Origin of the sequence: Streptomyces sp. NPDC000983, assembly GCF_040299205.1 — a bacterium.
Lineage (GTDB): Bacteria > Actinomycetota > Actinomycetes > Streptomycetales > Streptomycetaceae > Streptomyces.
This window is the reverse complement of the sequence record NZ_JBEPBM010000038.1, coordinates 3,177-58,575: the sequence shown is the minus strand read 5'-3', so window position 1 is coordinate 58,575 and position 55,399 is coordinate 3,177. Positions and strand designations below refer to the sequence as shown.

The 55,399-nt window shown below is 70.6% G+C and carries 55 protein-coding genes and 1 pseudogene; 24 read left to right on the top strand and 32 right to left on the bottom strand.

Annotated features, from left to right (window positions below; all coding sequences use genetic code 11):
- Positions 1-228: 228 nt before the first annotated feature.
- The 3 genes from ABT296_RS31540 to ABT296_RS31530 form a co-directional block, all read right to left on the bottom strand.
- A complete protein-coding gene (locus tag ABT296_RS31540) occupies positions 229-2,049 on the bottom strand; it encodes an acyl-CoA dehydrogenase family protein (RefSeq protein ID WP_351932291.1) in 1,821 nt (606 codons plus the stop codon).
- A 151-nt stretch (positions 2,050-2,200) separates the two neighbouring features.
- Complete coding sequence (locus tag ABT296_RS31535) at positions 2,201-2,452, bottom strand: ribosomal protein L7/L12 (protein ID WP_351932289.1); 252 nt, start codon at positions 2,450-2,452, stop codon at positions 2,201-2,203.
- 58 nt (positions 2,453-2,510) lie between these two features.
- The gene (locus ABT296_RS31530) at positions 2,511-2,927 is read right to left on the bottom strand and encodes an arsenate reductase ArsC (RefSeq protein WP_351932287.1); all 417 of its coding nucleotides are present in this window, start codon (positions 2,925-2,927) and stop codon (positions 2,511-2,513) included.
- 108 nt (positions 2,928-3,035) lie between these two features.
- Between ABT296_RS31530 and ABT296_RS31525 the strand changes: the two genes are divergently transcribed.
- Complete coding sequence (locus tag ABT296_RS31525) at positions 3,036-3,344, top strand: ArsR/SmtB family transcription factor (protein ID WP_351932285.1); 309 nt, start codon at positions 3,036-3,038, stop codon at positions 3,342-3,344.
- A gap of 34 nt (positions 3,345-3,378) precedes the next feature.
- Complete coding sequence (locus ABT296_RS31520) at positions 3,379-4,149, top strand: aquaporin (RefSeq protein WP_351932283.1); 771 nt, start codon at positions 3,379-3,381, stop codon at positions 4,147-4,149.
- Between the two features lie 158 nt (positions 4,150-4,307).
- On the opposite strand, the gene ABT296_RS31515 is transcribed toward ABT296_RS31520, so the two are convergent.
- Together ABT296_RS31515 and ABT296_RS31510 are read right to left on the bottom strand one after the other, a co-directional pair.
- Positions 4,308-4,808 carry a GNAT family N-acetyltransferase gene (locus ABT296_RS31515; RefSeq protein WP_351932281.1) on the bottom strand — a complete coding sequence of 167 codons (501 nt, stop codon included), beginning with the start codon at positions 4,806-4,808 and terminating at the stop codon, positions 4,308-4,310.
- Positions 4,805-5,167, bottom strand: coding sequence for an ArsR/SmtB family transcription factor (locus ABT296_RS31510; RefSeq protein WP_351932279.1), 363 nt, complete (start codon positions 5,165-5,167; stop codon positions 4,805-4,807). The genes ABT296_RS31515 and ABT296_RS31510 overlap by 4 nt, the downstream gene beginning before the upstream one ends.
- Positions 5,168-5,504: 337 nt before the next feature.
- Between ABT296_RS31510 and ABT296_RS31505 the strand changes: the two genes are divergently transcribed.
- Entirely contained in the window at positions 5,505-6,884 is a 1,380-nt protein-coding gene (locus ABT296_RS31505; RefSeq protein WP_351932277.1) for an NAD(P)-binding domain-containing protein, read from the top strand.
- Between the two features lie 38 nt (positions 6,885-6,922).
- Entirely contained in the window at positions 6,923-7,387 is a 465-nt protein-coding gene (locus ABT296_RS31500; protein ID WP_351932275.1) for an ArsI/CadI family heavy metal resistance metalloenzyme, read from the top strand.
- 117 nt (positions 7,388-7,504) lie between these two features.
- Here the strand turns inward: ABT296_RS31500 and ABT296_RS31495 are convergent, their stop codons facing one another.
- From ABT296_RS31495 to ABT296_RS31480, 4 genes are all read right to left on the bottom strand, one after another.
- The gene (locus ABT296_RS31495) at positions 7,505-8,755 is read right to left on the bottom strand and encodes a low temperature requirement protein A (protein ID WP_351932273.1); all 1,251 of its coding nucleotides are present in this window, start codon (positions 8,753-8,755) and stop codon (positions 7,505-7,507) included.
- Positions 8,756-9,010: 255 nt separating this feature from the next.
- Complete coding sequence (locus ABT296_RS31490; protein WP_351932271.1) at positions 9,011-9,523, bottom strand: hypothetical protein; 513 nt, start codon at positions 9,521-9,523, stop codon at positions 9,011-9,013.
- Between the two features lie 178 nt (positions 9,524-9,701).
- Positions 9,702-10,634, bottom strand: a complete 933-nt coding sequence (locus ABT296_RS31485; protein WP_351932269.1) for a GlxA family transcriptional regulator — start codon at positions 10,632-10,634, stop codon at positions 9,702-9,704.
- Positions 10,631-11,182 (bottom strand): cysteine hydrolase family protein, encoded by a 552-nt coding sequence (locus ABT296_RS31480; RefSeq protein ID WP_351932267.1) that lies wholly within the window; start codon positions 11,180-11,182, stop codon positions 10,631-10,633. The genes ABT296_RS31485 and ABT296_RS31480 overlap by 4 nt, the downstream gene beginning before the upstream one ends.
- Positions 11,183-11,397: 215 nt before the next feature.
- Here ABT296_RS31480 and ABT296_RS31475 point away from each other — a divergent pair, with 215 nt between their 5' ends.
- From ABT296_RS31475 to ABT296_RS31465, 3 genes are all read left to right on the top strand, one after another.
- Positions 11,398-12,132, top strand: coding sequence for a MerR family transcriptional regulator (locus ABT296_RS31475; protein WP_351932265.1), 735 nt, complete (start codon positions 11,398-11,400; stop codon positions 12,130-12,132).
- A complete protein-coding gene (locus ABT296_RS31470; protein ID WP_351932263.1) occupies positions 12,129-12,968 on the top strand; it encodes a hypothetical protein in 840 nt (279 codons plus the stop codon). The genes ABT296_RS31475 and ABT296_RS31470 overlap by 4 nt, the downstream gene beginning before the upstream one ends.
- A gap of 73 nt (positions 12,969-13,041) precedes the next feature.
- Positions 13,042-13,461 (top strand): hypothetical protein, encoded by a 420-nt coding sequence (locus tag ABT296_RS31465; protein WP_351932261.1) that lies wholly within the window; start codon positions 13,042-13,044, stop codon positions 13,459-13,461.
- Between the two features lie 38 nt (positions 13,462-13,499).
- Here the strand turns inward: ABT296_RS31465 and ABT296_RS31460 are convergent, their stop codons facing one another.
- From ABT296_RS31460 to ABT296_RS31435, 5 genes are all read right to left on the bottom strand, one after another.
- Positions 13,500-14,105 (bottom strand): dihydrofolate reductase family protein, encoded by a 606-nt coding sequence (locus ABT296_RS31460; protein WP_351932259.1) that lies wholly within the window; start codon positions 14,103-14,105, stop codon positions 13,500-13,502.
- A gap of 241 nt (positions 14,106-14,346) precedes the next feature.
- Positions 14,347-16,266 carry a protein-arginine deiminase domain-containing protein gene (locus ABT296_RS31455; protein ID WP_351932257.1) on the bottom strand — a complete coding sequence of 640 codons (1,920 nt, stop codon included), beginning with the start codon at positions 16,264-16,266 and terminating at the stop codon, positions 14,347-14,349.
- Positions 16,267-17,332: 1,066 nt separating this feature from the next.
- The gene (locus ABT296_RS38780) at positions 17,333-17,899 is read right to left on the bottom strand and encodes a dihydrofolate reductase family protein (protein ID WP_502977372.1); all 567 of its coding nucleotides are present in this window, start codon (positions 17,897-17,899) and stop codon (positions 17,333-17,335) included.
- Entirely contained in the window at positions 17,896-18,249 is a 354-nt protein-coding gene (locus ABT296_RS31440; RefSeq protein ID WP_351932255.1) for a dihydrofolate reductase family protein, read from the bottom strand. Before ABT296_RS31440 ends, ABT296_RS38780 begins: the two co-directional genes overlap by 4 nt.
- Positions 18,246-19,049 (bottom strand): alpha/beta fold hydrolase, encoded by an 804-nt coding sequence (locus ABT296_RS31435; RefSeq protein WP_351932253.1) that lies wholly within the window; start codon positions 19,047-19,049, stop codon positions 18,246-18,248. Before ABT296_RS31435 ends, ABT296_RS31440 begins: the two co-directional genes overlap by 4 nt.
- A 144-nt stretch (positions 19,050-19,193) precedes the next feature.
- Between ABT296_RS31435 and ABT296_RS31430 the strand changes: the two genes are divergently transcribed.
- The 3 genes from ABT296_RS31430 to ABT296_RS31420 all read left to right on the top strand — a co-directional run bounded on the left by ABT296_RS31430 (position 19,194) and on the right by ABT296_RS31420 (position 22,460).
- Positions 19,194-19,802, top strand: a complete 609-nt coding sequence (locus ABT296_RS31430; RefSeq protein WP_351932251.1) for a TetR/AcrR family transcriptional regulator — start codon at positions 19,194-19,196, stop codon at positions 19,800-19,802.
- A gap of 207 nt (positions 19,803-20,009) precedes the next feature.
- Positions 20,010-21,848 carry an ABC transporter ATP-binding protein gene (locus ABT296_RS31425; RefSeq protein WP_351932249.1) on the top strand — a complete coding sequence of 613 codons (1,839 nt, stop codon included), beginning with the start codon at positions 20,010-20,012 and terminating at the stop codon, positions 21,846-21,848.
- A gap of 99 nt (positions 21,849-21,947) precedes the next feature.
- Positions 21,948-22,460, top strand: a complete 513-nt coding sequence (locus tag ABT296_RS31420; protein ID WP_351932247.1) for a hypothetical protein — start codon at positions 21,948-21,950, stop codon at positions 22,458-22,460.
- A 104-nt stretch (positions 22,461-22,564) separates the two neighbouring features.
- On the opposite strand, the gene ABT296_RS31415 is transcribed toward ABT296_RS31420, so the two are convergent.
- Complete coding sequence (locus tag ABT296_RS31415; protein WP_351932245.1) at positions 22,565-23,470, bottom strand: arginase family protein; 906 nt, start codon at positions 23,468-23,470, stop codon at positions 22,565-22,567.
- 226 nt (positions 23,471-23,696) lie between these two features.
- Here ABT296_RS31415 and ABT296_RS31410 point away from each other — a divergent pair, with 226 nt between their 5' ends.
- Both ABT296_RS31410 and ABT296_RS31405 read left to right on the top strand, forming a co-directional pair.
- Entirely contained in the window at positions 23,697-24,008 is a 312-nt protein-coding gene (locus ABT296_RS31410) for a trypco2 family protein (RefSeq protein WP_351932243.1), read from the top strand.
- 8 nt (positions 24,009-24,016) lie between these two features.
- On the top strand, positions 24,017-28,039 hold the full coding sequence (locus ABT296_RS31405) for a trypsin-like peptidase domain-containing protein (RefSeq protein ID WP_351932241.1): 4,023 nt from the start codon (positions 24,017-24,019) through the stop codon (positions 28,037-28,039).
- 270 nt (positions 28,040-28,309) lie between these two features.
- Here the strand turns inward: ABT296_RS31405 and ABT296_RS31400 are convergent, their stop codons facing one another.
- Positions 28,310-29,536, bottom strand: a complete 1,227-nt coding sequence (locus tag ABT296_RS31400; RefSeq protein ID WP_351932239.1) for an outer membrane protein assembly factor BamB family protein — start codon at positions 29,534-29,536, stop codon at positions 28,310-28,312.
- Between the two features lie 157 nt (positions 29,537-29,693).
- Positions 29,694-30,020 carry a GYD domain-containing protein gene (locus ABT296_RS31395; RefSeq protein WP_351932237.1) on the bottom strand — a complete coding sequence of 109 codons (327 nt, stop codon included), beginning with the start codon at positions 30,018-30,020 and terminating at the stop codon, positions 29,694-29,696.
- 326 nt (positions 30,021-30,346) lie between these two features.
- Between ABT296_RS31395 and ABT296_RS31390 the strand changes: the two genes are divergently transcribed.
- Entirely contained in the window at positions 30,347-30,961 is a 615-nt protein-coding gene (locus ABT296_RS31390) for a DUF1963 domain-containing protein (RefSeq protein ID WP_351932235.1), read from the top strand.
- 147 nt (positions 30,962-31,108) lie between these two features.
- On the opposite strand, the gene ABT296_RS31385 is transcribed toward ABT296_RS31390, so the two are convergent.
- Together ABT296_RS31385 and ABT296_RS31380 are read right to left on the bottom strand one after the other, a co-directional pair.
- Positions 31,109-32,488, bottom strand: a complete 1,380-nt coding sequence (locus tag ABT296_RS31385) for an outer membrane protein assembly factor BamB family protein (RefSeq protein WP_351932233.1) — start codon at positions 32,486-32,488, stop codon at positions 31,109-31,111.
- Positions 32,489-32,776: 288 nt separating this feature from the next.
- The gene (locus tag ABT296_RS31380; protein ID WP_351932231.1) at positions 32,777-33,976 is read right to left on the bottom strand and encodes an RNA-guided endonuclease InsQ/TnpB family protein; all 1,200 of its coding nucleotides are present in this window, start codon (positions 33,974-33,976) and stop codon (positions 32,777-32,779) included.
- 185 nt (positions 33,977-34,161) lie between these two features.
- On the opposite strand from ABT296_RS31380, the gene ABT296_RS31375 reads away from it, so the two are divergent.
- A complete protein-coding gene (locus ABT296_RS31375; RefSeq protein WP_351932229.1) occupies positions 34,162-34,986 on the top strand; it encodes a hypothetical protein in 825 nt (274 codons plus the stop codon).
- A 75-nt stretch (positions 34,987-35,061) separates the two neighbouring features.
- On the opposite strand, the gene ABT296_RS31370 is transcribed toward ABT296_RS31375, so the two are convergent.
- Positions 35,062-35,448: a nuclear transport factor 2 family protein gene (locus ABT296_RS31370; RefSeq protein ID WP_351932227.1), complete on the bottom strand. Its 387-nt coding sequence runs from the start codon at positions 35,446-35,448 to the stop codon at positions 35,062-35,064.
- Between the two features lie 154 nt (positions 35,449-35,602).
- Here ABT296_RS31370 and ABT296_RS31365 point away from each other — a divergent pair, with 154 nt between their 5' ends.
- Both ABT296_RS31365 and ABT296_RS31360 read left to right on the top strand, forming a co-directional pair.
- Complete coding sequence (locus ABT296_RS31365) at positions 35,603-36,199, top strand: hypothetical protein (protein ID WP_351932225.1); 597 nt, start codon at positions 35,603-35,605, stop codon at positions 36,197-36,199.
- A 16-nt stretch (positions 36,200-36,215) separates the two neighbouring features.
- On the top strand, positions 36,216-36,467 hold the full coding sequence (locus ABT296_RS31360) for a peptidoglycan DD-metalloendopeptidase family protein (protein WP_502977371.1): 252 nt from the start codon (positions 36,216-36,218) through the stop codon (positions 36,465-36,467).
- Here the strand turns inward: ABT296_RS31360 and ABT296_RS31355 are convergent.
- The 3 genes from ABT296_RS31355 to ABT296_RS31345 all read right to left on the bottom strand — a co-directional run bounded on the left by ABT296_RS31355 (position 36,412) and on the right by ABT296_RS31345 (position 39,753).
- Positions 36,412-37,581 (bottom strand): serine/threonine-protein kinase, encoded by a 1,170-nt coding sequence (locus ABT296_RS31355; RefSeq protein WP_351932223.1) that lies wholly within the window; start codon positions 37,579-37,581, stop codon positions 36,412-36,414. The two genes, ABT296_RS31360 and ABT296_RS31355, sit on opposite strands and share 56 nt — an antisense overlap.
- Before the next feature lie 147 nt (positions 37,582-37,728).
- Entirely contained in the window at positions 37,729-38,898 is a 1,170-nt protein-coding gene (locus tag ABT296_RS31350) for a PP2C family protein-serine/threonine phosphatase (RefSeq protein WP_351932221.1), read from the bottom strand.
- 276 nt (positions 38,899-39,174) lie between these two features.
- A complete protein-coding gene (locus ABT296_RS31345; RefSeq protein WP_351932219.1) occupies positions 39,175-39,753 on the bottom strand; it encodes a TetR/AcrR family transcriptional regulator in 579 nt (192 codons plus the stop codon).
- A gap of 70 nt (positions 39,754-39,823) precedes the next feature.
- Here ABT296_RS31345 and ABT296_RS31340 point away from each other — a divergent pair, with 70 nt between their 5' ends.
- Complete coding sequence (locus tag ABT296_RS31340) at positions 39,824-40,417, top strand: dihydrofolate reductase family protein (RefSeq protein WP_351932217.1); 594 nt, start codon at positions 39,824-39,826, stop codon at positions 40,415-40,417.
- 478 nt (positions 40,418-40,895) lie between these two features.
- Here the strand turns inward: ABT296_RS31340 and ABT296_RS31335 are convergent, their stop codons facing one another.
- Entirely contained in the window at positions 40,896-42,161 is a 1,266-nt protein-coding gene (locus tag ABT296_RS31335) for a DUF6357 family protein (RefSeq protein ID WP_351932215.1), read from the bottom strand.
- Positions 42,162-42,340: 179 nt separating this feature from the next.
- On the opposite strand from ABT296_RS31335, the gene ABT296_RS31330 reads away from it, so the two are divergent.
- Positions 42,341-42,865 (top strand): DUF6584 family protein, encoded by a 525-nt coding sequence (locus tag ABT296_RS31330; protein ID WP_351932213.1) that lies wholly within the window; start codon positions 42,341-42,343, stop codon positions 42,863-42,865.
- Between the two features lie 111 nt (positions 42,866-42,976).
- On the opposite strand, the gene ABT296_RS31325 is transcribed toward ABT296_RS31330, so the two are convergent.
- The gene (locus ABT296_RS31325) at positions 42,977-43,588 is read right to left on the bottom strand and encodes a hypothetical protein (RefSeq protein WP_351932211.1); all 612 of its coding nucleotides are present in this window, start codon (positions 43,586-43,588) and stop codon (positions 42,977-42,979) included.
- A 179-nt stretch (positions 43,589-43,767) separates the two neighbouring features.
- On the opposite strand from ABT296_RS31325, the gene ABT296_RS31320 reads away from it, so the two are divergent.
- Positions 43,768-44,967, top strand: a complete 1,200-nt coding sequence (locus ABT296_RS31320) for an RNA-guided endonuclease InsQ/TnpB family protein (RefSeq protein WP_351932209.1) — start codon at positions 43,768-43,770, stop codon at positions 44,965-44,967.
- 152 nt (positions 44,968-45,119) lie between these two features.
- Here the strand turns inward: ABT296_RS31320 and ABT296_RS31315 are convergent, their stop codons facing one another.
- Entirely contained in the window at positions 45,120-45,887 is a 768-nt protein-coding gene (locus ABT296_RS31315) for a hypothetical protein (protein ID WP_351932208.1), read from the bottom strand.
- A gap of 436 nt (positions 45,888-46,323) precedes the next feature.
- Here ABT296_RS31315 and ABT296_RS31310 point away from each other — a divergent pair, with 436 nt between their 5' ends.
- Together ABT296_RS31310 and ABT296_RS31305 are read left to right on the top strand one after the other, a co-directional pair.
- Positions 46,324-46,557 (top strand): hypothetical protein, encoded by a 234-nt coding sequence (locus ABT296_RS31310; RefSeq protein WP_351932206.1) that lies wholly within the window; start codon positions 46,324-46,326, stop codon positions 46,555-46,557.
- Between the two features lie 468 nt (positions 46,558-47,025).
- Entirely contained in the window at positions 47,026-47,649 is a 624-nt protein-coding gene (locus ABT296_RS31305; RefSeq protein WP_351932205.1) for a hypothetical protein, read from the top strand.
- Positions 47,650-47,812: 163 nt separating this feature from the next.
- On the opposite strand, the gene ABT296_RS31300 is transcribed toward ABT296_RS31305, so the two are convergent.
- From ABT296_RS31300 to ABT296_RS31290, 3 genes are all read right to left on the bottom strand, one after another.
- Positions 47,813-49,378, bottom strand: a complete 1,566-nt coding sequence (locus ABT296_RS31300) for a family 10 glycosylhydrolase (RefSeq protein ID WP_351932203.1) — start codon at positions 49,376-49,378, stop codon at positions 47,813-47,815.
- A gap of 72 nt (positions 49,379-49,450) precedes the next feature.
- Positions 49,451-50,191: a peptidoglycan recognition protein family protein gene (locus ABT296_RS31295; protein WP_351932201.1), complete on the bottom strand. Its 741-nt coding sequence runs from the start codon at positions 50,189-50,191 to the stop codon at positions 49,451-49,453.
- The gene (locus ABT296_RS31290) at positions 50,191-50,439 is read right to left on the bottom strand and encodes a hypothetical protein (protein WP_351932199.1); all 249 of its coding nucleotides are present in this window, start codon (positions 50,437-50,439) and stop codon (positions 50,191-50,193) included. The genes ABT296_RS31295 and ABT296_RS31290 overlap by 1 nt, the downstream gene beginning before the upstream one ends.
- A 373-nt stretch (positions 50,440-50,812) precedes the next feature.
- On the opposite strand from ABT296_RS31290, the gene ABT296_RS31285 reads away from it, so the two are divergent.
- Entirely contained in the window at positions 50,813-51,397 is a 585-nt protein-coding gene (locus ABT296_RS31285) for an SMI1/KNR4 family protein (RefSeq protein ID WP_351932197.1), read from the top strand.
- A 585-nt stretch (positions 51,398-51,982) separates the two neighbouring features.
- Here ABT296_RS31285 and ABT296_RS31280 read toward each other — a convergent pair.
- Together ABT296_RS31280 and ABT296_RS31275 are read right to left on the bottom strand one after the other, a co-directional pair.
- Positions 51,983-52,549 carry a DUF4291 domain-containing protein gene (locus tag ABT296_RS31280; RefSeq protein WP_351932195.1) on the bottom strand — a complete coding sequence of 189 codons (567 nt, stop codon included), beginning with the start codon at positions 52,547-52,549 and terminating at the stop codon, positions 51,983-51,985.
- 235 nt (positions 52,550-52,784) lie between these two features.
- Positions 52,785-53,096, bottom strand: coding sequence for a hypothetical protein (locus tag ABT296_RS31275; RefSeq protein WP_351932193.1), 312 nt, complete (start codon positions 53,094-53,096; stop codon positions 52,785-52,787).
- Positions 53,097-53,359: 263 nt separating this feature from the next.
- Here ABT296_RS31275 and ABT296_RS31270 point away from each other — a divergent pair, with 263 nt between their 5' ends.
- Positions 53,360-54,115, top strand: coding sequence for a hypothetical protein (locus ABT296_RS31270; RefSeq protein WP_351932191.1), 756 nt, complete (start codon positions 53,360-53,362; stop codon positions 54,113-54,115).
- Positions 54,116-54,387: 272 nt separating this feature from the next.
- Here the strand turns inward: ABT296_RS31270 and ABT296_RS31265 are convergent, their stop codons facing one another.
- On the bottom strand, positions 54,388-54,768 hold the full coding sequence (locus ABT296_RS31265) for an Imm32 family immunity protein (protein WP_351932189.1): 381 nt from the start codon (positions 54,766-54,768) through the stop codon (positions 54,388-54,390).
- A 320-nt stretch (positions 54,769-55,088) separates the two neighbouring features.
- On the opposite strand from ABT296_RS31265, the pseudogene ABT296_RS31260 reads away from it, so the two are divergent.
- A pseudogene (locus ABT296_RS31260) lies at positions 55,089-55,399 on the top strand (FAD-dependent oxidoreductase); the annotation flags it as partial.

Here is a 55,399-nt window from a genome sequence, read left to right as displayed (position 1 = left end):
CTACTCCGCGCCGACGCCGACCGTGTCCCACCTGCTGCTCCGCCGGCAGCCATCCCCATCGCGGTGAGAACTGCTGCCGCAGCCGCTCGGGGCACGGGCCGTACCCGCCGATCGGCAGGTACGGCCCCAAGGAACTCACGATCCCCGTACGGTAGTTGCGCTCGTGTCGCCCGAGACGCCCAGCCGGCCCTGACCCCGCACGCCGCGAACGCCAGCCCCGCAGGTGGATCACGGCTCGGTCCGCGGCATCCGGCCCGGCTGAGCCGACGTGGCCGTGAGCATCGGCAGTGCGGCGAGGTGCTCCTCGGGCACCTCGAAGGCGTCGGTGAGCACGGTGAGATGGGGTGCGAGGTCGGCGATGAGATCGCGCCGCGTGCGGGGCAGGGCGCTGACCTGTGCGGTGGTGAGCGCCTTCTGCGTCAGCAGCAGTCCGGCCCGTGCCTCCACCTCGCCGAGCAGGAACAGCGCGCACAGGGATTCCAGGGCCGTTCGCGCCGCGGGGTCCGCCACCCGTGCGCAGGCGGCGGTGAACGCGTCGGCCGCCTGCCCCACGGTGAACGTCTCGACCAGGGCCAGGGCGGCGTCGGACGCGTCGTTCCAGCGACTCAACCCGTCGCCGGTACGGCCGCTTCGGAGGTCGCGGCGCGCGGTCAGGTGCCAGTGGCGTTCGGCGGCGGCGACAGCGCCCCGCAGGAAGCCGAGATCGGTGAGGCTCTCCGGGCCGGTGGCCTCGGGCGGTTGCGGCGCGAGATCGTGCCCGAAGATCATCTCGGCTCCGGCCTTGCACCAGATCGCCAGGTTGTCACCCTCTGCCGTGATCGCGCCGTCGGTGTTGGCGGAGAGCTCCGCAAGGCCGTTCACCGGGAACAGCCCCTGGGCGCCGCAGCGTTCGCGGCTCTCGGTCGTGATGTCCCTTGTCCTCCAGGTGATCCAGCCCTTGGCGACGGCCACCAGCCGCTCCGCTTCCGTGCGTTGGGCGGGGTGATGGGTGATCCAGCGGTCGGTGACCGCTCGGTGCAGGAAGGTCATGGCGTAGGCGGTCGCCACGCAGTCAAGCAGCCGGGTGTGGTGACTGCGGTGGGCGGCCAGGGGGATGCGCTGCCCGGCCACCGGGCCGGAGATGTGCCGGAGGTTGGCGTAGCGCACCGCGATGGCCAGCGCTGACCGGGCTCCGCCGAGGGCGCTTGCGCTCATGCACAGCTTTCCGACCGTCACCCGGCGGATGGCATGCAGGAACCGCTTGCGTGGGCTGCCCGTCGCACTGTTGAAGACACCGTCGGGCCCCAACTGCCCTTGGGGGCCCTGGAGCAGGGCGGTGCGGGGCAGGCGGACCTGGTCGAAGCTGGTGAGGCAGTGGTCAACCGGGCTGCCGACACGTTCCGGCAGCAGTGTCACGGTCACTCCCGGCAGCGTGCCCCGGTGGTCGCTGAGCGGGGTGAGAAACAGAAGGACCCCTTGGTCCACGTCGTCGACGAGCAGTCGGGCCGCGACGACCGCGGTCTTCGGCCCGCCGGCCGGGCTGGTGTTGGGCATGTACTTCCGGGCGCCGTCGTTCGGGGTGTGCAGGACGAACTCGTCGCGCTCGCGGTCGTAGCGTGCGACGGTCTCCAACGCGGCGGCGTCGTTGCCGTGGGCCCGCTCGGTGCAGAGGAAGGTTCCGACACGGGCCGTCGACAAGAACTCGTCCAGCTTCCGGGCCGGCGACACCTCGTCATCGAGCACGCTGCCCAGGAAGAGGTTGAAGTGGATGCCGGCGACGGTCGCGGTGGCTCCGTCGACCACGGCCGTCCATTCGTGCAGGGCGGCGAGCTCTCGCGGGTCGGCGACGAACCACTCCGGAGAGAAGGGCAGTTGCTCGTTCACGGCACGCAGACGGTCGTACGCGAGCTGCCACCTCTCCTCGACGGACGCCGAGGCGCGGTAGCGAAACAGTTCGTCCGCGACGACCTTGCGCCAGCGGCCGTGGGCGAATGCGCCGTCGGGGCCGTCCTGGAAGAGTGCCTCGGACAGGTCGGCGCGGCTGAGGGGGGTGGAAGAAGTAGTGATCATCACGGCCGTTCCAACGAAACGTACGGCACCCGGAAACGATCATGATTGTTGCTGTTGGGTAAACCCGCCACGGACCGTTCTGCCGCCGGCGCGGCACGGGTTCAGGGCCCTCCGCGGTTTCCGGTGACGCCGAACCAAACAGCAGATGTGACTACGGCTTCACGGTGACGTGGGCGCGAGCATCGGCATCGTGGAGTGCGCCGACCAGGGCGGTGGCGACTTCCTCCGGCACGCCCTCGAGAACCGTCGCGGGCAGTCGGCCGATGAGCGACCTGCACTGCCACAGGCTCAGCCCCGTCCGCCTGTGCAGCAGCTTTACGACCTCGGTGGCCCGAGGCCCGGGGTCCGTGAGGACGGCGTCGTGCGGCAGGTCGTCGCAGGTCAGCAGGAACGATTCGTTCACTGTGCTCGATTCCTGTGGACGTTGTCGCTGATCGGGTCGGCTGCCTGGGTTGCCTCGGTCACGGCTGCTGCTCGGCGTCGATCTCGGCGATCAGGGCCTCGATGCGGGTCCTGATCTCGTCACGGATGGGGCGTACGGCTTCAACGCCCTTGCCGGCCGGGTCTTCCAAGGCCCAGTCGAGGTACCGCTTGCCGGGGAAGACCGGGCAGGCGTCGCCGCAGCCCATGGTGATGACGTAGTCGGACGCCTGGACGACCTCGGTGGTGAGGACCTTCGGTTTCTGGTCGGCGATGTCGATGCCGAGCTCCGCCATGGCCTCGACGGCGGAAGGGTTGACCCGGTCGCCCGGGATCGAGCCCGCGGAGCGGACCTCGACGCGATCCCCGGCCAGGTGACGCAGGAATCCGGCGGCCATCTGGGAGCGGCCGGCGTTGTGCACGCAGACGAAGAGTACGGAGGCGAGCTGAGCGGTCATCGGTTCATCCTCGGGTGCGGTGCAGTCGCCGCGAGGATCGCCGACTGCGCGTTCATGGAGATCAATCGGGGCTGGTATCAGTCCCGGGTGATGTGAAAGTATCAGCCCATGCTGACGTCAGTCGATACTGATCTGATCCGGGTTCTGGGCGACCCCCTGCGCCTGCGGATCGTGACCCTGCTCGCTCGCGAGACGCTGTGCACCACCCACCTCGTCGAGGAGACCGGCGCCAAGCAGACCAACCTCTCCAACCACCTGAAGGTGTTGCGCGAGGCAGGGGTCGTGGAGACCGAGCCCTGCGGCCGGTTCACCTACTACAGGCTCAAGCCGGACGTCATCGAAACGCTCGCCGGCCAGTTCGCCGACCTGGCGGCCACGGCCCGTCTCAACGCCGACGCCAAGCGGGCCTGCCCATAGCCTCTCGCTCCACCTGCCCGAGGAGACTCCGCCCGTGACCGCCACCGAGCCCGCTGCGCCCGGCCCCCTTGCCACCGGCCCGTCGCCGCAGCCCGCGCCCGGCGCCCCTCTGCCCCCTGCCCCGCTGGTCGCCCGCGCGGCCGCCGAGTCCGTCGGCACCGCCGCTCTGGTGGCCGTCGTCGTCGGTTCCGGCATCCAGGCGACCCGGCTCACCGACGACGTCGCGCTGCAACTGCTCGCCAACTCCACGGCCACGGTTTTCGGTCTCGGCGTGCTGATCGCTCTGCTCGGGCCGGTTTCGGGAGCCCACTTCAACCCGGCCGTCACCCTGGCCGAGTGGTGGACCACGCGCCGAGGCGGAGCGGGTGTGACCGGGTGCGAGCCGGCGGTGTACGTCCTTTCGCAGATCGTCGGGGCCATCGCGGGCGCGGTTCTGGCGGACGCGATGTTCGGCGAGCCGTTGGTGCAGTGGTCCACGCACGACCGCTCCGCCGGGAACCTGCTCCTCGGCGAGGTGGTGGCCACGGCCGGTCTGATCCTGCTGATCTTCGGCCTGGCCCGTACCGACCGGCTCCGTTTCGCGCCCGTCGCCGTCGCCTCGTACATCGGCGCGGCCTACTGGTTCACGTCGTCCACCTCGTTCGCGAACCCGGCGGTGACGATCGGCCGTGCGTTCACCGACACGTTCGCGGGCATCGCCCCGGCCTCCGTGCCGGCCTTCGTGGCGATGCAACTGATGGGCGCGGTTGTGGGCCTGGCGCTGGTCGCGGTGATCTTCATGCGCGGTACGTCGGACACCACATGACGCGGGCTGTGGACGTGGTGGTGATCGGCGGCGGCAGGAGCGGGCCCGCTGCCGCGTCCGCTCTCGCGCGGTGCGTGACGCTGCCCGGTCGGCGCATGCGGCCGTAAGCGCGAGAGATGGACCCCGCAGCGGCGCGGACCCGCGACGCCGGCCGCCTCTCAGTCGATGTGCGGGCTGCGGCGCTCGATCAGGACCGTGTCGCGCCAGCGGCCGTGGTGGCGACCGATGCGCTCGCGGGTGCCGATGATCCGGAAGCCGGCCCGCTCGTGGACGGCGAGACTGGCGGTGTTCTCGGGGAAGACGCCGGACTGGATGGTCCAGATACCGGCCGCCTCGGTCGAGTCGATCAGGGCCTTCAGCAGCGCGGAGGCGATGCCGCGGCCCCGGGCGTCGGGATGCACGTAGACCGAGTGCTCGACGACGCCGACGTACGCGCAGCGGTCGGACACCTTGGTGGCGGCGACCCAGCCGAGCACGCGCCCGCTCTCGTCGACGGCCGCGAAACGGTGCTCCGGCAGCTTGGCCGCGTCGAACTCCGCCCACGTCGGCGCGCTGGTCTCGAAGGTGGCGTTGCCCTCCTCGATGCCGGCCCGGTAGATCGCGACGACCTCGGCGGCGTGGTCGCCGGTCAGCGGCACCACGAGGGTGGAGGCGGTCACGCGGCGGCGGCCTTGGTCAGGAGCTGCCCCATGGCTGTCAGCACCGCCGGCTCGACGCGGTAGTACACCCAGGTCCCGCGGCGCTCGGAGGAGAGCAGCCCGGCCTCCTTGAGCTTCTTCAGGTGGTGGGAGACCGTCGGCTGCGAGACGCCGACGTCGGAGATGTCGCAGACGCAGGCCTCGCCGCCCTCGTGCGAGGCGACGGCCGAGAAGAGCCTCAGCCGGACCGGATCGCCGAGCGCCTTGAACATGACCGCGGTCCGTTCGGCCTCCTCCGCGGTCAGCGGCCGCTCGTTGAGCGGTGGGCAGCAGGGTTCGGCGACGGTCTCCAGCAGCGGGAGCGCCTTCACGTTCGACATGTGTCTATGTTGACACACGTCAAATCAGCCGCCTAGGGCTGCGAGCGGCCGAACGTCCGAGCCGGTCGCCGGGCGGCCCGGCATTCGCCGGCCCCGGCAGCGGGGTGTATCGGGCGGGCGATCCGTGAGGCTGTCGTGTCGGCCTGGCTGTGGCCCCGTCGTCGGCTTCGAAGCCGTGCGCTGCCGCGAGACCTGGCCGGCCGCCGCTGATGACTTCGGTATTCGCACCATGAGGGCCCACTCTGAATTGATGGATGTCTATGTTGACGTCTGTCGATGCAGGTGTCACGATGGGCACGCAAGAGATCGACGGATGTCGAATCACAAGGGGACTCGTATGAACGCCACAGCCACAGCCGCAGCCACCGAGCGACTGCCCGTCGTAGTTGTCGGGGCCGGCCCCGTCGGCCTGGCCGCCGCCGCACACCTCGTCGGACGCGGCCTGGAGCCGCTGGTCCTGGAGGCCGGCGCGCAGGTTGGCGCGGCGGTGCGCGAATGGGCGCACGTACGACTGTTCTCCACCTGGGGCGAAGTCACCGATCCGGCCGCCGAGAAGCTCCTCGCCCCGACCGGCTGGGTGAAGCCCGACGCGGCGGCGTATCCGACCGGCGGCGACTGGGCCGAGCGGTACCTCCAGCCCCTCTCCGACGTCCTCGGCGACAAGGTCCGCGTCGGCGCCCGCGTCACCGGCGTCTCCCGCGTGGGCCGGGACCGGATCGTCGACGCCGACCGCGAAGCCCAGCCGTTCACCGTCCACGTCACGTACGCCGACGGCCGAGAGGAGCGGATCCTCGCCCGGGCCGTCATCGACGCCTCCGGCACCTGGGCCGTCCCGAGCCCGGCCGGCGGCGACGGCCTCCCGGCGCTCGGCGAACGCGCGGCAGCCGACCGGATCTCGTACCGCGTCCCCGACCTCAAGAACCCGGCGACCAGGGCCCGTTACGCGGGCAAGCGCATCGGGGTCATCGGCTCCGGCGCCTCCGCATTCACCGCCCTCGCCTCGCTCGCCGAACTCGCGACGTCGTACGACGGCGACCGTACGCACGCCACCTGGATCCTGCGCCGGGGCATCTCCGGCTCCACCTTCGGCGGCGGCACCGCCGACCAGCTTCCCGCCAGGGGCGCACTCGGCCTCGCCGCGAAGGCCGCGGTGGACGAGGGCCACGCCGACGCGGTCACCGGCTTCCGCACCGAGACGATCGTCCGCGACGGCGAGGGCTTGGTTCTCGTCGCCGAGGACGGTCGCCGCCTCGATCCGGTCGACGAACTCATCGTCCTCACCGGCTTCCGCCCCGACCTGTCCTTCCTCGACGAACTCCGCCTCGGCCTCGACGAACGCCTCCAGGCCCCCGTAGAGCTCGCCCCGCTCATCGACCCCAACCAGCACTCCTGCGGCACCGTCTACCCGCACGGCGTGAAGGAGCTCTCGCACCCGGAGGAGGGCGTGTACCTGGTCGGCATGAAGTCCTACGGCCGTGCGCCGACGTTCCTCGCCCTCACCGGCTACGAGCAGGTCCGCTCCGTCGTCGCCGCGGTCGCCGGCGACCGCGATTCCGCCGAGCGCGTCGAACTCGTCCTGCCCGAGACCGGAGTCTGCGGCGGTGCAGGCATCTTCGACCAGCCGCAGACCGACGAGACGGCCGACGCTGGCGGCGGGTGCTGCACGGCCCCGGCCACCCTCCGCACCGGCGCCGACGCCGAATCCGGAGGCTGCTGACTCTGCCCACCCGCTCAACCACCCACAGGAGGAACACGATGTCCCGCGTACAACTCGCCCTGCGTGTCCCGGACCTGGAGGCGTCCGTCGCCTTCTACACCAGGCTGTTCGGCACCGAGCCCGCCAAACTCCGCGACGGCTACGCCAACTTCGCCATCGCCGAACCGCCTCTCAAGCTCGTCCTCATCGAAGGCGCCGCGGGCGACGACACCCGCATGGACCACCTCGGTGTCGAAGTCGACAGCACCGAGGCCGTCCACGCCGCCACCACCCGGCTCAGCGGCGAGGGCCTCACGACCACGGTGGAGAACGACACCAGGTGCTGTTACGCCCTCCAGGACAAGGTGTGGGTCCACGGTCCCGGCCGCGAACCGTGGGAGGTGTACGTCGTCAAAGCCGACGCCGCCACGCTCACCAAGCAGCGCGACAGCACCTGCTGCACCGGCCCGGCCGATGCCGAGACCGACGAGCAGGCACCGGTCACCGCGGGCGGATGCTGCTGAAACCGCGAGGACCGACACCCACACCCGCGGGGCCGCGACCGGCGCAGGGGACCGGTCGCGGCCCCGCGCTGTCCTGTGCGCCGGCCACCCCAGGAGTTCACACGGACGGCGGTGTCCTCAGGCCGGTCTCTCGTTGATCAGCAAGCCGTCGCGCAGCCATCGGGCGAACGCGAAAGCCCAGGTCACGGAGAGGATCAGGAGCAGGATGAGGGCCAGGAGCCAGGGGGCGGGGCGGGACCATCCGGCGAGGAGGGCGGCAACGGCAGCGATGACCAGCACGGTCTGCACCGACTTGTAGGTGGAGGGGTGGCGGTCGTAGTCCGCCAGGTTGGGCAGGAGCACCACCGTGGTGATCAGCATCGCGGCCACGGAGCCTCCCATCAGCCAGCTGAGAGAGGTCGGGGTCCGGTGGTCGGTGGCGTGTTCCACGAGCCCGACCATGCCGGCGCCGGCCGCCGCCACGGCCATGGTCAACGGGAGATGGGTGAAGATCCAGGTCGCCAGGGAGTGACCGCTCTCGCGGGGCATGCGGCGGGACACCAGATCGGCGTAGTTCCACCAGAATCCGAAGCCGATCGCGAGCCCGAGCAGACCCGTGGTCGTCACGAGAGGGCTGCGTTCGACATGGGCCAGCCCGTTCACGACGCCGATCACCACTTCGCCGAGCACGATGATGATGAGCAGTCCGAAGCGCTCGATCATCGGGTCGGTCACGACGTTGTAGCTCGGCGTCCTGCGCCACGAGATCAGTACGACGCACTCCACGCCGCACCAGGCGACGACGAACGCCGCCCAGAGCACGAGACGGGCGTCGGCCGACAGCGGCACCGATGCCGCGATCAGCACGATGCCCGCGACCATGACGATCAGATAGCGCCGGGGCGTCCTGCGCAGTTCCGGCGGGTCCAGCCGGTACACGGAGAACCACTGATAGCTGAGCAGGGCCAGCAGCAGTGCGTAGAGCGCCGCGAGGGTGCGGCCGTCGTCGCCGTCGGCGTGGCCGACGTAGACCGCCATGAGGGACAGCAACAGCATCTGCACGAAGATCAGCGAGCGGGTGTGGCCGTCCTCGCGGCCGTGCAGCTCGTAAAAGAGAGTGCCGTTCAGCCATGCGATCCAGATCAGCCCGAAGACCACGGCAAACGTGACCGTCCCTCGCCAGGAAACGTCCTCCGCGAGCGTGTGGGCGGCCTGTCCGACCAGGACGACGTAGACGAGGTCGTAGAAGAGCTCCAGAAAGCTGACGGTGCGAGCGGTGTCCGCCTCGCCGTGGCGTCGCGGCGGGCGAAAGAGCCATCGGCGCAGTCCGGTACCCGCGGGGACGGCCTTGGCGGCGTCGGATCGGGGTTCGGGGGCGTGGTCGGACATCTGGGACTCCTGCTTGGCATCGCGAACGTGTGGCGAAGCGATGGTGACGGCTCGACTGCCGCGCCCGCCGGGGGCACGCCGGTCCGCGCCGGGTTACTGCGGGTGATCGGCCGGGCGGGGCAGGAAGATCCGCGTTTCCGGGCGCGGAACGGGTTGCACCTGAACACGCGGGACCACCAGCCACGAAGCCGAGGAGGTCCGCGGGGGCAAGGGTCCCGAAGTCTGTGCAGCGGCAGCTCGCGCGTGGGTCTGTGTCTAGCGGCCGGGTGAATCGGTGGGTTCGTCGAGAAGCGCGGGGTGGGCTGCCAGGCGGCGGGCTTCGGCCATGACCTCGGCATTGACCTGGTCCACGGTTCTGTCGCTGTACTCGAGCATGTCGTATTCGTCGTCGAGTTCAGCGAGGCGCTCAGTCACGGGCAACTCATGTCCGTGGCGCTGGTGAATGCGGAAGGTGAACTCCCGAGGCGTGAGCTCGCCGGCGAGCATGCGGCGTGCGAGGGCTCGGGCGGCGGCTTCCTGACCGGTCTGGCTGCCGCCCGGACAGGAGGTGAGGCCGAGTTCGGCGAGTGCTGGGGGCAGTAGGTCGTGGACGTCGTAGTCCGCCTCGGCGCGCGTGCAGGCGGCCAGTATGCGAAGGGCAGGAGTGTCGAGCCCAGCGACGAGTGCGTCACAGGCGGCGTTCACGACATCGCTCGCGCGGACTTCCCCCATGCTCCACAGGACGGCATGGTCCTGAAGGGCGATCGCAGCTGCTTCGGTCGGCGTCACTCGGCCACGATTGCTTACACGGTGCGTCCGAGTCGAGCGGATTTCGTCGAAGGTGCTGTTCAGGGGCCCGTTCCGGCATGACCCGTGCGGAGTGGACGCGGATCGGTCGGCAAGGAGCGCCGCCGTAGTCGCCGTCTACCCGAGCCCGACCGGATCGCTGCCCCGGGGCGTCCCGGCATCAAGCATCGGCCACGCCCGCCCGGGGCGTCCGGCTGCGCAGGCGGCGCAGCATTCGGGCGTCGTCGAAGCCCACCTGCCGCGCCGCCGCTTCCACGGTGGCGCCGTGGCCGATCAGATGCTCGGCGCGTTCGACTCGGAGGGTCTGCTGGTAGCGCAGCGGGGTCAGGCCACCGGTGGCGCGGTGGAAGAGCCGGGTCAGGGTGCGTTCGCTGACGCCCGCGCTCGCGGCCAGGTGCGCGAGCGGCAGCGGTTCGGTGAACCGCGCGTCGATGAGGTCCTGGACGCGGTGGACGGCGTCGTCCAGGTGGGACCGGTGCCGCAGCATGGCGCTGTCCTGCGGTTCATGGCCGTTGCGCCGGGCGTACACGACCATGTCCCGGGCCACCTGGGCGGCGAGGGCGGGGCCGTGCCGGCCGGCGAGCAGGTGCAGCGCCAGGTCGATGCCGCTGGTGATGCCCGCCGAGCTCACCACCCGGTCGTCGGCCGTGTACAGCACGTCCCGCACCACCTCGGCGCCGGGATAGCGGGCGGCCAGTTCGTCCTGGTGCTCGTGATGCGTGGTGCACCTGCGCCCGTCCAGCAGCCCGGCCCGGCCCAGCGCCTCCGCCCCGGCACACACGCTGGCGACGGTGCCGCCGGCGGCGTGGTGCCCGCGCAGCCATGCCGAGCCGGCGTCACTCAGGGCGGGGCCGCTGCCCAGCGTGCGCGTGCGCCAGCCCGGCACCATGACCAGGTCGTCGGCGCCGAGCACCGGCCACCGGGTGCTTGCGATCAGCGGCAGGCCCTGGGCGCTGAGCACCTGCTCGCGCTCGGCGACGTAGGCGATGCGGTAGGGCTGGCCGAAGTCCGCCGCGGTGCTGAAGGCCTGTGCCGGGCCGGCCAGGTCGAGGAGGTGGACGCCGGGCAGCAGGACGAAGACGACGAGGCTCACGTGTGCGAGGGTGCCAGCTCCGCCTCCAGTTCGGCCACCGTGCTGATCCGGGCGAACCGGTCCCGCAGGACCGCCTCGGTGCGTTCGATGATCGCCTCGGCGGAGAGGTCGCCGATGGGGTTGGTGGTCGTGGCGTCGGTGACGAAGACCATGCGATACCCGAGGTCGCTGCCGACCCGGGTCGTGGTCTCCACGCACTGCTCGGTGCGGATTCCGCAGACCACGAGTTCGCCCACCCCCGCCTCGGTCAGCAGTTGCTGCAGGTTGGTGGTGGTGAAGGCGTTGTGCGACGTCTTGTACAGGACGGGCTCACCAGGCTCCGGACGGGACAGCTCCTCCAGCAGGCGCACATGCCCCTGAGCCGGGTCGAACACATCGCCACTGCCCGGTTCCGAGTGCAGCACCCAGACGACGAGGTCGCCGGCCGCGCGGGCGAGGGCGACCAGCCGGTTGACTGGTTCGGCGATGTCCGGACGGGCGATCTGCTTCCACAGCGGCCGGGCCCGGAAGGACTCCTGGACATCGATGACGATCAGCGCTCTCTTCATGACACCGATGATGACCTGGAACGTTGCCCGAACCGTAGACCCGATCCGGGCCGGCACCGGAACGATCCGGTCAGCCGTGCCGGACGACCCGCGCCGTGCGCTCCCCACCTCACGGTTCACGGCCCCGCCGACGTGCCGCGCTCGGCATCGACCCGTGACCGAGAGCCCCCTTCAGCACTTGACCTTGACGCAACGGCAGGGTTTCTACTGGCGGCATGCGAATCGGAGAGATCGCCGCACTCGTCGGGCTCACCACCCGGGCGGTCCGGCACTACCACCATGTGGGCCTGCTCGCGGAACCGGAGCGGCGCCCCAACGGCTACCGGGCCTACAGCGTCCGTGACGCCGTCCTGCTCGCCCGGGTGCGCCGGCTCACCGAACTCGGCCTCGGCCTGGGCGAGGTGCGCGACGCGCTCTCCGACGACGCCGGACGCGAACTGACCGAGATCCTGGAAGAACTCGACGCCGACCTGGCCCGCCAGGAAGCCGACATCCGGGAGCGCCGGCGCCGGCTCAGCGCCCTGCTCGCCGAGCCGCCCGGCGCCGCCGGGCCCGTCTCACCCGCCCTCGCCGCCCTGCTGGCACAGGCCCCCCGAACAGACTCGCCGAGCGCGGCCAAGGACCGCGCGTACCTGACCCTGCTGGACAGCGCCGGACCCGTCGGCCCGGAGATGGTCGCGCTGCTCGGAACGATCGCCGCCGATCCCGCCGTGGTCGAACTGTACGAGCGCCTCGACGCGCTCGCCGACGCCCCCGCCGACGACCCCCGGATCGCACCCCTGGCAGCCGACCTCGTCGCAGCCGTCCCCGCGGAGTTGATCGCCGCGCTGCCGGCGGGCGGCGCGGTCGTGACCGGGTTCAAGGAGGCGGTGCTCGCCGAGTACACCCCCGCCCAGGCGGAAGTCGTGGGCCGTCTCATGGACGCGTTCGCGGAAAGGGGCGGGGGATGAACGGCAGGCCACGGGGCGTACGGGCGGCGCGGGTCGCGGCGGCCGTCGTACTGCCCGGGGAACTGGCCCTGGTCACCTCCCTGGTGGCCGGGGTCCGGCCGCCCGGGTGGGCGCTGGCTGCCGCCGAGGCGCTGGTGCTCGCGGTCCTGCTCCTGGAGACCTGGGTGCTGCATGCGCTGTACACCGCCGCACGCGCCCGCGGCATGGACCGCGGTGCGGCGCGGCGGGCCGCCGTACAGGAAGCCGTGCCGGCCGGGGTCCGCCGTCTGATCCTCCACGAACTGCGCGCCCTGGTCTCCCTGGCCCGATGGGTACGCCGCCGCAAGCACGGGGTACGCCCCGGCGACCACGCGGCCGCGTACACCGGACCCCAGACCGCGATGCTGTACGGCCTGCTGTTCGTCATGGTCGTCGAGACGACGGCCCTGGCCTTCCTCATCCCTTGGCCGGCGGTCCACCTGCTGGTCCTGATCCTCGACCTGTACGGCGTCGTCCTCGTGCTGGCCCTGCACGCCGCCTGCGTCACCCGCCCGCACGTCGTGCGCCCCGACGGCACCCTGCGGATCCGCTACGGCGCCCTCTTCGACCTCGCCGTACCGCCGGACGCGGTCGCCTCGGTCCGGGTCGACCGGCGTTACCCCGAGGGCAGCCTGGTCACCGTCTCCGGGGACGGCGTCCTCGACCTGATCGTGGGCAGCCAGACCTCGGTCACCCTGAAGCTGAACCGGCCACTGCCCTTCACCCGCCCACTCGGCGCGACGGAAGAGGCCCACACCATCCGCTTCCACGCAGACGACCCGCGAGCCCTGGTCAGCGCACTCCGCCGACCCGACTGAACACACAGGCTGCTCCTTGCGGGAGGATCGCGTCGGCATGACCGATGGACATGGACGCCGAGGAGCCCTCCCCTTGATCACACAAGGAGTACGGATCACGGGCCGGTGCGGCGCCTGCGGAGGCACGACTACCTGCGATGTCGGCCAGTTCTTCCACGGCGGCATGCTGCGCTGGGGCACCGAAGGACGATGCGCGGACTGCCTGGACGGGTGGTGCGAGCAAGCCTGTGGCCCTGTCACACCCGAGTTCATTCGACAAGCCCTGCTGCAAGCGCATGGAGCGGCGCGGCTGCGCCTGTCCGCAGGAGGCGGGAACCTCGTCGGCGTGATGCGGGCCCTTCGCCATGCGCGGGAACTGCCCCTGGCCGAAGCACGCGCGCAGGCCGCGGAACTCGCCGGGACCGGTCTCACGGGCACGCTTGTCGAGATGGAGATCCTGGCGGTTCACCTGCGAGAACGGGGCGTCACGGTGACCGTCGATCCCGCGACGTAACCCCGCTTGATCAGCCCCGGCATGCGTCCCCGGGGGCGTTACGCAGGGACGACGAGGGGCGGGTGTTCGAGTACGCGCGGCTTGTACTCGACCAGTTGGATCCGGCCGTCGAAGGTGCGGTGGTCGGTCATCTCCAGGGCGACGTCCGGGTAGCCGTCGTAGATGCGTTCCTCGCCCGTGGCCCCGGTGATCACCGGGAACATCACGACGCGGAAGCGGTCGACGAGTCCGGCCCGCAACAGGGACCGGCACAGGCCGAGGCTGCCGATCGTGCTGAGGAGCCCCGAGCCGTTCGCCTTCATGGCGCGGACCGCCTCGACGGCGTCGTCGCGGACGAGCGTGCAGTTGGCCCATGTCAGTGGCTCCTCCAGCGAGGAGGAGAACACCACCTTGGACGCCTGCGTGAGCTCGTCCACGGACGCCTCCTCCTCGGGCCTGAACTCGTCCTGTCCCTCGGGGACCTCGCCTGCGGCGAAGCCCGACATCAGGCGGTAGGTGTTCGCCCCCATCAGGTAGGTGACCTCGGGCTGCTCGCCGAGCCAGGCGAGGTACTCCGGGCCTTCGAGGCCCCAGAACCCGGGCCACCCCTCTCCCGACGCGTAGCCGTCGAGGGAGGTGATGAAGTCGACGAGAAGCTCCGACATGACGCTGTCCTTTCCTGGGGTGTCACGAGCTTGGACCGCCGGGGAGCCGCAAACTCATCGGCCACGCCGTGACGTATCGAGAAAGCCCGTGACACCGCGGCCGGGCAGCCCGGAGCGGCGGCAGGCATCGGAGCGCCCGCAGCCCGGCCGGGGCTGCTCGCCCCTTCCGTGCCTCGGGCACCCGCAGGGAGGGTGCCCCCAGGCCCTGGACCCGGGGGCGGACCGTTCGGGGACGGTCGCGTCAGGGGTTCCACCAGCGGCCGGAAGCGTCGCGGAGGGTGTTGGTGCCGCAGTGGATCTCGCCCATGCCGAGGTGGTACGTGTACCAGTCGTCGACGTAGGTGACCTGGATGCCTGCGCGGTTGTACGCGGCGGTGACGGCCTCGGTGAAGATGTCCTTGCCGCCGATGAGAGGTCCCCACTGGCGCGGGGCGAGGTAGCGGTCGCGGGCGAGCTGGATGCCGTTGACGGCGCCGGGGACGTAGGCGCTGGTCGAGATGGTCGGGGCCGGTGCGGCGGCGCGGGCCCCGTCGGCGTCCTCGCGCAGCTGCTGCTGGCCGTACTTCCGGGCGGCTTCCGGGGTGCCGTCGCCGCCGAGGCGGCGCAACAGCGGCACGCGTGGTTCGGCGCCGTCGCCGACGATGCCGCGGGTGTAGAGGGCGGGCACACGGACGATGTCCTCGTCGGTGACGCCGGTCTCCCTCTTGAGGATCTCCAGGTTGGCCGCGATCTTCCGGGCGGCCATCTCGTTGTCGGTGACCAGGTGCCGGGAGCCGAGGGCCTCGTCGATGGTCTCCTCGGGCGGCAGCAGCTCGTCGAAGCCCGGCACGGAGAACATCTTCTTCGCGCCGTGGCCGTCGCGCTGGGCGTCCCGCAGGAGTTGCAGCCCGGCCTCGGGGTCGGCGATGCCGATGCGCCAGCCGCGCGGGGTGTCGGCGGGCAGGAACTGCACGAACTCGTCGACGTGCCCCACATGCAGCCACGAGGTGTCCAGCAGGAGCGGGTCCTGGAGTCCCTGGGACTTCAGCAGCGTGCGTATCTCCTTGGAGGGGCGGACACCGCTGCCGTCCTTGCGCTCGCCCATGATGATCCGTCCGGCCGGGAACGAGCGGCCGTTGTGGACGTGGGGCGGGACGGTCTCCAGGTTGCCGTAGGAGTTGAGGGTCTCCCAGCCCTGCATGTCCCGGCCCTTGGCCTGCACGACACCGATGTTGGGGCCGCGCAGCTTCTCGTACAGCTCGCGGCCCGCCTCGCGGTCCTGGGCGGAGCGCAGCATGACGCGCATCGTGCGCTGCTTGCCGTCCGGGCCGGTCATGTTGAGGTAGGCGGGCTCGACGAAGTCCTGCGCCCAGATGTCGTCGTACTTGTCGAAGGTGAGCAGCGGCTTGGTGATGCCGGCCGCCTTGCTCTCCTTGTCCAGTTGCTTGACGAAGGCGCGCTGCCGCTTGGCCCACGGGTCGTTGCCGCTCACCTTGGTGACCAGCAGCTGCTGGGTGTTCTGCAGCGCATGGTGGGTCAGCAGCGGGGCCGCGCGCAGGGTGACGGAGTCGGAGGTGGTGCCGGAGGAGGAGGTGACCTTCAGCCGGATCACCACGCGCCCGTCCCACTTCGCGCTGTCGCGGATGACGTCCCTGCCCTCGACGCCGAACTCGACACCGGCCCGCAGCTCGGCCCGCGTCAGCCGGGTCTGTGAAGTGAGCAGCTCCCAGGCGCCGTTGCGCAGCAGGAAGACCCTGCTCTGCGCGGCTCCCGTGGTCACGGTGACGCTGCCCCGGGCGCCGGAGGGCAGGTGCCGCAGCGGCACCGAGCGCACCCGTGCCAGGTCGGCGGCGTCGGCCCGGCCGTTGACCTTCTTGTCGGAGGCGTCGTTGCAGGCGACGAGTTTGGAGTCGGAGAGCGGGCGGCCGCCCGGGCCTGCGGTCGGGCAACGCTTGCTGTCGTCGTCGATGTTGGGCAGGAAGACCGCGCCCCGTCCGACGGTCCAGGTGTTCTCCCCGGCGGTGTCGGTGGCGCCCGTGACGTCGACCCGCCCGTCGCGATTGACGTCCGCCCTCAGATCGACGCGCGGCGGCTCCTGCGCGAACGCCGTGCCCGGCGGCGTGAGCACCGCTCCCGTCGCGGCCAGCGCCAGTACCGCCTGTGCGGCGTTTCTCGTACGCACTGTGGTGTCCTCTCGTTCCCTGCGGTCAACCCGTTGAAGGAGATGAGGGGAAAACACGCGTCGTGCGTTGTCTGTGCGGTGCGAATTCCTCCTCGTTGGTGACGAATTGCAGGCAGAGGGTGCTTCTCGCGGCGGATGGGACCCCTGGGCGGACAGCGCCCCGGGTGGTGCGGGGCCCGGTCATCCGGCGCGTGCCGGCCGCCCGGTTGCCGGACTGCTCTCCGCGCCGGGCCTGACATGCCTGGGCGGGCCCCGGCCGGTGGGCCGTCATGCCCAACCGGCCTTCGCTGAGGTCCGGTTGGGCGTTCGGCTCCGGGCGGCAGCGGCCTTGGCCGTGTATCGAAAGTGGCTGGTAGCGACCTGTGGGGCAGGTTCGAGAATCCTGTAGCTGCTCGTATAGCGGACCTGTGATGGTGTCCGTCATGGATTCCGAGCCGCGCACTGATCCCGCCCGTCACTATGACTCAGGGGGCTGGTTGGCTCGGTTCGCGGGTCGGATGCTTGTGGTCTGTCCGCGATGCGGGGGCCGTGCTCTCGTGATCCCCCGGCCCGGCCTTCCTGATCCCAGATACTTCAGCGAGCTCCTGTTCCAGCCGCGCCGTCTGGCTTGTGGAGGGTGTGGCGCCGTCGCCGACTGGAAACCTGAGGTGCGGGGGGCTGGGCTGGTCGGCGCGGTGCTGGGCGGTAGTGAGGATCCGTTCTTCCAGCGGCCTCTGTGGCTGCAGACCCGTTGCGCCGGTCACGTCTTGTGGGCCTATAACGAGGAGCACGTCGACGAGCTGTCCGCCTATGTCGGGGCGCGATTGCGAGAGCGTGGCGGAGCGCGGCCGACGATGTCGATGTTCGCTCGGCTGCCGGCGTGGATGAAGGTGTCGGACCATCGCGCGGAGGTGCTGGCCGGCCTGGAGACGCTGCGGGCGCTGGCCGGACGGATGGCACCTGCCGACCGCTCCGATGCCGCGCACGGGCGCGGTGACCGTCCCCGAGCGCACAGGAGTCTGTACTTCCGGGGTGGCCCTTATGAGTCTTGAAGGCCCTGGTCACAGCCCTTCGCTGATGGTTGCGATCAGGACGGTTGCCTCGTAGCGGACCGCGAGCTTGTCATATCGAGTGGCGACCGCTCGGGGTCTCTTGAGGCGGTTGATCCCGCACTCGACCGTGTGGCGCTCGCGGTAGTCGGCCGGGTCGAAGTACGGCGCCCGGTCGCTGCGGGAGCGGCGCTTCTGGCGGTTGCGCGCCTGGTCGGTCTTGTCCGGGATGGTGCAGCGGATCCCGCGGCGGCGCAGGTAGGAGCGGTTCGTGCGGAAGGGCGTGCGCCTTGTCCACGCGGACTTGGTCGGGGTGGACGTGTGGCCGGCCCGGCCCGATGCGACGGTGTGATCCGGTAGGTGAGGTGGGTGACCTGCGGGGAGCTGACCACCCGGGTGGGTTCGAGGCCGGGAGCGGGTGAGACCCCGTCGAAGAGCCGGATGCCCGCGCCGAGTACGACGGGCGCGAGGTGGATCTGGAGTTCGTCCAGGAGCCCGGCGGCGATGAACTGCCGTACGGTGTCGGCGCCTCCGGAGATCTGGACGTCCTTGCCTCCTGCGGCCCGGCGAGCCTGGGCCAGTGCGCTGTCGATCCCGTCGGTCACGAAGGTGAACGTGGTGCCGCCCTGCCGTGCCCACGGTTCCCGGGGGGTGTGGGTGAGGACGAGGACGGGGGTGCGGAAGGGCGGCGGGTCGGGCCGGCCGACCTCGCCTTCGCGAACATCTGCCGACCCATGATGTAGGCGCCGGCGCGTTCGAAGTTCTCCTGGACGATGTCGTCGTCCTGGTTGGTCTGCCCGCCGCCGATGCTCTGGCGCTCCCGCCGGCTCTCGACGCCGAAGACCCATTCGTGGATGCGCGTTCCGCCGTCGCCGAGGGGGTGGTCGGGACGGGAGTCGGGGTCGGCGATGAAGCCGTCCAGGGACATGTCCAGACTGGCGAGGACCTCGCTCACGCATGCTCCCCGGTGGTGAGGAAGCCGGTCAGGACGGGGACGAGGAGCTCGGGGCCGATGTTGTGCTCCTGGCCGGGGAAGACGTGCAGGGTGAAGTTGTCGGCCAGTGCGGCGAGTTCCCGTGCGCCGGTGAGCATGTGCGGGGCACCGGCGTCCCCGCTGGCGACGAGGACGGGCACGGTCACGGACTGCCAGCGGTCGGTGGGCAGCGGCCGGCCGGACATGGTCTCGCCCATGACCTGGCCGTCGTAGGGGAGGGTGCGGGCGGTGGCTTCCATGCCGGACCAGAACGGGGCCCGGCGCATCCCGTCGACGGCCTCGGCGGGCATGCCCACCGCCGCGGTCATGAAGTAGGCCACGGCGTCGCCGTCCGCCCCCTGCTGCACGAGCTCCGTCAGGCGGGCGACGTAGTCGGCGGGCAGCGGCGGGCGGCTGTCGTCGGTGATGAAGGGCGGCTCGTACAGGGCGAGCCGGGTCACGGCGCTGCCCCGGGCGACGGCCTCCAGGGCCAGGACGGCACCGGACGACATGCCGAACACCATCGCCTGACCGCCCGCGAGCCCGATCACGGCGTCCAGGTCCTCGACCTCACGCTGCACGTCGTACGCCGGGCTGTCCCCGCTGTCCCCACGGCCCCGGCGGTCGTACGTGATCACCGTGAAGTGCTCGGCCAGCTCGCCGGCGAGTGCGGCGGAGTCGCCGCGGGTCATGAAGGCGCCGCCGACGAGTACGACGGCAGGGCCCGAGCCCGTCCGCTCGCAGGCGATGGCCGTGCCGTCCGCGGAGAACACCTTGTGCATGAGAAACCACTCCAAACGTCTGTGCGGTGCGCGGGGCCGCAGGCCCCCGCCCTTCGGAACTAGACCGTACAGTACTCTGACGGGTACTGGTCGGTCCAGTACCCTTCTGTGGGACGATGGGGCCGAACGGAGAAGGAGGCACCGATGGACAGCCGCTCGGCGCGCAAGCACGAGGCGATCCTGGAGGCCGCGACCAGCGTCTTCCTGGACAAGGGGTACGCGGGAACGAGCATGGACGACATCGCGAAACTCGCCGCGGTGTCCAAGCAGACCGTCTACAAGCACTTCTCCGACAAGGAGAAACTCTTCGCCGACATCGTGCTGGCCACCACCGACCGGCTCGACACCACGATCGACCTGCTGGCCGACCTCCCCACCGGCGACACCGACCTCGAAGCGAACCTCACCCGGCTCGCCCGCCGGTTCCTGACCGCCCTCACCGACCCCCGGGTGATCCAGCTGCGCCGGCTGATCATCGCCAACGCCGATGCCTTCCCCGACCTGGGAACCGAGTGGTACGAGCGAGGCTTCCAGCGAGCGCTCGCCACACTGGCGGCGACCTTCCAGCGCCTGACCGACCAGGGGCTGCTCCGCATCGACGACACGCTCCTGGCCGCGAACCACTTCTCCGGCCTGCTGCTGTGGATCCCGGTCAACCAGGCCATGTTCACCGGCAGGGCCCAGCACACCGAGGCCGACCTCGACCGCTACGCGTCCGCCGGCGTCCGCGTCTTCCTCGCCGCCTACCGCTGACCGCCGCCGTGGCCCCTGGGGCGGCGCTGTTGTCGACTGTTGATTCCTGCCAGGCCCGGACGGCCCCCAGGGTCGGCGGGGAGGGCTGGTTTGTGAGCGGATCTGGCCATGTGGCGATGTCCGGTTATCGCCGGTCCGCGTCAAATGCCTGGACGCAAAGCCTCCTTTGACGGGACACTTCCGGCTTCCAAGTCCACAGGGAGTGTGATGGGGACAACCGACACGCCAGGCCCGGCGCCGAACAGGAGCGCGGTCGTCTGGGCCCTGCGCCGCTACGGCCAGGAAATCCTCCGGCTGCGCCGACTGGCCCTGCCCGCCCTGCTGTTGCCGGCCGTCGGCAACATCGGCACCCGCTACATCGCCCCCCTGCTGATCGCCAAACTGGCGGCGCAGGCGGCCGAGGACGACGGTCTCACCCTCGGCTCGGCCCTGCCGTACGTGCTGGGCTTCGGCGCGACCCTGCTGCTCGCCGAGGCCGTGTGGCGGATCGGGCAGCACTGCCTGAACCGCGTGGACGCCCTCGGCATGGAGCACCTGTACGTGAGCGGCATGGACGAACTCCTCGCCCGGGACGCGGCGTTCTTCCACGACAACTTCGCCGGCTCCCTGACCAAACGGGTGCTCAGCTTCGGCAAGCGCTTCGAGGACTTCGTCGACACCCTGACGTACCGGATCGTCGGCAGTCTCGTCCCGCTGGTCTTCGGGGCCGTGGTCCTCTGGTTCTACGAACCGATGCTCGTCGCGGGCCTCGTCGTGATGATCGCGCTGACCGTGGCGGCCGCCACGCCTCTGATCCGCCGCAGGCAAAGGCTCGTCAACGACCGTGAGGCGGCGATGGCCCGGGTCTCCGGACACGTCGCCGACAGCCTCATGAACATGGAGACCATCCGCGCGTTCGCGGCCGAGCGCCGAGAAGCCGCCGAACACCGCAGCCGCGTCGCGGAGTCCAGGCGCCTGACGCTGCGCTCGTGGGACTACGGCAATCTCCGCGTCGACGTCCTGGTCGCCCCGATGTTCGTGCTGACCAACGTGCTGGGTCTGCTGCTCGCCATCGCCTTCGCCGGCCCCGGTGGGGGAGTCGAGGCACTCGTCGTCGCGTTCACCTACTACTTCAACGCCACCGAGATCATGTTCGAGTTCAACCAGATCTACCGGCGCCTGGAAAGCTCCATGACCGAGGCCGCGCAGTTCACCGAACTCCTGCTGGAACCGCCCACCGTCCTCGACCCGGCGCACCCCGAACCGCTCGCACCGCACGACACCGGCATCCGCTTCGAGGCCGTGACCTTCGCCCACCTGGGCGCACAACCGATCTTCCGGGGACTCGACCTGGACGTGCCCGCGGGCGCCCGGATCGGCCTGGTGGGAAGGTCCGGCGGCGGCAAGACCACGCTGACCCGGCTCCTGCTGCGCATGTCGGACATCGGCGACGGCCGCATCCTCGTCGGCGGTCAGGACATCAGCCGCCTGCGCCAGACCGACCTGCGCTCACTGTTCGCCTACGTCCCGCAGGAACCCGCCATGTTCCACCGCAGCCTGCGGGACAACATCGCCTTCGCCCGGCCCGGCGCCACCGACGCGCAGATCCACGCGGCGGCCGAGGCCGCGCACGTCACGGAGTTCGCCGGCCAGCTCCCCGACGGCTTCGCCACGCTGGTGGGGGAGCGAGGGGTCAAGCTCTCGGGCGGCCAGCGCCAGCGCGTCGCACTCGCCCGGGCCATCCTGCGCGACGCGCCGATCCTGCTGCTCGACGAGGCGACCAGCGCACTGGACTCGGAGAGCGAACTCCTCGTCCAGGACGCCCTGTGGCGCTTGCTGGAGGGACGCACGGCCCTCGTGGTGGCCCACCGGCTCAGCACCGTCGCCGGCATGGACGGGCTCGTCGTCCTCGACCGCGGAAACGTCGTCGAGCAGGGCACCCACGACGAACTCCTCGCCGCGGAGGGCGCCTACGCGAAGCTCTGGCAGCACCAGTCGGGCGGCTTCCTCGGCGAGAACACCGAACCGGATCCCCACATCCCCGTGCCGAGCACCGGGTCCACATGAGAGGGGGAGGCAAGGCCGTGTGCCTGGCCGTGCGGACGCAGGCAGGCATCGCCCGGGGACGCGGACGGGCGCCCGCGGCGTGCGGGTAGCCTGCTGGGCATGCTGTCCGGCCTGCCTGTTCGTGTCCATGTGGTCTCCGCGCTCATCGTCGCGGTCTGGGTGGCGGGCGGCGGCTGCATCGGTCTGCTCTGGGGCGGCCTCGGATGGGCCCTCGCCACGGCGGTCGCGTCAGGCCTGGCCGCGTGCGCCGGGATGACCCTCTTCATTCGCCGCACTGCGACATCCGTACGCGCCGAACAGGAGCGGCATCGCCGGGAGGCGGACGACCAGGGAACAGCGGAGGGACACGCCGACGCCGTGCTGGTCGCCCTCACCCTCTACAGCGCCTCGGTCTTCCCGATCGTCCCCCGGTCGGTCAGCGCGGAGGAGCAGCAGGCGCGCCGCACGATCGCCTACCGGATGTCCGCGTACGACGGTCTGCCCCGCGAGGTGCGGCTGTCGGCGGCCGAGATGCTGGAGACGGTGGACGACGGCAGCGACGCCGAGGCGGCACGGGCGGCGCTGCGGGCGCTGTCGGTGATGGTGTACCACCACCGCCTCAGCTCACGCTGACCCGGACTTCCTCGACGGTGCCGCTCAGACCGGGGACCCGACGACGCGCTGAGCCGCTCGGACCGGGGTCCCGCCGGCAGGGGGACGACGACGGCCTGAGCCGCTCAGTCGTCGGCGAAGGCGGCCACGACCAAGTCGGTCAGCACGGCCCCGGCGGTGCCCTCGGGGTCCAGGTCGGGATCGTAGATCGTGACGTTGAGCCCGACGCAGCGCGGCGACCGGACCAACGGGTGCAACAGTGCCGTGAGTTCCTCGGGCAGCAGGCCGTCGGGGTCCGGACTGTCGACCGCCGGCATGATCGAGGGATCGAGGACATCGGCGTCCAGGTGGACCCAGTATCCGTCGAGCCCGGTGTGGTCCAGGCTGACGGCTGTCGCGGCGCCGAGGTCAAAAGGGCCCCAGCGGCGCAGGTCGGAGACGGTCACGACGGGAACCTTCAGGTGGCGCAGTTCGGCGACGTCCTCGTCGTCCACGAACGCGTCACGGGTGCCGAAGACGCGTACGTCCTCGTCCCGCAGGTAGGGCCGCAGGCCCTCGAGGTCGGTCAGGTCGTCCTGCCCGCGTCCGGTCGCGAGGGCGAGTTCCTCGCCGGCGGCCGCGCCGATGCGGTCGGAGTTGCCCGGGTGGCGGAAGTCGGGGGAGGCGTCGACCGACACCAGTCCGTAGCGGCCCAGACGGCGCAGGGCGAGCGCGGCACCGAGCTGGATGGAGCAGTCACCGCCGAGGACGAGCACGAAGTCCCGGGCGCTTACGTGCCGTTGGATCCGGTCGGCGAGCCGGCCCGTGTAGGAGGCGATCGCCGGCGCGTTGAACACGCCGTCCCCCTCCTGCCACTCGCCCCGGTCGTAGCGGGGAGGCACGACCACACCGCCGTCGAAGGCGCCGAGTCTGCGCGCGATCCCGTGGTCCCGCAAAGCCCCGGCGAGTTTGTAGCAGCCGGGGACGGCGCCGGGCTTCGGCGGGCGCAACCCGAGGTTGGAGGGAGCGTCGATCACCACGATGTTTCGCATGCGGGCCATCCTCCTCCCCGGTGTCCCGCTCTTCACGGGGTTTCGCCGGGCAGCGGTGTCCGGCGCGCCGACCGAGGACTTCGCGGAGCGGCCTGAGCGGCAGGGTCCGTATCGAGACGGGATCAGGTGCGCGAGCGCGTCAGGGTCACACGAAGCCGGTTCGCGTGCAGACGGGTTGGCCGCCTGTCAGACTCGTGGATACCGACGTACGTGGAGGAAGTATCTGATGAGCGACCCCGAGGGCGTGCCGCTGGCCGACTACATCCGCGTACTCCGCGACCAGTTGGAGACGGCACAGCGGGAAGGCGCGGACCACGGGGTCAAGTTCGGTGTCGGGGCTGTGGAGTTGGAGTTCGAGGTCACGATGACCCGCGAAGCGGGCGGGCGCGGCGGGCTGAAGCTGTGGGTGGTCGAGGCCGGCGCCGACGGCAAGCACAGTGGCGGCCGGACACAGCGGGTGCGGATGACCCTCACGCCCACCGACGACACCGGCCGGCCGCTGACGGTCACCGATCGGCTGCCCCGGCCCCCGCGCTGAGGCCCGCGGTGGTGGACTCGGTCACCGGACGGTGCGCGGAGATCCTGGTCGAACGGGAAGGCGCCACCGGGTACGGCTCGGGGCTGCGGCTGGCGACGTCCCTGGTGGTGACGGCCGGGCATGTGGTCGACGGCGGCGGGCCGGTCACGGTACGGCTGTCCGGCGGCGCCGTCGTCACCGGCCGCGCGGTGTGGCGAGGCGCCCGGTTGGACATCGCGTTCGTCGAACTCGCACCGGATGCCGACCTCCATGAGGTCGCTCCGCTGGCCATCGGCGTCGTACCGGACGAGGCTCACGGACGGCTCGCGTTCACCGCGATCGGCTTTCCGCGCCATCAGAGCTGGACGGACCCGGACACGGCGACCTGGCGGGACAGCGACCAGATCGACGGGATGATCCCGCTCGGGTCGAGTGTGAAGCGGGGCCGCCTCCTGCTGCACCGGGCGGACGGCCGCCGCCTCGAAGCACGCGACTGGAGCGGCTTCTCGGGCGCGGGCGTCATCTGTGAGGGGTCGCCCGTCGGCGTCGTCGTCGAGGCGGCCCACTCGGGCGGACTGGAGGCCGTTCGGCTGGCCGCCGCGATCGGCGCGTACGAGGCGCGCGCGGAAGGCGAGCGCGAGCCCGAGCCGAGCGCCGCCGCCGCACGCGCGCTGCTGGCCTCGCACGGCATCGTGCCGGAACCCCTGCGCGGGCAGGAGCGGCGACGCCCGGCCTACGAGGCGATGCTGCGCCAGTACGCGGCCCGGTGCGCCGAACTCACCGGCCGCGAAAGGGAACTCACCGACCTCCTCGCCTTCGCGACCGGCCCGGACCCCTACATGATGCTCGTCGCCGGTCCCTGGGCCGGAAAGACCTCGCTGGTGACCCGCTTCGCCACAGAGCCCCACCCCGGGCTGGACGTGGTGTCGTTCGTCATCTCCCGGCGCGACGGGCAGATGCGGGTCCAGCAGTTCCACCGCGCCATGTGCGACCAACTCGCTTTCCTTCTGGGCGAGTTCTCGCCCGCCGAACCGGACGCCGCCGCCTTCCTCGTCCTGTGGGAACGCGCGATGCGCATCCCCGGGCGTTCCCTGCTGCTGCTCGTCGACGGCCTGGACGAGAACGACCACCGCGAACTGGCCGAGCCCAGCATCGCCGCGCAGTTGCCGACCGATCTCGCTCCGGCGGCCCACGTCCTGGTCACGAGCCGCCATCCCGACGTGCCGCTCGACGTGGACGCGGGCCACCCGCTGCGCACCTGCCACCGCCGGACGCTGACACCGTTCCCCGCGGCCGACAGCCTGCTCCTGCGCGCCCGCCAAGAACTTGACCAGGTACTCGCCGAACCCGTACCGCGCTCCGTCCTGACCACGATGACCGTCGCCGGCGGCGCGCTCAGCAGCAGAGACATCGCCTCCATCGTCGACGGCTCCGCGCTGACCATCCGCCGGACCCTGGAACGCGGCCTCTCCCGGGTCGTGGAGCCGCGTCCCGGCACGCCCACCCGGTACACCCTCGCCCACGACACACTGGCCGCAGCCGTCCAGGAGGACCTGGAGCCCGAGGAGTTCACCCGGACCCGCACCGGCATCGACGGCTGGGCCCTCGGCTTCGCCACGGCCGGCTGGCCCGACGACACACCGGACTACCTGACCGAGGGATACCCGACCCTCCTGATCACCGAAGGCGCGGGCCGGACCCTCGCAGCCATCTCCTCTCCCGCGCGCCGCGCACTCCTGCGCCGCCGCACCGACGGCGACCTGGCCGCCCTGTCCGAACTGACCCACGCGGCAAGGCTTCTTGAGGCGGCCCCCCACTGCGACCTCACCCTCCTCACCCGAGTGTCGCTGCTCCGCCGGCGCATCGAGGACGACAACCTCTCCGCGCCCGCCACGTATCCGCTGCTGCTGGTCCGCCTCGGCCGGGCCGAGGAGGGCGTCCAACTCGCCCGCGCCCTGCAGAACGTCTACGTGAGGGCCGACGCGCTCCTCGCCGTCGGCGAGCACCTGCCGGCCGACCGGCGGACCGAGGCACGGAACCTCATCCACGAAGCCATGGCCGTTCCGGACAGATTGCCCCTGGAGCAGGCGGCACATACGGTGCGCGCGGCCCTCGCGCTCGCACGGCACGGCGAACCAGGCGCGGCAGACATGGCGCGCCGCGCCATCTCCGAGAGCGGCGACGAGCGAGGCTGGTTCCTCTGCGACGTCGCCGAGGCACTGGCCGAGCTCGATCCCGCGCTGACACGGACCCTCGTCGAGGAGGCCGTCGAAGGCGCCGACACGGATGACCGCCCAGCCTTCTGCGGCCTCCTCGCACCCGCGTTCACGGTTCTCGGCAACCTCGACCGCCTCTTCCACCACCTCGCCGACCTGGACCCGGACAGCAGGAGACGAGCCCTCCTCACCGCCTGCGCAAAGCACGCCGGGGGAGGCCGCCGAAACGTACCCGAGCCACTCCTCACAGCCCTCAACGATGAGTTTCCCGCCTCCGCGCTCGTGGAGTCGGCCGTCTACCAGGACGAGGACCGGGCCCGCCGCTTGCTCGCCCTGCCCGCTTCCGACTCTCCCGAGGTCGACCTCGGGGAGCTCACCTACACCACCCTCGCCGCCCACGGCCTCGATCCCCGACAGCCCTTTGCCACGGACGAACTGCTCGCCGACGCAACGACGTCCGCCCGTGTCAACGACCACCTCGCACTGGCACTCTCCCTGGCCCGGGACATCGCCGACCCCGGCATCCGTGCGGGCCACCTCACGGAGATCGCCCTCGCGCTGCTCGACTCCGGCACCCCCGGTGACGCGGCTCCCGCCGCGCGCGAGGCGAAGACGGCCCTCGACGAGACCAGGAACACGCCGCCTCCCACCGTCCTCGCGGCCCTCGCCCGGGCCGCCGACGCCGCCGGACGTACGGACCTGACCACACCGGCCCTGACCCTGGCCCTCCATACGCTGCTCCAGCCGGGCGACGACTCCCGTGCCACCTGGGACGCGCGGGCCGTGGCCGGCGCAGCCGCCTGGCTCGGCCAACTCGACCACGCGGTGCGGATCGCGGACAGGTTCGAGGCAGACCAGGTGGACCGCACAGACATCCTCCTGGACGCCGCGAGAGCCGTCGAAGCCGGCGGCGATCACCGCTCAGCCGATCTCGACCTTCTCCTCGCCAAGGTGGCGGAAGGCATCGACAAGTCGACGGACCCGAGCGTCGCCGGCTGGCGTACCCGCGCCACTTGGGACCTCGTCGCCCTCCACCTCCGCGCCGGGCACGCCGACGCCGCCCTCGAACTGGCCCGCCGACTCGGCAGGACCGAGCCCAGGGGCCGCGCACTCGAGTTCCGCGCGCACCTGCTGTCGGACGACCTCCCCTCGGCGATCTCCCTGATCGGTGAAACAGCGCTGGCCCCGCCGACGAGTTCCCCGCAGGACACCGCCCGCAGGCAGGAACAGGCAGCAGCGCTGATCGTCGAGATGTGCGACGCGGGTCACGGGCCGCTGTGCCGTGACCTCACGGCTCAACTCGCCCGAACCGCAGACCTGTCCACAACGCCGGACAACGGCGTGTGGGCGCGACCCTGGCTCACCGCTGCCTGCCGGGCCACCGGCCTCACCGAGGACTCCACCCGCCTCCTGGACACGCTGCGGCACACCGTCCTGGTCACCGGCGCCCACTATTCGACGACCACCGTGCCGGTGGAAGCAGTCGTCCGCCTGCGCCTCTGGGACCGGTACCACGTCGAAGCCCGTCGGCTGCCCGGGGTGCTCACCGAGACCGTCCTCAACAGCCTGGTCCGAGCCATGCTCGACGCAGGCCTCCCCACCGAGGCCCTCCCCCTCATCGACGACCTCCAGGACAACCACTCCAGCTGCCTCGCCCTCGCAGCCGCCGCCACCTCCCCGCCTGCCGCCGACCTGGTCAAACGCTCCCTGGCCCACGGCTTCGACGAGGACGTCATCGCCCCACTGACAGCCCTGGAACCGGCGTGCCTACAAGAGATCGCCACCCAACTGGGGCTGACCCAACCACCCGCCGAGCGGGGGAGCCGCAGCAGCTGACACCGGCCCGAGGGGCAAGGGACGGCCCGACTCGTAGGCCAGGCGGTGGCGTTCACGCTCGGGAGAGCCGAGCCGATCGAGGTGGAATCGCCGTGTGCAGAGCGTGCCGCCGGCCCGGGGCTCACCTGCCGCCCACTCGGTCAGCGGGGCGTGGTAGGCCAGCTCCGTCCACGTATCCCGATCGTGCCGCGCCCGCCGGCGAGCCCTTCCGGGGTCCGGCTTACGCGATCCACGCCCGACACCCCTGACACCGAGCCCCAGCCCCTGCGCTCAGCGCCAGTCGAACGCCTTCACCGGCGGCGTGCCGGGACCGCTCTCCTTGTTCACCCACAGCAGCCGGTCGCCGTGCACATGCAGCGCGTAGGGCTCGTCCCGCGTCACCCGCAGGCGGCGGTGCGCCACCTCACGGCCGTAGGTGACGTCGAGCACGCGTGCCAGGCATCGCCAGGCGAGATGCTCACCCTGGTACACCTCCTCGAAGTGACGCAGGGCGACCACGTGCCCGCGCCGGCAGGCCAGCGCGTCGATGCCGCCACCGTCGTCGCCCCAGGTCCACCGGTGCTGTCCCGTCGACAGCGAGAAGCCCGCGAGACGGGTCAAGGGGGCCAGCCCCGGCGGCACGACGAACGCCAGCAGCGTGTCCCCGGCGAGCGCGATCCAGCGCCGCCCGTCGGCACGGCCGTACGGCTCGGTCGTGATCGTGCCGTGGCCACCGGCCAACGGCATCTCCATGGCGACGTCCCCCTGCGCATCCAGCCGGAGAAGACAGTCCGGGCTGCGCCGGCCTTCTCCCTCGACGACGATCAGGGTCGGGTCCACGGCAAGGATCGCCACCCGATCCACGGGACTGTCCGGGGGCAGCCGCCTGTCCCACTGCACGGTGCCGTCGGCCACGTCGACCGACCTGACGCGCGCCTGGCCCGCCTTCCGCGTGACCAGAACCAGCCGACCCCCTCCGGCCGCGATCCGGGCCTCGCCGTCCAGGGCGTACGACACCTGCCAGACGCGTCGGCCCGTCCGGGCGTCCAGGGCGACGACGCCCTTGCCCGTGGCGATCATCGCCCGCTCTCCGGACAGGCCCAGGATGCCGGGCTGGAGGCCGGAGCCACCGATCCAGAGTGCGTCGAGGTTGTGCCGGGCCGACCAGAGTTCGCCACCCGAGGCCATGTCGAGGGCGGTGACGGTGGCCTCCTCGCGCCCGCCCGAGGTGTCGGGCCAGTGGGCGAGGAGTCCGACACCGCCCACCACCTCGGGGCACACGGCCGACAGCACATCGCGGCCCGGTACCTCCCAGGCCCAGCGCTCCTCGCCGGTCGCGATGTCGAAGGCGCGCAGCCGGTCGTAGGCGGCCCTGACGACCAGTCCGCCGTGGAGCCAGGTGCCCAGCGCGTCGGCTTCGGCGGGACCGTCGTGGCGGGCCTCCCACACCGGTCTCAGCGCCCGCCGCAACCGCCGCCTGGGAAGCCACACCGAATCCGGCGCACTGTCCTCGTGCATACGTCCCCCACCCCAGAAGCACCGATGCCGTGGGAAGCGTAGAGGCCGCGCCCGTCCACGGGCACCCCGCCGGACGGCGACTGCCGGGCATCACCGATGGGGCTGGGCGCTCGCGGCAGCTCGCGTACGGGCTCGTCGCCGCCGACCACCTGAACCGCTACGCGCCGGGCGGCCGGTACCGCACGTCCCCGGCCTTGCGCAGGGCGTCCATGGTCTCGTCGACGGACAGGAGCACCGTCGTCTCGAACGAGCTGAGTGCGCCGCCCCCGCTGATCGCCAGGGCGACCGCGGCCATGGAGACGTTGTCGGGCGCCTCCCACAGGTTGTAGCCGTCGCGCGTGCCGAACGCGTACCAGAAGCCGTGGAGCTTCCCGCCGACGGACTCGATGTACGACTGAGCGGCCTTGGCCCGGTCCTCGGGGTGGCCGATGAGCCTCGCCCAGGTCTCCGGCGTGTAGCTGAACCTCGACAGATAGAGCGGCATGAGGTCTCCCTTTCGTCCCAGCAAGGGATGCCCCGCAGGGCGGGAGACGCCGCCGAAGGCACGCACGTCTCCCTCGAACGGCCGGTGGACGCCGGCCGCGGCTCTCGTAGCCTGTCGACGTGACCCGCCGTACCCCGCCCCGACCGGTCGACGTCGAGCTGTTGTTTCCCGAGGTGGTGCCCCTTCGGAAGGAGACTGTGCGGCTGCACCCCTGCGTGGGTGAGCCGACGCCCCGGGACAGCTCGGTCGGAGGCCCGCTGCTGTGGCCGACCGAGGAGGCCTGGCCCGTGTGCTCCGAGCACGAGGGGTCGCCTATGGTGCCTGTCGTGCAGATCTACCGCGCCGACGTGCCGCACATCGTCCCGTTTCCCGAGGACTGCGATCTGCTCCAGGTGCTCTGGTGCCCGCGCAAGCACAGCGGCCACCGCTGGATCGTTCCGCACATCCAATGGCGGCGGGCAGGTTCGGTCGGCGAGGCGCTGGAGACCCCTCCCACCCCGGCTGAGCCGTGGGCGGACTACGTCCCCCACCCTTGTGCCGTACATCCGGAGCTGGTGACGGAGTACCCCTACTGGGACCTTCATGACGACATGTGGGACGAGCTGGAGTTCCGCTTCCTGGACCTGGACCAGGAGACGGGCTGGGACTACCAGAGCCACCTCTCCACCGCGCCCGGGACGAAACTGGTTGGATACCCCGGCTGGTGCCAGGAGCCGCAGTGGCCGGTATGCACCGGGTGCGGGAACCGCATGGAACACCTGCTGACCGTGGAGAGCACGGAAGCCGACGCCGTGTCCCGGCAGGCCTGGACCCCGGTCGAAGAGCGGCACACCCCCACCTCGGGTCCTGGCCTCGTGCTGGGCGACCTGGGTGGGGTGTACCTCTTCGAGTGCCATGTGTGCCCGGGGCGCCCCTTCACACACCGCTACGACTGCCCGTAGCGCGCCCGGCTCGGACTTGGCCGGAGCCGCGCCGATCCTGCTGACCCGGGACGCGCTGCGCAGCGCCCGCGCCGCGGCGCCCGCGCCGCAGCGCCCTGCGGGAGGGTCACGGCCGACGGGACTGTCCACACCTCTACGCGATGGCGGTCACCACCGTTCCCATGCGGTGAACGGTGTGCCGCCGCCCAGCCCTGCGGTGAGGAGCAGGCCGTCGGCGTCGTACATGGCGGTGACCGGGCTCGGTACCGGGTCGCGGAAGTGGCGCTCGTCCGTCTCGTCGCCGTTGTCGGCGTCGAGTTCGATGAGGGTGGTGATCGCCTCGGACTGGGTGGACCACTCGCACAGGACGGTGATCTTGTCGCCGCTCGCCGTCATCGCCGCCGCGGGATCGTCCATCTCCTCGGACCAGACTTCCTCGCCGGTGGCCAGGTCGAAGGCGAAGACCGTGTGGTGGTTGCCCTTTTCCCAGTAGCCGGCCATCGCGTACAGGCGGTCTCCGGCGGTCGCCGTCTGCATCGGGCTGCTCGCGTTGATCACGCCGTCGTCGCCCCGGTCGAAGTCGATGGCGGGGCGTGGCCGCCCGTTGTCGTCGAACGAGACGAACAGGCCCGTCGACCCCGGGTCATCACCGGACACCCCGACCGTGAGCACCAGCGGGTCGGCCGACTCGACGGAGACGCTCGTCGCCGGGTCGAGGGGGCGCCGCGCGTCGATGGGAACGTTCCATTCAAGGGCGCCGGTGGCGCGGTCGAAGGCGGCCACCGTCAGCTCGGAGAACTCGCGCTTGTCGCGTCCGCCCGCGTCGCAGGACAGGACCGCGACGATGCGCTTCTCGCCGGCCAGGACCTCGTTCGTTCCGCACCGGTCGGGCAGTTCGGTCGTCCAGCGGGTCTTGCCGGTGCGCAGGTCGAGGCCGCGCAGGACGGCCTCGCCGGGCCTGGGGGCCTTCTTCACCGGAAGGCCTTCCGCGTCATACACCGTCTTGCGCAGATCCTGGGCCATCACGGCCAGGTCACCGCGCGCGTCCATCGGCGCGGCGCCCATGGCGACCACCTCGCCGAACTGGTCCTTCCCGGGCTTCTGTTCCTCCTTCCACAGCTCCCGGCCGTTCTCCGCGTCGAGGGCGAGGACCGTGGTGCAGGCCGCCGCGGACAGCCCGTCCGCGTTGCTGCCGCTCGCACCCTGGACGACGAGCACGGCCCCCGTGCCCGCGTGTTCGGCGGTAGCGCAGATCTCGCTCCGGCCCGGTGGCACGTACTCCCAGAGCTTTTCGCCCTCGCGCCCCTCGGCGAGTCCGAATCCGGTCACCGCGTCGTAGCGGCTGCGGATGGCCACGTCACCGACGACCCAGCTTTCGTCGCCCGGCCCGACCTCCGCCCTGCGGTCGTCCGGGGCCTCCCAGGAGCGCACCATGGCGTCCCCCGGCAGATAGCCCTCGGTCGACAGGAACCAGGCCACGACAGACCCGATCCCGCCCAGCACGACGGCCAGGGCCACCAGCGGCCCCACAATTCTTCTTCCCGACATCGCACGCCCCCCAAGAGCTGCATCAGTCCTGAACCCCCCTGCGGCAGCGCTCCATGGCGCCCGCAGACGTCCGCACGGCCCCCCGGCCGCGCGAGCGAAGATCATCGTAAGTGGGCGGGCCGGCGCACGCGGCGTCAGGGGCCTGACGTCGGACGGTCCGGGCACCGGTGCCGTGGTCGGCTGGTGGGAGGTGCCGTCTCGGAGCATGGCGGAGGGATGCCTGGCTCATCGAAGAACGTGTTTAACGTATCCGTTTGACTTCCTCTCCCTCCTGATGGAGGGGGGTTCCTACGGCTCGCGCTGTAGGGGTTTCTGCTTCGTCGCCGACTGCCCGCCCGGAGTACTCCGTTGAGGTCTTACACCGGCTCCACAGACAGACGCCGTCAGCCCGACGGCCAGGATGTTCTTCGCCGCGTTCACGTCCCGGTCGTGGGTCGTCCCGCAGCTGTCGCACGTCCATGTGCGGATGTTCAGCGGCATCCTGCCCCGCAGGGCGCCGCATGCGGAGCACAGCCTGGAGGAGGGGAACCAGCGGTCGACCGCGATCACGTCGCGACCGTACCAGCGGGCCTTGTACTCCAGCAGGCTCCGGAAATCCGACCAGGCCGCATCGCTGATGGCGCGGGCCAGTCTTTTGTTCTTCAGCATGTTCCGGACGGTGAGGTCCTCGATCACGATCGTTTGGTTCTCACGAACGAGCCGAGTGGTGAGCTTGTGCAGGTGGTCACGCCTGCGGTCGGCAATGCGGGCGTAGATCCTGGCAACCTTCCGGCGTGCCTTGACCCGGTTCGCTCCCTCCCCCTTCGCCTTGCGGGCCAGCTGCCGCTGGGCCCTGGCCAGGCGGGTGCGGTCACGCCGCTCGTGGCGGGGGTTGGCGACCTTCTCCCCGGTCGAGAGGGTCAGCAGGTGCTCCAGCCCGACGTCGATGCCGACGGCCGCATCCGTGGCGGGGAGTGGCTGGACGGAGGGGTCCTCGCACAGCAGGGACACGAACCAGCGTCCGGCCGCGTCCTGCGACACCGTCACCGTGGACGGGGACGCACCCTCCGGGAGGGGACGGGACCAGACGATGTCGAGCGGCTCCGCCATCTTCGCCAGGGTCAGCGTGCCGTCCCGGAACCGGAACGCGCTGGTGGTGTACTCCGCCGACCTCCGCGACTTCTTCCTCGACTTGAAACGCGGGTACTTCGCCCGCTTGCCGAAAAAGTTCGCGAACGCCGCCTGCAGGTGCCGCAACGCCTGCTGGAGCGGGACGGACGAGACCTCGTTGAGGTAGGCGAGCTCTTCGGTCTTCTTCCAGGCCGTCAGCATCGCCGACGTCCGGTTGTAGTTCACCCGCTCCTGCCGCGCCCACGCCTCCGTGCGCGCCGCGAGGGCGAGGTTGTAGACCTTCCGCACACAACCGAACGTGCGCGACAGCTCAGCCGCCTGCGCATCGGTCGGACAGAAGCGGTACTTGAACGCCCGCTTCACAGGGGTGGCCTTCACAGTTCACACGCTAACCCAACCCTTTGTGACAGCGTAGGCAGTTGGGGTGAGCGCCGGTCCGCCCTGGCGGCGAACCGGCTTTACCTGCCCTGCTCCGCAGGAGCTTCGTTTCTCCCCCGCAAGCGGGAGGTACCCCCACCCCCGGCTGAAGCCGGGGGCATCCACGAAGGAAAAACCCGATAACGGTGAAGGCGGGTGAGCCGCGCAGGCTCGGGGCAGCAGGCACTGAGGCGAGACTCCGATTCGAGACGGAGCCCCAGGATTCGGGAGCCGGCCCGCGACGCAGGCTGCTCGCGCTCGACGGAAGGCCGGCCTTCGAGCTCTCCTTCTACTGTGGAACATGTCAGTTCCTGTTCCGTCGCCTCGAGGGCGCCAACCAGACGCTGTCGATCGAGAGCATGGGTGAACGTCTGGCGGGGAAGCCGGTCGATCTGGACGGCGACATCCTCCGTACGTTCGGCTCCTTGCTGCCGCGAGGCGACTACCTACCGCTGCTGCTCACCGTCGAGCCGCGCCTGGTCGTCCCGGGGCAGGAGGGTGACTACTTCAGTGGGGAACAGGTGGCGACCTGGGGAATCGACCAGTTCTGGGGACTCCCGGAGCATCCGAGGGTTCCGTACTACCGGACGTTCGAGACCGCGGTCGACGAGGAGGCGCACCTCTACGAGTTCGTCGTGCCGATGGTGCCGCCGTCCTGGAACGGGCGTGAGCGCGTGGCCGAGTACGCGGAGCGGCTGCGTTCGGGCGCGATGCCGACAGCGGTGGCCGTTTCCACGCTGGACCTGTGCCGGCCCGCGATGGCTCTCACCGCTACGGACGAGTACCGACACTGGGGGCTCACACACTTCCTGCTCGACGGCCACCACAAGCTTGAGGCGGCGGCATCGGTGGGGCGCCCGGTCCAGCTCCTTTCCCTGCTGGCGCTGGAAGAGGGTCTGGCGGGGACCGATGACTGCCACAGGCTCGTCGAGCTACGCGCCCGGCCCCGCCAAGCCCGTGCCGCACGGTAGTTCCGGACCGACCGGAATCGCCGATGGCCCCCGGCCGGGTCGTCCTCGGGCAACCACGGCTGTTCGGACGGCGTTTCAGTCCGCCCCGGGTGGCACCCGCGTGGCCTGGTGGTAGTACATCCGCCAGTCCGCGGACCGGTCACTCCTGCGCCAGATCGAACTGTGCCTGGTCCTGCGTTCGCCGAGCACGGTCTCGAAGGTCAGATGCACCAGGCCCGGCGCGAGCAGCACTCCCGACATCTTCGAGGGCTCATAGTGGGGGCCGGCCGCCGAGCTGCCCGGATGGTCGGCAAGTTCGGCGAGCATGGACTCGTACGTCCATCGCCGCCCCGACCCGCCGACCTCCACGAACTCCGGGTCGAGAAGCCGCGCGGCGCGTTCCCGCGAGGCGCGGACACGCGGATCCATGAGCTGCAGCTCGCCCGCGATCGCCTGGTTCACGTCGTCTGTCGCACCGTTCATGAACGTATCCTCACCGGACTCACGCGTCCCGCCGCAACCGATTTCACCTGCGTGCGGTTGTCCGAGACGGTCCTCCACCCCGGCCCGCTCAGCGCATGCGCGGCCTCGCAGGTCAGGCCGTACCGATGTCGGATGGCCCGGTTACGGTGGTCGGATGGACGGACCACATACCGCGGCGGACGTGCCTGGCTACCCCGACGCGTTGCTGCCTCTCCTGGCCACCGATGAGCAAGTCGTCGGTTTCTTCGCCGGGGTCGCGGACCTCGACGCGGCCAACCCGGCTGATCACCTGCTGGAGGACGGGATCCGGCTCGCTTCCGGGGCTCGGCTGGAGCAGTTCGCACGGGCGGCCTCAGGGGACGCGTACTGCTTTGTTGGGGAGGGCGGTGAGGAGCGCCCCGCGGTGTACGTCAGCCTTGACGGTGAGGCCGGACCGGTTGCCGTCGGACTGCCTGAGTTGGTGCGGCTGTGCCTGGTGGCACCGTGGTGGCGGGATGCTCCCGGACGAACAGCCGCAGAACTCCGGGCGGTTGCCGCCGAGTACCGACAGGACATGCCCGACCTCGACCGGCGACGCGACCTTGCGGCCCGGGCACTCGGGATCGATCCGGCGGGACTGCCGTCCGAGGCGGCGGCCCTGGCCCGGCTCGTAGAGCTTTCCCGCGGGCCGATCGCCACTGCCTGCCTCGTGGTCGGGTACGAGGGCGAGCCGCTCGACCCCCTGTTCGACGCTGGCCCCGGCCAACCGTGACCGGCAGTCGTCCGCGGTGGCAGACGGAGCGCCGGTGTCCGCGGCGCGCGCCGGCCGGGTGGATTTCGCCGGAGTCACCGCGGCGTACGGACACCGTGTGGTGATCCACCGCGGAACGATCGGGGGCAAGCGGCTGGAGACGACCTACAGCCACCTGTCCGCGATCCAGGTGACCGTCGGACAGTCGGTGCCGGCGGGCTCAGCGGTCGGCCCTACCTGGCGAAGCGCCACTTCACGACTCGGTCGAGCTGTTCGGTCCACTCGCTGAGGCGGGCCGCCCGGCGGGCATCGAGTTCGCAGGGATACGACGTGCCGTCGTGCAAACGGACCGTCACGACGAGGCGGTTGCGTCGGGAGGGCGCGTAGTCGAGGGCGGCGATCTCGGACCAGTCGAAATCGACTTCGGCATCGTCGACCTGGAGCGTGACGCCGGTGCTGTCCGCGGCGAGGCTCGTGTCGCGGTCGCCGATGACGAGAATCGGGTCCTGCCCCGGGGCCACGGTTGCCGCCGTGTGCGAGACCGCCGGTGGGACCTCCGGCCGTGGAGGCACCGTGGGCCGCGGGGGTACAGCGACCGTCGGCGTGTACGGCGCCGGGTCTTCGCCCGGCGGCATCTGCGTCAGCAGATCCAGCAGGGCGGTCGGGGTCGGGCGGGCCGCCGGATTCTTCTCCAGGCACGCTGCCACGACGTCCCGCAGTCCCGCGGGGACGGCGGAGAGGTCCGGGCTCTCGTGGACCGACCGGTACATCAGAGCCATGGAAGTTCCCTCGCCCCACGCGCTGCCACCCGCGGCGGCGACCAGTACGGCGCCGAGCGCGAACACGTCGGTGGCCCCGGTCACGTCCGTGCCCAGGGCCTGTTCGGGGGAGAGGTAACCGGGTGTGCCGAAGGCCGTGCCCGTCGCCGTCAGGCGGGTGGACTCCACCGCGCGGGCGATGCCGAAGTCGACGACGCGCGGGCCGTCGTCGGCCATGATGATGTTGCCCGGCTTGAGGTCGCGGTGGACGAGGCCGCAGGAGTGGATGGACTCGAGGGCCTCCGCGAGAGCCGCGGCCAGGCCGCGCAACCGCGGTTCGTCCATGGGGCCCTCCGCGGCGAGCCGCGCGGCGAGGGTCGGGCCGGGGATGTAGGCGGTCGCCAGCCATTGCGGGTCACCATGGACGTCGGCGTCCACCACATGGGCCGTGTGGAAGCCGCCCACCGCACGGGCAGCCGCCACTTCCGCGCGGAAGCGCTCACGGAAGCCGGGATCCGCCGTGAGTTCCGGCCTGGCGACCTTCAGCGCGACGGCACGGCCCCCGCGGGTGCGTGCGAGGTAGACCGTCCCCATCCCTCCTTCGCCGAGCTTGCGCTCGACGACATACCCGCCCATGCGTTCCATGGGCCACAGTATGACGGTCACCCCGGGAGACCCGGCCGCTCCCGGGAAAGCGCCCCCGGCCGTGCGGTGGGCGGGCGCCGACCGAAGGCGCCCAAAGAACCGTCGGTCAGCGGCTGCGCAGGTCGCGAAGGGCGGGGCGGGTTTCGGTCAGTCTGTCCGGCTGCGATTGCTGTGCCAGTCCAGGACGAGGACGGTGGCGTCGTCCTTGAGGTTGCCGTGACATGCGTCGAGCACCGAGGCGGTCAGGGTCCGGACGGCCTCTCGCGGGTGCAGGGCACGGGTGTCGTGAATGAGCGAGGGCAGGTCGACGGCCGCGGCACCGCGCTCCTGCATTCCGTCGGTGAGCAGGACCAGGCGGTCCCCGGGTCTCAGACGCAGTTCCTGCAGGCGGTAGGAGGAGGGTGCCACCACACCGAAGGGCAGGTTGACGGTGAGTTTCACCTCTTCCACGGCGTCGTCACGCAGTAGCAGGGGCCGGGGGTGGCCCGCGTTGACCAGTTCGCACAGCCCCGTTTCGAGGTCGACGCAGAGCAGCTGCCCCGTGGCCAGGCCGCGGCTGTGGCTCAGCAGGGCCTGGTGGGCGTGGCCGGCCTGTTCGAGGGCGTCGCAGCCGGTGCGACGTGCCTGCCGCAGCGCGCCGACCAGCAAGGTGGCCAGCAGAGCGGAGTTCGTGTCGTGGCCCATGGCATCGGTGATCGACAGATGCAGGGTGTCGCGGTCGAGCGTGTAGTCGTAGGTGTCGCCACCGATGTCGTCGGCCGGGACCAGTCCGGCGGCCAGAGTGAACTGGGGGGCCTCGCAGCAGGGCGACGAGGGAAGCAACTGATGCTGGATCTCCGCCGCCAGGCTGGTCCTGGTGGTGCGCCGGCCCTGGTGGTACAGGTCGGTGAAACGGCGGTCGGTCACGATGATGTAGGCGAGCGCGTGGGCGGCGTGGCGGACCTGCCGCAGCACGGTGTCGTCCGCGGACTGCAGGTTCACCTCCAGGACGCCGATGCAGTCGCCGCGGTTGGTGACGGGCGTGATGACGCGTCGTCCGCCGCGCCCGTCCGGTTCGACGTGCTGGCGCTGGCTCTGCAGAACGCTGTGGTAGACGCTGCCGTGCAGGTCGATCGGCTCGTCCGGCTCGGCGGCCCGGTCGCCGGTCGCGGCCAGGCGTATCAGCCGTCGGCCGATGAGGTCGACGAACAGGAAGGACACGGCCTCGGCACCGAACCGCTTCTGCAGGTCGTGCGCCACCACATCCACGGACTCGCCGGGCGGGGCCGCTTCCGCAGCGGCCAGCAACTCGCCCAGTTCCAGGTCTCCACCCCTCACAGCAACCTCCTGTCGGTTGCCGAACCTTCTTCCCCGAACTTGCGCGACCTCACATATTCCGCTCGTTCCGCCTGGCCAGGGCGGTGCTCCGGGCGGCTGAGGATGTCATCCGGGTCGGCCGCGGCCGAGTTGGGCGAGGGCTGGCCGAGCAGGTCCGCGAAGAAGCAGCAGGTCCGACATCGGCCCCAGCGTCAGCCCTCCTACCTGCAAATGGGGTTATACCCGGATTATTTGCTCCGACCAATGGCAACCCATGACGCCGTCGGCGAACGAGATCTACTCCGCGCCCACGATGCGCTCCACCGCGGCCGTCACCAGTTGTTCTTGCTCTGCCTGCGTGAAGACGTCCGGAAGGGTGAGCTGTTCAACGATCAGCCAGTTCAGCGTCAACATGAGCAGCTTGACCGCGGTGGCGTCGCCGGGAAGGCCCGACGCCTCGTGATGGGAGATGTTGGCATCCACGTCGGCCCGGACTCGCTGGGTGAGGACCGTGCGCAGTTCTGGACGGCGGGTGGCCTCGAGGCGAAGTTCCAGCAACGCGAGGTACCCGGTGCGGAATGAGGCCACGCGGCCGACCAGCTCGCGCATCAGTGTCACGTAGGTCTCCCGGTCCCGGCCTGCCGACCGCTGGTGGGCGATCGTGGTCTCGTCGGGCTGGAGCCGCTCGTATACGCGCGCGCCGGCCTGAGTGAACAAGTCGTCACGACTGGCGAAGTAGTTGGATGCCGTACCGGCGGGCACGGCGGCCTCGGCATCCACGGCTCGGAAGGTGAGGCCGCGTGCGCCCTCCCTGGCCAGTACCTCGATCGCCGCGTCGACGAGGGCCGCACGCCGCTGATCGTTCCGCCTCGCCATTGACATCACTCCGTCTGTAGTACTACGTTGCAGGCACTACAAGCATTGTACTATGAGTGGGGGAAGCGCAGTGCGAAAGCTCGTGTACTACATCGGCATCTCGCTCGACGGCCGTATCGCCGGCCCCAGTGGCGAGTTCGGCTTCTTCCCGCAGGGCGACGATCAGCAGTCCGCCGCCTACTCCGCCTGGATGAACGTGCTGTACCCGGAGACCGTCCCGACTGCATACCGCGAGGCCGCCTGCGTCGCCCACGCACCCAACCGGCGCTTCGACACCGTCCTCATGGGCCGGGGCACGTACCGTCTGACCCTCGACCACGGGGTCACCAGCCCGTACGCGCACCTGCGCCAGTACGTCGTGTCCAGCACCCTCAAGCCGGACATCGACCCAGCCGTCACCGTCGTGTCCGGCGACCCGCTTGCCCTCGTCCGCGGACTCAAGAGCGAGGTGGACAGCGACCTGGACATCTGGCTCTGCGGGGGCGGCCGGCTCGCAGGAAGCCTCCTGCCCGAGATCGACGAGCTGCTGATCAAGACGTACCCGGTTATCGCCGGCACCGGGATCGCGGTGGTCGACGGGCCCTTCGACCCCACCGTCTTCGACGTGGCCGAGCGCACCACCTTCCCGAACGGAGCCACCCTCACCCACCTCATCCGCCGGTAGGTGGTGGCCGGCAGATCGTGAATCTGTGCCGGACTCACCGGATCGGTGAGCAATCATCTGCGGGCCCATCGCGACCCACTCCGCGCCTGCGCCCCGACCAGCCCGCCGAGGGGGCAACTCGACTCATGTGCTCGAGAGTTCACTGTCTCGCTCAGGCGCCCGGTGAACCGGCGGCCGGACCACCTCACAGGGCGGGAGGAGGCGATACTGTCCCGGATCCGCCGCTTCATTACCGACCGGGGGAGGCGGTGAGGGTGCGTGACCTGGGGGCGGTGCTTGGGCTGTGGAGCACGTCGGCAGCGGTCTACTGAAGAACCTGAAGTCGCGTAGCGCTCTGGTCCGTGACGGCCAGGGATGGCGTACCTGTCTGCTGGCCGCTGGGCAACGGTCCCGGACTGCGGCACGTCGTGCGGGTGCGGAGCACGGATTCGTACCGTGCCGTCGCTGCCTGCGGTGACGACGTGCGGGGATTCTCGGGCTACCGGGCGTCGCGCCGCCGACGGGCGCGCTCGAACTCGGCGACGTCCGACATCCAGGGGCCGTGACCGTCGAGTGCGGCGCAGCCGCCGCGGACGAAGGCGCTCACCAGGGCGCGGTACCCGCCGATCCCGTCGACCAGGCTGTACTCGACCCGGTACTCCGGATCCGACCCGCCCCGCCCCTCGCGCACTGTCGTGACCCGGGCGGCGGAGTCCGCGTAGAAGTGGAGCTGGATTCCTTCGCCCATCTCCTCGTCCTCGATGGTGAACACCTCGTTGTCCGCAGCGCAGCGATCGCCGACGAAGTCCCAGAACTCCGCGCTCGCGCCGCGCGGACCGTCCCACCGCCACTTCCGCTCGACGCCCTTGTCGTCGGTGAACGACAGGATCGACTTACTCGCACTCGCACTCGCACCGAATCCGGCGCGCCCGCCGACAGCCTCGTCGTCGTCCACGGGTGTGTTCCTGGAGCGGTCCGCGGCCTCCGAGCACATCAGAAAGCTCACCGTTCGCACCGCGTCATCGACGAGTTCGGGATACGCACGGCGTACGGCCGCATCGACCGTCGCCGCCATCCGCTCCCAGTCACGCTTGTCCGTGGCACGCTTCCCGCGCCGCGGATCGAGACCGACCCGCATCCCGGCGCACGCCCGCTCCGCGGTGGCGATCACACGCATCACCTCGGGCAGCAGCGCGGGGTCGACGTCACCGGGCTTCCGCCGGGGCACCGTCGAGCCGTGCAGGTACTGGCCCGTGTACCTGAGAACCGCTTCGTCCAGCGGGCCGAGCACGGTGCCTCGCTGGGCGCGACGGCGGTTCGCGCTGTGCTCCTGAGCGCGCCTCTCGTTCGGCGTCTCGGTCGCCGTGCGCATCGCCGCGCAGACGTGGCCGCGCTCAAGGAGCCCGACGTCGGCTCCGTACGCGACGAGTCGGCTCCTGTCCCAGCTGATCCGGCCGAAGAGCGCGTCGACGTCCACGGGCCGGCCCAGGAGAACCGGGTCCAGGAGCGCGGCGGCAGCGTCCTCGTCGAGCCGGCCCCGGGTTCCGGCGGCCTCGCACAGCGGAAGGACCGCACTCCACAACAGCAGGTGCCGGGGCAGGTCCTGGCGGATCACCGCGAGGTGGGCTTCCTCGATCGGGAACGTGAACGTGCGAGGCTCATGGTTGGCGTCGGCCCCGGCGCCGAGCATCAGCTTCAGTCGGCCGTCCTCGCGGACGACGCTCGGAATCCAGCCGCTCCCGCGCGTGAAGACGACGTCCTTCATGGGTTTACGCCTCCCCTCATGGCCACCTGCTGGTCGTTGCCGTCAACGCCAGCGAGGACGAACCGTTTTGGTCCGGGGGTGCAGGGGCGAGCCATGTACGTCCTTCGTCCACAAGTTCGAGAGCTTCGCCAGCGTAAACCAGGTCGACGGAGGGCGGTGTGGCATCCGATCATGCGTTCATGCCTGTGAGAGAGACCCTTGCCCGAGTCGATGCGGACTTGGCCGCCGGCCGCGTTCCCGTCGCCCGCCAGCGCCTGCGCGGTCTTGTCTCGTCCTATCCGCACGACCTGACGCTCCGCCGTCGACTGGCCGAGGTGTACCGGCTCTACGGTGACCCCGCCGAGGCCGGACGCTGGATGTACCTCGAAGAGGACCGGGACGCCGACGAGACCGCTGCCTTCGAGGCGCGGTACGGGTCTCCCGGGTGGCGGATGAAAGCCCTCGCCTGGCGGGGCCCCGAGGCGAGGGCCGCCACGGTCTTCGCGCAGGAGCAACTGGTCGCGGTGCGGTCCGCCCGCGCCGAGGAACTGGGGCACCCCGTCGACTGGGACGACCCCGCCTCCTACCGCGAGGACCCCGACGGGTACGAGGCTCCCTCCGGGCCGTGGACGGTCGGCGGGGTGCTGGCGGGCATTGGCTGCCTGGGGGCGGTCCTTGGGTTCCTCGCGATCTGGGTGAACGGACTCGTCGCCCTCTTCGACTGACCCAGCTCACGAGGGCTCGCGGGAAGCGCCACCCGAGGTTCTGGTTCGGGTTCGGGGACACCACCGTGAACGGGACCACCGGTGGCGAGTGCGACGAACTCCGCGTGCGCGCTACTGGCGCCGGGCGGTGCCGGGCTGCCGGACCCACAGCAGCCAGGCCATCAGGCAGGTGCCCGCGCTGAACACCAGTAGGTCGGGGAGGGGGCCGGATACGGAACGGACCGTCCGTTCGAGGAACACAGCCAGGATGATCACCGTGACGGCACGGGCCCGGCGCGTACGTCGGGGGAGGTTAGCCCAGGCTCCGACGTACGGCTGCCAGAAGCGCCGGGTGACACCGGCGACCGCCAGCGCCGCCGCCACGGTCCCCAGGGTGACCAGGAACCTGATGAGGGCGTCGCCGCCGAGCGCGTAGCCGATCGCGGACGACGCGGCGAGCAGGAGGACAGCGCCGGCCTCGACGGCGGCGGTGGTGCGCGCCGCGCGCTTGGCGTCGAACGAGCACAGCGCGGTGCGGGCCGACAGGACCGGCTCGGTGCGGTAGCTGGGCCGGCCGCGGTGGCCCGCCGCGAAGGCGTCGAGCGCGGTGAGGGCCTGTGTCCGCCGGGTGGAGTCGTCCCGCACGATGCGTACCAGGGTGTCTACAGCCTTGGCCTGCGTGCCCTCGGCACTGCTCGACAGAGAGTTGACGGCGCGGTCCAGGTCCTGGTGGGCTTTGGTCATCGGGTCTCTCCTTCGTGGATGCCCCGGCTTCAGCCGGGGGTGGGGGTACCTCCCGCTTGCGGGGGAGAAGCGAAGCGCCTGCGGAGCAGGGCAGGGAACGCCGCCACGCTGCCAGGGCGGACCGGCGTTCACCCTCAACTGCCTGCGCTGCCACAAACGGTTGCGTTAGCGTGTGAACTGTGAAGGCCACCCCTGTGAAGCGGGCGTTCAAGTACCGCTTCTGTCCGTCCGATGCGCAGGCGGCTGAGCTGTCGCGCACGTTCGGGTGTGTGCGGAAGGTCTACAACCTCGCCCTCGCGGCGCGCACGGAGGCGTGGGCGCGGCAGGAGCGGGTGAACTACAACCGGACGTCGGCGATGCTGACGGCCTGGAAGAAGACCGGGGATCTTGCCTACCTCAACGAGGTCTCGTCCGTCCCGCTCCAGCAGGCGTTGCGGCACCTGCAGGCGGCGTTCGCGAACTTTTTCGGCAAGCGGGCGAAGTACCCGCGCTTCAAGTCGAGGAAGAAGTCGCGGAGGTCGGCGGAGTACACCACCAGCGCGTTCCGGTTCCGGGACGGCACGCTGACCCTGGCGAAGATGGCGGAGCCGCTCGACATCGTGTGGTCCCGTCCCCTCCCGGAGGGTGCGTCCCCGTCCACGGTGACGGTGTCGCAGGACGCGGCCGGACGCTGGTTCGTGTCCCTGCTGTGCGAGGACCCTTCCGTCCAGCCGCTCCCGGCCACGGATGCGGCCGTTGGTGTCGACGTCGGGCTGGAGCACCTGCTGACGCTCTCGACCGGGGAGAAGGTCGCCAATCCCCGGCACGAGCGCCGTGACCGCACCCGCCTGGCCAGGGCTCAGCGGGAGCTGGCCCGTAAGGCGAAGGGGGAGGGAGCGAACCGGGTCAAGGCACGCCGGAAGGTTGCCAGGATCTATGCCCGTATCGCCGACCGCAGGCGTGATTACCTGCACCAGCTCACCACTCGGCTCGTTCGTGAGAACCAAACGATCGTGATCGAGGACCTCACCGTCCGGAACATGGTGAAGAACAGAAGGCTGGCCCGTGCCATCAGCGATGCGGCGTGGGCCGATTTCCGGAGCCTGCTGGAGTACAAGGCCTCCTGGTACGGCCGTGACGTGATCGCGGTCGACCGCTGGTTCCCCTCCAGCAAGCTGTGCTCCGCATGCGGTGCCTTGCAGGGCAGGATGCCGCTGAACGTCCGCGTGTGGACGTGTAACGGTTGCGGGACGACCCATGACCGGGACGTGAACGCGGCGAAGAACATTCTGGCCGTCGGGCTGACGGCGTCTGTCTGTGGAGCCGGTGTAAGACCTCAACGGAGCACTCCGGGCGGGCAGTCGGCGACGAAGCAGAAACCCCTACAGCGCGAGCCGTAGGAACCCCCCTCCATCAGGAGGGAGAGGAAGTCAAGGGCTCAGTGAAGCAGGCGGTACGGACGAGTTGCCCCAGGTGCGCCGTTCTGCTCGGCGTGTCGGACGTGGGGTGTTGGCGCATTTTGCGTCCTCCGGCGTCGAATCCCTCGTCACCGTCAGTTGCCTTGGTAGATGGTGGTGCACAGCAGTGTGGCGCCGTCGTCGACCAGCCAGGCCCAGTAGCGCGTCGGGTCGCTCGCCGACTGGGGGCAGTTGTTGGCGTTCGCGCCCGCCGGGGCACGGTAGACGCCGGTGATGTGCATGATCTGGTTGTACGGCGCGGGCACCGGCTCACGTCGGCAGGCCACGGCCGACATCGTGGCGAGGGAGATCGAGTCGCCGGTCTGCTGGCCGAGCATGCAGTAGGTGGGGTGGTACTTCCGGGAGAGGCAGAGCGTCGAACTGGTGCCGGTGGTGGCGGAGTGGTGACTCCAGTACGACTTTCCGAGGCCGGTGGGGCAAGTCGTGTCGGTTGCGGTCACCTTGACCAGCGCCTGTTCGCTGTCGCACGGTACGGGGTCCGGCGGAACGTCGACGCTCCAGTTGATGGTGCTGCTGCCTCCGCGGCCCGTGTCGTACAGCTCCAGGCAGTCGCCGGCCGAGATGGCTTTGAACGCCTCTTCGACCGGATCCCGCTCAACCGTCGACGGCCCGGCGCCGGACCCGCCGGTGCTGCTCCCAGCGGTGTCCCCGCCAGTGGAGCCGCCGCTGGTGTCTCCGCCGGTGCTGCCGCCGCTGCTCCACCCACTGGTGTCATGGGTCTCGGAGCTGGAACCGGGTGAGGGAGAGTCGTCCAACAGGTCTTTCAGCTCTGCCGCGTTGCTCACGCCCAGCCAGGCCAGGATCGACAGCACGGAGGCGATTCCCCCGAGCAGCGCCAACATCCTGGCAGTGGAATGATCATCGGATGCGCCTGCCACCTTTGCCCTCCCCCGCTGAGGCTCAGGCGATATTAGCCGTTTGGCACCGTTGAGGGTCGGACTTCGCATGTCTCGCTGCGACCCGATGGCGTCCGAGGCTCGCAGGCTGCTGGAGCGGGCCGGCACTCACCTCGGCCGGCCTGCACCTGCGGTTGCTCGGCAGACCGAAGAACCTTTGGCCTGAGCCCGGGTGGGGTGCTTGAGGGCGTTGATATCCTCTGCGTCCTGGTGAGCGGGGGAGATGGCCGTGGGGGCAGCACCGTCTGGCCTTCCGGGCCGCAGGTTCAGTGGAATTGGCTTTGGTGTCCTCGCGAGCGGGCTGAGCGCAGTGGTGTCCGTCGCGGTGATCGGGAGAGCATGGGCTGCCTGTGACGTCGGTGGCAACGCAGGAGCCAACAGCATGACTCTGCTGTTCCTTGCGCCGCTCCTATGGATTGCTGCTGCACTTCCGTGGGTGGGCCTGCACTGCACCCTCGGGCTACGTCACCGCGGGGCGGCTCTGGCGGCAGGGCTCGTTTTCACCGTGTGGTTCACCTGGTTTCTCATCACATGGCTCGGGATGCCGGACTCCTACCCGGCCCCCTTCTGCCCCGGCAACGTCCCGCCCTGGTGGCCGAGTTTCATCCCGACGTGACGCCGGGACCCCGCCGTTCCGGGAGGAACGTCGATTCCCGGGCCATGGCAGGCTCAAGCGTCGTGACTCCGTCCGGCGAGGTGGAGACCGTCGCGACCTCGTCGTCTGTCGCCTGTGCGGCACTGTGGATCACGCAGGCCACTGGCCCCTGCACCGGATGGGCCGAGTCCGGAGCCGGTGCACGAACCTGCGTGGCTCGGACGCGGCGCCGCGGGCGCCCGCTCGGGGGGCGGGCCAGGGTTTCCGCAGGGCCACGGCATGCGGTTCCCCAGCCAGGCGCATGGACCTGATCGGGCAAGCCCGGCAGGTCGTTTTTTGCGTAGTACCACTCCCCTTTCGCCTATCGCCTCCGAGTGCCCTGCCCGGTGCCGTTCGTCGCGGTAGCCTGCGATCGGGCGCTCGTAGGGCGTTGGGGAGGGCAGGGGGACGACGCCGGTGCTTTCGGGATCGGATTGGACCACACTCACCGTGGCGCTGGCCGGAGTTGGCGGCACACTGGGCGCGACCATGCTCGCTCAGCGCGCTCGCCGGATGGAGGTCGCCGAACAGAATCGGCTTGCGGCGCTCGAGCGGCAGCAGGACCGGGAGGACCAAGCAGCCCAGACCAGGCGCGAACTCTATGCCGCTCTCAACGCGGCCGCCAGTGCCTATCGAACTGCGGGCAGAGACACGGTGCTTGCCCTCAGACGTGGGGAGACCGTCGCCGCCGACGCCCTTGATGCCTCGCGCCAGGCGTACTACGACCAGTATGCGCAGGCCCAGATGGTCCTGGGCGCAACTGCCCTCGACGTGGCCGGTGAAGTCAACCAGTGTCTGGGTGCGGGCTACCACCTGGTTCGACACCTGCCCCTGGACCCCTCCGGAGCGGGGCTCCTCTCACGTACGGACGCGCAACTTGTCCAGGCGAAGAGGTGGTTCGCCGGGCCCCTCTCCGATGCGGTGCATCTGCTCCAGGAGGCACTGAGAGCCGAACTGGGTGTGAACGGTGCGCCGACCGTCGAGCAGTTCGAGGCCAAAGTGGTGGTGCTGTCCCAGGCCAGAGCGGCCCTGCAGCGGGAACGGCGGCAGCTCCAGGAGCGACAGGAGGGCTGACCAGCTTCACGCCCGAGCCGGTGACGGCGTTATTCTGCGCCACTGTATGTCTGCCGCAGACCGCCCCGCGGAGGGTTCGCCTACTTCGCGCAGGAGTGCGAGGCAGCCCGGCTGGGGTCGGTCCGGTGCGCGCATCTCTCCTGGCGGAGTGCGGGCGCGGGTGTCATGGGACGGCGTGAAACGGCGGGAGAGTTGACTTCGTGATGGTGCCCTTGCTCACCCGCACCACACTCTTCGCGGCGCCGGTCACGCCCTCCGGCAGGGAGAGGGTCAGCAGGTACAGGCCCGGTTTCACATGGGTGAAGCCGAACCAGCCCGAGCCGTCGCTGAACCCGGTGGTCCTGTGGCTCCCGCCGGTGAGCGGGGCGAGGGTCACCGGCACCTGGTCCAGCGGCGTACCGCTGCGGAGCTGGAGCCTGCCGGTCACATGCCCGTCCCGGGGCGCCGTCTTCCACGGCATGCCGGGCACCGCGGCCTTGTCACCGAACGGCGCGTCCTCACCCTGCGTCAACGCCTGTACGAGCTTGGCGCGTTCGGCCTCAAGGCCGCCCGCGGCTACGTCCTTGCTGGGGGTGGCGTAGGAGTAGCCGCTCCAGCCGGCCGCGGTGTTGCCCGCCGCGCTGGGCCTGAGCGCCTCCTTGGCTTGGCTGAGCGAGTCCGTGACGCCGTTGAGGTACAGGGCGGGTCCGTTGACCGCCTGCCGCTCGCCCTGGTGGTCGGCGAGGAACTCGGACCACTCGGAGTACATCAGCGCCTGGTCGGGGTTCCAGTTGCGCTTGTAGTTCATGGTCACGGCGGTGTCCATGATTCCCTCGTCCAGCCATCCCGCCCAGTCCTGAAGGACCTCGGCGTACGTACGTGTGGACCGCCAGCCGCCGACCGCCTGCGGCCCGTGTCCGTAGGTGATGGCGTCCATCGACAGGCGCGCCCGCGGGTCGACCTCCCAGACCCCGAGGTAGATCCTGCGCACCAGCTGGGTGACCTGGCTGCGCCGCCAGTCGCTCCAGGCGGCGTCGGACGGGAGGGGCACGTCCGTCCGGCCCGTCGCCTGCTGGAAGCGGGCGACGGACACGCTGTTGTAGCCCCAGTCGCTGTGGGTGGTGGTGGAACTGCCGTCCGGGTAGCGGACGTAGTCGAGGTTGACGCCGTCCACGTCGTAGTTGCGCACGATGCTCTGGACGCCGCGCACGATGTAGTCGACGGCTGCCGGATGGCCGGGGTCCACATAGGCGTTGGCGCCGACCAGTTCCTGGCCGTCGGCCTTCTTGTTGAGCCAGCGGTCGGCTCCGGTGGCGCCGGGGCCGTGCTGGTTGAAGACGTGGTCGGGGGAGCGGGGCGGGGTGTGGCTGTTCCACATGGTGTTGACGTTGACCCAGGCGTGCACCTGCAGTCCGGCCGCGTGTCCCTGTCGGACCACTTCCGCCAGCGGGTCGTAGGGCTCCGGGGCGATCGCGGCGTCGGTGCGCGGGTAGAGGGCGTTGTTGCAGAAGCAGTCGTAGCGCCGGGCCGTCTGCACGATCAGGACGTTGGCGTTGATGTCCAGCGCGTCCTCGACCAGGGCCGTGACCTGGGCGGGTGTGTAGACGCCCGGGTTGAACGCGTCCACCCAGTAGCTGCGCCACTGGGCCGGCGTCGCGCGGTCGTGGGCGTGGGCGGACGGCACGATGACGGCGCCGAGGAGCAGGCCGAGGCCCGCCGCGAGGGTCGTCAGGACGCGAGGCAGACGCATGTCGAGGTGCCCCCTTCATGGGGTTTGTCGGCTGCGGGCGTACGTCGTTCGGACGGCGGGCCAGGACCGCCGCTAGGCGAAGGTGGCTGCCCAGGTGGCGGGTCCGACGATGCCGTCCACGCTCAGCCCCTTACTGGACTGGAAGCTGCGGCAGGCGGTGTCGGATCCGGGCCCGTACTGGCCGTCCACGGCGAGGGAGTAGCCGTGCGCGCTGTTCATCCGGTACTGCCAGGTGGCGACGCTGGCGTGGACGAGCGTCGGTGGCTGGCGGAAGTTGACGCCGGGGTGGGGGAGGGGGCCGCCGCCGGGGTTGACGTCGCCGTTGAGGACCCTGGCGTAGAGGTTGCCGGGGCAGGCGGTCGCGTGGTGGTCGCGGTGGCCGGTGATGGCCCGTGCGGCGCCGCCGGACACGCGCAGGCGGTTGATGCCGTGGCGGACGGCGTCGATGAGTCCGGTGGTGATCGTGTCGTAGCTGCCGGCGGTGCCGCCGGTCAGTGTGCAGACGGCGTACCAGTCGTCGTTGCCCTGGGTGGTGCCCTGGGCGGCGGTGCGGACGTATTCGCCGCGGCCTTGGAAGACGTAGCCGTGGACGCAGGCGAGGTGGCTGTAGGCGATGTCCGACCAGCCGTTGTCGTCCATGTGGAAGTTCTGGATGCCGCGTACCTGGGCGGCGCAGTCGGCGTGATTGGCTCTGGCGACCTTCACGGCGTCGACGTGGTGGACGACCACGCCGCCCTGGCCCGGGGTGATGTTGTTGCTGACGCTCACGGGCGTCCGGGCGCCCCACTGGGAGCGGGTGACGAACGTGGCCATCAGCTCCGCCCTTCGCGCTGGAGGGCGCAGTTGACGGTGGCGTTGAGGGGTTCGGCGTGCGTGCCGCGCGCGGCTTCGGGGCCGCGGACGGCGCCGGGGTGGCGGGCGTGCGTGACGACGGGGAGTTCACGGTGTCCCGGCGGGAGGGGGGTGCCGGCCTGCGCGGGGCCGGTACAGATGGCGGGCAGTGCGAGCGCGCCGGCGGCTGCCGCCAGCAGCGTCGCGCGGCGAGACGGGCCGTGGGTCAACGGTCCTCCAAAGGGGTGGGGAGGTAGGGGCAATTGTCGAGAGCTTGACAGGTTCCAGTCAAGACTGGAGTGGTGGTTCGGCGTACCGGCATTCAAGCCGGTCCGTCGCCGGAGGCCGTGGAGCGACGCGCAGAGCTTGAGCGGGCACGGGCCTGGCCGACGGCGCCTCGCTCGACGGCATGCGGGGCGGCCGTCACCTCGCGACGGCGGTCTGTGTGTGCGGGGTGCCGGTGCCGGTGCCGGTGCCGGTGGTCTGTGGGCTGGCGGCACGCGGCATGCTGGGACGGCAGGCCCGGTGTGCCAAGCGGCGACGTGCGCACGGCGGCATGCGTGCGGCGGGTGGGCCATGGAAGTACCCGGAACCAGGAGCGCGGTGAACGACAAGCTGGACCGGCTGGCCGAGAGAGCCTCCCTGCTCCACCCTGCCGGGGAAGCCGGGGACGAGGTCGACTGGAAGAGGGCTGCGGCTGACCTCGGGGTGGTGTCGTTCCCGGCCGACTACCGGGCGTTCGTCGCGGCCTTCGGCGCGGGGTCGTTCCAGGACTGCCTGTTCGTTTCGGTGCCCCGCCCGGGGGATCCGACCGCTCCGCTGACGGTGGGCCGGCTGCCGGAGGACGTACTCGGGTCGGACGTGATGGACGCCTGGCAGCGGACGGAGGAGGGCGACCGCCACCGCTTGGAGGACATGCTGCTGTGGGGAGGCACCAACGGCGCGGATGCCCTGTGCTGGGTGACGTCGGACCCTGATCCCGACCGGTGGCCCGTAGCCGTATGGGCTCGGCAGGGCGGCGGCTGGGCGGTGTACGAGTGCGGGATGACCGAGTTCGTCGCGCGCGTCCTCGAAGGCGACTTCGCCGAGTGCCCCTTGAGTGTCTCGACGCTGTGGCAGAAGGGCAGCGCCCGCTTCCTGAACTTCCGGGAGGAGAAGCGCCGGCTCGACGAGGGTGTGGACGGGTAGATCGACGAATCCCTTCGCCGGCCTGCACTGACCTCCCTCCGGCCCCCGGGTCGGGACGGCGTCCGGCGCAGCGCCCGAGGACCCGGAATCCGTACGCATCGAGCGTGCTGCCGGACGATGGCTCGGCCGCAGGATGACCGCCCCGGCCCCGCACAACCGGGACCGTTTCCGGGCCGGAGCCGAGAACTTCTGGCCGGCCGCGGAAGCCGTCGACCCGGCGCACCCGTTCGCCCCGCCTCCGGGCTGGCCCTCTTCCTGGCGGCCCGGGGGAGACTGGACGACCTTGGGGTCCGCTTTCCCCGGGGTGCTTCTCGCCGAGGCCGCCGAACGCGACCCGAGCATCGGATCGGCCGTAGCTGCTTTGCACCATGCTGGCCGGCCCCCTTCGCCTGCTCGACGGCGACGTCCCGCACCGCACGCTGATGCGAGAGATCGCCGAGCACAACGCGAAGGAAGCGCTGGCTTGGTTGGTCCCGTAACACCACGTCCGACACATACGCGCATCGCGCCCGGCGCTGCATGCCTCGACGGCCGGCCACCCCGACGCCCGGCCGACGGTCCCACGCTCCCTTCACGATGTTCCTGTCAACCGGCTGGGGAAACGACATCCTGGAGTGCCCGGGGGAGCGGATAGGCGCGTTCTGCGGGGATCAGCCGTTGCGCCTTGGCGGCGTGTCCGGTGTGTATCAGCGTCGCGGCCTTGCGGACCTGGGGGGTGAGGTCGGTGAGGCTGACGGTCCATTCGTCGGTGAGGGTGCGGATCAGGCGGCGGCTGATGCCGACCTGGATGCTGTAGTGGTTCAGCGCTGTTCCGCGCGGTGAGCGTTCCGGGTCCCACTGGACGTGTACGGACGCCTGGGCGACGGCCGCCGGGTCGGCGGTCGTCAGCACGGCCTGGGACAGGGCCTCCTCCCAGCCCTCGCGGGTGATCCGCACGGCGAGGACACGTTCCTGCCCCGGCTTGCGGGCCCAGTTGCTGCGGTGCATCAGCCACATGAACGACGGCTTGATCCACGTCATCCGCTGGAACGAGAACGGCGCGACGAAGCGGCCCGCCCGCAGTGCCGCGTCAGCGATGGCGGGCGAGAACGCCTGATAGACCACGATCGTGCGAGCGTCGTGGTCGGCACGGATCTGGTACTGGGGCGTCATGTGCCGCACCCTGCCACCTGCTCCGCCGCCACGGCGAGCCGATTTCGGTACGCGCCAGGAGCCGGTGCGGATCGGCATGGCGTGCCTGGCCCAGCTCACCACCACACGCCGGGCCGCCCGCACCGAGGACAGGCGCCGGGCCACGCAGTTGGGCCGACGTGCGCCCCACGGAACGGCTGCCCTGTCCCTGGGCCGGAGTCGGTGAGCGACCCCGGCCCAGGGAAGACCGGTATGCCTAGTCGCGGCTGGACAGCCCGCCGATGATGCCATCCGCCGTATCGGCGCCGATGTCGTCGATGAGGCCGTCGATGATGGTCTCGCTGATGAAGTTGCCTTCGCCGAGGAGGCTGTCGACGACGTCTTCCGCCTGCTCGGTGATGCCGTCGAAGAAGCCGTCCTCGTCCGCCTCGTCGAGGGCGCTCTGGACGTGCGGAGTGCCGGCGATGGACGGGGGGTGATGGGCCTGCGCGGAGGCAGCCGGGGCGGCGGCAACGCCGACACACAGCAGGGCAGCTGTCGCGGCGACGCGCGTGAGTGCAGTGATCATGCCTGGCTATCTGCTCCGGGCTCGCCCGGTCACGCTGCGACGGTCGGCTTCACCCCAGGGGTGGGCGCGACTCGTCCGAACGGCACTCCCAGAGCCGCGTGTCGTGCATCGGGATCGCGGAATGAGCCCGACCGGGCGTACGGTCCAAGTGTGCGTTGATGTTCCGGGCGGCAGCCGCGTGCAGCCGCAGACGGCGCAGGGCGCCTCGTAACGAGGTCGCCCCGGCAGGCATATCCGTCATCACCACACCGGAGCTCCACACCATGACTGCTCAACAGCCTCACACCTACGACGCGTTCGTCGAACTCGCCGTCACAGACTCAGCCGTCCTCGGTCTCGTCCTCAAAGGTTCCCAGGCACACGACGGTATGGTGACCCCGCACTCCGATCACGACCTGTACGTGGTCGTTGCCGACGATGCCACGACGGACCTGTCCCGGTTCGAGGGGCACCGCAGCGCCGATCTCGACCTCGTTGTCGTCACGCTCGCCGAGTTCCGCGGGACCGGCATGCCCCGTTGGGAACGCTATGCCCTCGCGCGCGCTCGGGTTGTCCTCGACCGGCTCGACGGCGGCATCGCCGGCATCCTTGCCGACTGGGCCCGTCTGGATGCCGATGAGGCGAACCGTGATGCCGGCGTATGGCTCGATGCCTACGCCAACTCTCTGTACCGCTCGGTCAAGAATCACCGGGACGGCCTGACTCTGGCCGCACGACTCGATGCGGTCGACAGCATGCGGTTCCTGCTCGAACTGCTCTTCGCCCTCCACCGTCGCCCTCGCCCGTACAACAAGTACCTGACATGGGAGCTCACCAGATACCCGCTGCCGGGCTGGGACACCGACGTGCTGCTTCGTGCTGTGGACCGCATCTCGGCAGCAGGCGACGTATCCCTGCAACGGCAGCTGTTCGCGCTTGTCGAGAACGCGGCCCGAGATGCCGGACACGGCGAGGTGCTGGACGCGTGGGGCAACGACCTCGACCTCATACGACCGCAAGAGGCAGGCGACGCTGTCTGAGCCCTGCCCTGGTCTCCGGGCCGACCAGGGCTTCGCCGGCCGCCCGGTCGAGTGGGCCGCCCAGTTCATCAGCCGTGACCTGGGGATCGTCCGGATGCCCCTTGACCAGCGCGGCCTCCAGGACCAGCCCAGGTGGTGGGCGCTGGAGCGAACCCCTGTAGATGCGCAACGAGGGCCGGCGCCTGGCCATGGACTACGAGACCAGCCTCGCCCGCAGCCGCTGTGACCCGTTTGCGCGGTCTCAACCTCCCTGTGGCCGAAGGGCTTTGCGCTCACCGCAGGAACGCGATCACCAGTGGGTCCGAATCCGGCGCGATGTAGTCGCATGACGGGAAGTCGAGGTGGCAATGATCGCTTGCAGCTGCTTCCGAGGCGAAGGCTTCGATGTTGTCGGCGAGGAGATCCAGAGCGTGCCGCCCTCCTCGGACCCGCAGGACCTGGTCCTCCGCGACGATCGAAGCGGTGTCGCGTTCCGGATCCTCCCGGATCTCGATCTTGGAGAGCGAGCTGTCGTAGGGGAAGGGGTTCGGGCTCTGTGAGAGATCGCAGCTTCCGGCCTTCCGGCGCAGCAACTGCCCGAGCGTCTGAAGCCCTTGACGCGTCCCGGATAGCTCGAGCTCTTTGGTTGCCCCGCTGCACAGAACCTGCACCATCGCATCCCCTCCTGCCTGCCGATGCTACCGATCATCAGGCAGGGACCGCCCTTCCGGGCCTTCGCCCGGCGTTGGGGTCCTACGACTCGATGGCAGCGTTCGAGCGCGGTGCGTTGAGCCGGGGCCACGAGAAACTCCGTCGGCGCGTCAGCGGCTGACAGAACCGTCGTATCGGGACGGCTAGAGCGGCATGCAGCCACTGGCCGCAGGACTGAAGATCGTCAAACGCTAGGCTCATCCCGCAACACGACGCGAAGGGGAGTTCGGTGGCGCGGGTTGCGGTGGTCGGTGGGGGAATCAGTGGGCTGGGAACGGCGCTCATGCTCGGTCGGCGGGGGCATACGGTCACGTTGTTCGAACAGGACGCGCGTCAGGCCGGAGACGAACTGAACCGCGACTTCTTCCAGTGGCACAGGCCCCGTGTTCCGCAGGCCAACCATCCCCACTCCTTCCTCGCGCCCGTCCGCACCGTGCTGCGTACCGAGGCCCCTGACGTCTACGCGGACCTGCTGGCACGCGGAGCCCGGGAGTACCACGACTTCTTCCAGTGGCACAGGCCCCGTGTTCCGCAGGCCAACCATCCCCACTCCTTCCTCGCGCCCGTCCGCACCGTGCTGCGTACCGAGGCCCC

Excerpts from the sequence above, each read along its gene's own strand:
- ABT296_RS31540 (WP_351932291.1), bottom strand. The coding sequence starts at position 2,049 with ATGATCACTACTTCTTCCACCCCCCTCAGCCGCGCCGACCTGTCCGAG.
- ABT296_RS31300 (WP_351932203.1), bottom strand. The coding sequence starts at position 49,378 with ATGCGTCTGCCTCGCGTCCTGACGACCCTCGCGGCGGGCCTCGGCCTG.
- ABT296_RS31270 (WP_351932191.1), top strand. The coding sequence starts at position 53,360 with ATGACTGCTCAACAGCCTCACACCTACGACGCGTTCGTCGAACTCGCC.
- ABT296_RS31460 (WP_351932259.1), bottom strand. The coding sequence starts at position 14,105 with ATGTCGGAGCTTCTCGTCGACTTCATCACCTCCCTCGACGGCTACGCG.
- ABT296_RS31415 (WP_351932245.1), bottom strand. The coding sequence starts at position 23,470 with ATGCGAAACATCGTGGTGATCGACGCTCCCTCCAACCTCGGGTTGCGC.
- ABT296_RS31530 (WP_351932287.1), bottom strand. The coding sequence starts at position 2,927 with ATGACCGCTCAGCTCGCCTCCGTACTCTTCGTCTGCGTGCACAACGCC.
- ABT296_RS31525 (WP_351932285.1), top strand. The coding sequence starts at position 3,036 with ATGCTGACGTCAGTCGATACTGATCTGATCCGGGTTCTGGGCGACCCC.
- ABT296_RS31355 (WP_351932223.1), bottom strand. The coding sequence starts at position 37,581 with ATGGAACGCATGGGCGGGTATGTCGTCGAGCGCAAGCTCGGCGAAGGA.
- ABT296_RS31310 (WP_351932206.1), top strand. The coding sequence starts at position 46,324 with ATGACTCTGCTGTTCCTTGCGCCGCTCCTATGGATTGCTGCTGCACTT.
- ABT296_RS31365 (WP_351932225.1), top strand. The coding sequence starts at position 35,603 with ATGGACGGACCACATACCGCGGCGGACGTGCCTGGCTACCCCGACGCG.
- ABT296_RS31280 (WP_351932195.1), bottom strand. The coding sequence starts at position 52,549 with ATGACGCCCCAGTACCAGATCCGTGCCGACCACGACGCTCGCACGATC.
- ABT296_RS31475 (WP_351932265.1), top strand. The coding sequence starts at position 11,398 with ATGCGAATCGGAGAGATCGCCGCACTCGTCGGGCTCACCACCCGGGCG.
- ABT296_RS31325 (WP_351932211.1), bottom strand. The coding sequence starts at position 43,588 with ATGACCAAAGCCCACCAGGACCTGGACCGCGCCGTCAACTCTCTGTCG.
- ABT296_RS31435 (WP_351932253.1), bottom strand. The coding sequence starts at position 19,049 with ATGCACAAGGTGTTCTCCGCGGACGGCACGGCCATCGCCTGCGAGCGG.
- ABT296_RS31370 (WP_351932227.1), bottom strand. The coding sequence starts at position 35,448 with ATGAACGGTGCGACAGACGACGTGAACCAGGCGATCGCGGGCGAGCTG.
- ABT296_RS31425 (WP_351932249.1), top strand. The coding sequence starts at position 20,010 with ATGGGGACAACCGACACGCCAGGCCCGGCGCCGAACAGGAGCGCGGTC.
- ABT296_RS31480 (WP_351932267.1), bottom strand. The coding sequence starts at position 11,182 with ATGAAGAGAGCGCTGATCGTCATCGATGTCCAGGAGTCCTTCCGGGCC.
- ABT296_RS31295 (WP_351932201.1), bottom strand. The coding sequence starts at position 50,191 with ATGGCCACGTTCGTCACCCGCTCCCAGTGGGGCGCCCGGACGCCCGTG.
- ABT296_RS31265 (WP_351932189.1), bottom strand. The coding sequence starts at position 54,768 with ATGGTGCAGGTTCTGTGCAGCGGGGCAACCAAAGAGCTCGAGCTATCC.
- ABT296_RS31385 (WP_351932233.1), bottom strand. The coding sequence starts at position 32,488 with ATGTCGGGAAGAAGAATTGTGGGGCCGCTGGTGGCCCTGGCCGTCGTG.
- ABT296_RS31330 (WP_351932213.1), top strand. The coding sequence starts at position 42,341 with ATGCCTGTGAGAGAGACCCTTGCCCGAGTCGATGCGGACTTGGCCGCC.
- ABT296_RS31420 (WP_351932247.1), top strand. The coding sequence starts at position 21,948 with ATGCTGTCCGGCCTGCCTGTTCGTGTCCATGTGGTCTCCGCGCTCATC.
- ABT296_RS31275 (WP_351932193.1), bottom strand. The coding sequence starts at position 53,096 with ATGATCACTGCACTCACGCGCGTCGCCGCGACAGCTGCCCTGCTGTGT.
- ABT296_RS31395 (WP_351932237.1), bottom strand. The coding sequence starts at position 30,020 with ATGCCGCTCTATCTGTCGAGGTTCAGCTACACGCCGGAGACCTGGGCG.
- ABT296_RS31315 (WP_351932208.1), bottom strand. The coding sequence starts at position 45,887 with ATGTTGGCGCTGCTCGGGGGAATCGCCTCCGTGCTGTCGATCCTGGCC.
- ABT296_RS31500 (WP_351932275.1), top strand. The coding sequence starts at position 6,923 with ATGTCCCGCGTACAACTCGCCCTGCGTGTCCCGGACCTGGAGGCGTCC.
- ABT296_RS31345 (WP_351932219.1), bottom strand. The coding sequence starts at position 39,753 with ATGGCGAGGCGGAACGATCAGCGGCGTGCGGCCCTCGTCGACGCGGCG.
- ABT296_RS31505 (WP_351932277.1), top strand. The coding sequence starts at position 5,505 with ATGAACGCCACAGCCACAGCCGCAGCCACCGAGCGACTGCCCGTCGTA.
- ABT296_RS31495 (WP_351932273.1), bottom strand. The coding sequence starts at position 8,755 with ATGTCCGACCACGCCCCCGAACCCCGATCCGACGCCGCCAAGGCCGTC.
- ABT296_RS31335 (WP_351932215.1), bottom strand. The coding sequence starts at position 42,161 with ATGAAGGACGTCGTCTTCACGCGCGGGAGCGGCTGGATTCCGAGCGTC.
- ABT296_RS31400 (WP_351932239.1), bottom strand. The coding sequence starts at position 29,536 with ATGCACGAGGACAGTGCGCCGGATTCGGTGTGGCTTCCCAGGCGGCGG.
- ABT296_RS31430 (WP_351932251.1), top strand. The coding sequence starts at position 19,194 with ATGGACAGCCGCTCGGCGCGCAAGCACGAGGCGATCCTGGAGGCCGCG.
- ABT296_RS31510 (WP_351932279.1), bottom strand. The coding sequence starts at position 5,167 with ATGTCGAACGTGAAGGCGCTCCCGCTGCTGGAGACCGTCGCCGAACCC.
- ABT296_RS31410 (WP_351932243.1), top strand. The coding sequence starts at position 23,697 with ATGAGCGACCCCGAGGGCGTGCCGCTGGCCGACTACATCCGCGTACTC.
- ABT296_RS31470 (WP_351932263.1), top strand. The coding sequence starts at position 12,129 with ATGAACGGCAGGCCACGGGGCGTACGGGCGGCGCGGGTCGCGGCGGCC.